This window comes from Aquitalea sp. USM4, from assembly GCF_004328945.1.
Lineage (GTDB): Bacteria > Pseudomonadota > Gammaproteobacteria > Burkholderiales > Chromobacteriaceae > Aquitalea > Aquitalea pelogenes.
In genome coordinates, this window is sequence record NZ_CP029539.1 from 4,060,211 (window position 1) to 4,117,301 (window position 57,091).

Genomic DNA, 57,091 nt, shown 5'->3' on the forward strand with positions numbered 1-57,091 from the left:
CAGCGCGGCCACAGCATTTGCGCCATTGCGCTGCGGGTGAAGGATGCACGCGCAGCCACCTTGCGCGCCCGCGAACTGGGGGCATGGGAAGTGGACATGGGCACCGGGGTGATGGAATTGCACATTCCGGCCTTCCAGGGTGTGGGCGGTTCGCTGCTCTATCTGGTAGACCGCTATGGCGAGCACTCCATTTACGATGTGGACTTCCTGCCGCTTAACGCGGACAAGCAAGCTACGGATGCCGGACTGAACCGCATCAGCCTGCTGACCCAGAGCATGCCGGGCGAACGCATTGGCGACTGGCAGGACTTCTACCAGCACCTGTTCGGCTTTGCCGAATCCGCCAGTGACAGCACAGCCGACAGCCGCCTGCTGCTAAGCCCCTGCGGCAAGATCCAGCTACGCTTGCAGGCCGCCGTGCTGGAGCATGGCATCAGCGAGGGCATGACCGGCGTCACGCTGGCCAGCCATGACATGGTCCTCACCCGCCAGCAGCTGCAACAACAGGGACTGGGCCTGTCCGGCCCGCAACAGCTGGTGCGGCACGCGCTGGAGCATGCCGGCTTGCTGCAATTTGCCATCAGCAAGGAACAGGGGAACTGACATGGACGCCAGCCGCTTTGCCATTGATACCGCCCCCTTGCAGGGCAAGCTGCAAGACAAGCTGCAGGCCATGTCCGCCGCCGGTTTCTCCCGCCTCACGCTGTGGGCGCAGGACCTGATGAACGAACAGGAAGGCGGCCTGGCACAAACCGTGCGCACGGTGCGCCACAGCGGCATGAAGGTGATCGGCTTCGAGGCGCTGCGCGACTTCGAAGGCATGAGCGGCCGTTTTCTGGAATACAAGATAGACCTGGCCAAAACCATGATGCGCATGATGCAGCAGGTGGGGGCCGAGCTGCTGGTGGTATCGGCCACCACCTCGCCCAATGCGGTGGGCGATCTGGAAACCACCGCCGCCCATCTGCGCCTGCTGTCCACGCTGGCCACGCCCCTGGGCATCCGCATCGGCTTCGAGCCGCTGGCCTGGGGCCGTTATGTGCACGACTACCACGCGGCATGGCAGGTGGTGGAAATGGTGAACCGGCAGAACGTGGGCCTGGTGCTGGACAGCTTCCACCTGTTTGCCCGTGGCATTCCGCTGGACGACCTGTACCGCATCCCCATGCACAAGCTGTTTCTGGTGCAGCTGTCCGATGCCATGAGCGACTACCTGCCGCTGCTGGAAGAAATGGTGCACATCTCGCGTCACCAGCGCTCCTTCCCCGGCGAAGGCGTGCACAGCATGGCGGTGGTGGACATGCTGGTGCGGCTGGAAATGGCCGGTTATCAGGGCAATTACGCCTTTGAAGTGGCCAATGACGAATTCCTCACCCAGGACGCGCATAGCGTGGCCAGCCGCGCCGCCCGTTCGGTGGACTGGCTGTGCCGCACGGTCAGCCAGCGCCTGCAGGACAGCGGCTGCTAAGCGCGGCGGACAAAACCCCTGCTGCCGGGTTGCGCCTCCTGGCCCTACTTTTATGTACGGTCGGCGGCGGCGCGATTTTGTTAGCCGCGCTGAGTCATTCCAGAAAGAAGTATCAGCCCGGCAGCTGTGCCGCCAGCGCCTGCTGCGTCACCTGTTCCAGCCGCTGGCGCAGCCAGATGTGCAGCGGATCGTGGCGATGGCGCTGGTGCCATACCAGATACATCGGCATGTCCGGGCAAGTCAGTGGTGGCGCACAGCTGGCCAGCCCCGCCAGCAGATTGCTGGCCAGCAAGCCCGGCAAAGTAGCCAGCCGGGTACTGCCCTGCACAAAGGGCGCGATACCGGAAAAACCGGGCAGCCAAGCAGCAATGCGCCGCCTTACCCCCTGCCCGGCCAGAAAATCATCAATATCCAGCATGCGCGGCGGCGTATAGCCCACCGTGACATGTTCAGCCGCCAGATAGTCGTCCAGACTGGCCGGTGCCGCACGGCAGCCTGCGTCGTAAAACACCCGGTAGTGGTCGGCAAACAAGCGCTTTTGCACGATGTCGCTGCCATCCGGCGGGCGCGGGGTAATCACCAGGTCGCACTCATCGCTGCGCAGTATCTCCACCGTGGGAATGCCGGAGGGCAACACCCTTAGCGACACGCCCGGCGCTTCGGCCTGCAGCACACCCAGCAGGCGCGGCAGCAACAGGTCGCGCTGCAAATCGTTGGCGGCAATGCTGATGGTGCGCTGCAAACGCGCCGGATCAAAACTGGCGGCACTGACAAAGCGGCGCATGTCTTCCAGCAGGCTGCGCGCATGCTGGGCCAGCGCCTCGGCCCGTACCGTGGGCGAGATGCCGCGGCCGGACTTCACAAACAGCGGGTCGTCCACGATCAGCCGCAGCTTGTCCAGCGCATGGCTGACTGCGGACTGGGTCATGTCCAGGCGCTCTGCCGCACGGGTAACCGAGCGCTCCTCCATCACCGTCAGCAGTAATTGCAGCAGCCGGCCATCCAGCTGCAAATGATCGAAATTTTTCATGTATGCCATCCGGTTTACCGCATTTATCTCCATACCGCAAACAGGGACACTGAACTCACCAGAATCAACAAGGGAGAACAAGTGATGGCGGAGCAACAACGCGTTTCCATTCCGGGAACCACCCTGTTTGACGACATTCAGGCGCAGAAGGGTTATGCCCTCAACAAGATGTGCTTTTCCTTCAACGACAAGGCCAACCGCGACGCCTTCAAGGCCGACGAAGCCGCCTACTGTGCCCGCTTCGGCTTGACCGCGCCGCAACTGGCTGCGGTGCAAAGCCGCAATGTGCTGCAACTGATTGCCGCTGGCGGCAATGTTTACTACCTGGCCAAGTTTGCCGGGATTTTCGGCCTGGACGTGCAGGACATCGGTGCCCAGCAAACCGGCATGAGCAAAGACGAATTCAAACAGAAACTCCTGAACGCGGGACAATAATCATGGCAAAAATCGTAGGCAGCATCGTTACCTCCCACGTTCCGGCCATTGGCCGTGCCATTGCCGGCAATCTGCAGAACGAACCGTACTGGAAGCCCTTCTTTGACGCTTTCCCGCCCATCCATCGCTGGCTGGATGAAGTAAAACCCGATGTCGCCGTGGTGGTGTACAACGACCATGGCCTGAATTTCTTCCTGGACAAGATGCCCACCTTCTCGGTAGGTGCCGCACCGCAATACCGCAATGCCGACGAAGGCTGGGGCATTCCCACCCTGCCGCCGTTTACTGGTGACACCGAGCTGTCCTGGCACCTGATCAATCAGCTGGTGAACAAGGAATTCGACCTCACCACCTGTCAGGAAATGCTGGTGGACCATGCCTTCACCCTGCCCTTGAAACTGCTGTGGCCGCAAGAAGGCGCCTGCCCGATCAAGGTGGTGCCGGTGTGCATCAACACCGTGCAGTTCCCCATCCCGTCCGCCAGCCGCTGCTACAAGCTGGGCGAGGCCATTGGCGAAGCCATCAGCGCCTGGGATTCCGACGCCCGCGTGGTGGTGATTGGCACCGGCGGCCTGTCGCACCAGCTGGATGGCGAACGCGCCGGTTTCATCAACAAGCCCTTCGACCTGCAATTCATGCAAAGCCTGGTAGATAACCCCAAGTGGGCCACCCAGTACACGGTGGAGCAGCTGGTGGAGCATACCGGCTCGCAAGGCATCGAGCTGCTGATGTGGCTTGCTGCCCGCGCCACCATCAAGGGTGATGTGCGCGCACTGCAAAGCACCTACCATCTGCCGATTTCCAACACCGCTGCCGGTGTGATGTTGCTGGAACCGCTTGCCTGAGGACCGACCGCAAGCCGCCCCGCTGGCTGGCACACGCTGTCAGCCTGGGCGGCAGGTCTCAAAACCACACACTGTTGTCAGCATTTCTCCTCCTTCGCTGAGCACCCGGCCTTGTGCCGGGTTCTTTTTTGCCCCTGCCCTGTCAGCTGAAGAAGTTGAAGAAGGCGATACAGCGTTAGCCACTGCTTTACAGGCAAAAAAAGGCCGACAGGAACACCCCGTCGGCATGGGTTCACACCCCAGATGGAAGCAATGGTGTGGTCATCTCCTGTCCGGCTATCAGGCTGGCTGAACAGAAACGCCAAATTCTTCAGTGTCGATTTCCTGCTGGGTGGCGGCGTTGTAGCGCGCACCGCTCACCGTGTTTTCATTGACGATGGCATCCAGACGGGTCAGCACTTCCATGTCCAGCGTCACCGTGTCGGCCGACAGGTTTTCCTGCAGATGCGCCACATTGCTGGTGCCCGGAATCGGAATCACCTGCTCGCTTTGTGCCAGCAGCCAGCCCATGGCCAGCTGGGCCAGGGTGAAGCCGGTTTCGGTGGCCAGCCCCTGCAATGCATCCAGCAGGCGCAGGTTGCGGCTAAAGTGTTCGGTCTGAAAGCGCGGCATGGCGCGGCGGATGTCGTTGGCGGCAAAACCGGACGGGTCGCGCACGCCACCTGCCAGGAAGCCACGGCCCAACGGGCTGAAGGCCACCAGGGCCACTTGCTGCTCGCGGCAGGCATCCAGCAGCGCGATTTCCGGATTGCGCGTCCACAGCGAGTATTCACTCTGTACCGCGGCAATCGGGTGCACCGCCTGGGCGCGGGCCAGCGTGGCAGCGGAAACCTCGGACAAGCCAATGCTGCGGATCTTGCCTGCGGCCACCAGATCAGCCAGTGCGCCAACCGAATCCTCAATCGGCACCTGGCGGTCCCAGCGGTGCAGGTAGTAGAGGTCAATCACATCGGTTTGCAGACGGCGCAGGCTGTCCTCGCAGGTCTGGCGCAGGGTGTCCGGCCTGCCGTCTATCACCCGTTTGCCTTCCACCCCGGTCATGCCGCACTTGCTGGTGAGCACAATCTGCTGACGATGCGGCTTCAATACTCGCCCCACCAGCTCTTCATTGGCACCAAAGCCGTACAGCGCGGCGGTATCAAACAGGGTGACGCCTGCATCCAGCGCTGCCAGCAATACCTGGCCGCCCTGCTCGGCAGACGGTGGCACGCCATAGGCGTGACTGAGATTCATGCAGCCAAGGCCGATGGCAGAAACGGTAAACGGGCCAAGCTGTCGCTGTTTCATGGAACTGTCCTTGCACTGTCTGACGGGGACCCCGCAAGAAAAAGACAAGGTCAGCCGGTTTGCAACAAACCGGACTGCCTTGTTCAGGAGGGTCGCTTACAAAGGGATTTCAAACGATATTTCAAAAGAAACTAATCAAATCAAGAGCTGCCAAGAAAAAAGCGAAGCTTCCCTGGGGTGCAGCTTTTAGTCAGCAGCGCCTCACACCAGCTGCTGCTCCAGCGCGTGCAGCACCTGATAGCACGGCAGAACCTGACGCAGGCTGGAATTGGGCTCGCGGCCTTCGCGGATGGCGGCAAAGAATTCGCGGTCTTGTAGCTCGATACCGTTCATCGATACGGCCACATGCGATACGTCGATCTTCTCTTCCTTGCCGTTCACCAGGTCGTCGTAGCGGGCAATATAAGTGCCGGTGTCGCCGATGTAACGGAAGAAAGTCCCCAGCGGGCCGTCGTTGTTGAAGGATAGGCTGAGCGTGCAGATGGCACCGTTGGCGGCCTTCAGCTGGATGGACATGTCCATGGCGATACCCAGTTCCGGGTGAATCGGCCCCTGGATGGCATTGGCCTTCACGATGGGGCTGCCAGCCTGATAGGCAAACAGGTCCACGGTGTGGGCAGCGTGGTGCCACAGCAGGTGGTCGGTCCAGCTGCGCGGCTGGCCCAGCGCGTTCATATTGGTGCGGCGGAAGAAGTAGGTTTGCACATCCATCTGCTGGATGTTGAATTCCCCGGCGGTAATCTTGTTGTGCACCCACTGGTGGCTGGGGTTGAAGCGGCGGGTATGGCCGCACATGGCCACCAGGCCGGTTTCCTGTTGCAGTGCGGCGGCGGCTTCGGCACCGGCCAGGGTGTCGGCCAGCGGAATTTCCACCTGCACGTGCTTGCCAGCCTTGAGGCAGGCGGCGGTTTGCCCGGCGTGCATCTGGGTGGGCGTACACAGGATGACAGCGTCCACTTCCTTGATGGCCAGGGTTTCGTTCAGGTCATCCGTGACATGGGCCACGCCGTATTTGTCCGCCACTTCGCGGGTTTTGGCCAGGTCGCGGCCAATCAGCGATACCACTTCCACATCGGCAATGTTCTTGATGCCGTCCAGATGCTTGATGCCGAACGCGCCTGCGCCAGCCAGTGCTACTTTGATTGTCATGACAGGGATTCCTTATTCCTTGTTTTCCAGAATGGCGTGACCCACAGCGGTATTGGAAGCCGGGACATGATAGAAACGGTGCGTCACCTGCGGCAGCGGGCCGCTGCGCTCTCCGTTGTTCACGTCGGCCATCGCGCCACGGGCAATCAGCCACATCACCAGTTCGATACCTTCGCTGCCGGCTTCACGCACATAGTCGATATGCGGCACCTGGGCGCAGGCCACCGGGTCGTTGATCATCAGGTCCAGCCAGTTGTTGTCCCACTCGCGGTTGATCAGCCCGGCGCGTGCACCCTGCAGCTGGTGGCTCATGCCACCGGTGCCCCAGATATGCACATTGAGGTCTTCGTCAAAGCTCTCCACCGCCTTGCGGATGGCCTGACCCAGCGCAAAGCAGCGCTGGCCGGAGGGCACCGGGTACTGCACCACGTTGACGGCAAACGGAATCACCGGGCAGGGCCAGGCGTCCTTCACCGGGTCCAGCTCGCCGCACATCAGCGACAGCGGCACGGTGAGGCCATGGTCCACATCCATCTTGTTGACGATGGTGAGGTCGAAGTCTTGCTGGATGACGCTTTGCGCGATATGGCTGGCCAGTTGCGGATGGCCCTTCACCACCGGCACCGGGCGTGCGCCCCAGCCTTCATCGGCCGGTTTGTACTCGGCAGCCGTGCCAATGGCGAAAGTGGGAATCATGTCCAGGCTGAAGGCGGTGGCGTGGTCGTTGTACACCAGGAAAATCACGTCCGGCTTGTTGTCCTTCATCCATTGCTTGGAGAAGTCGTAACCGGCAAACAGCGGCTTCCAGTAGTCTTCCTGCGTCTTGTGCAGGTCCATGGCCACGCCGATGGCCGGCACGTGGGAGGTATAAACGGATGCGGTAATGCGTGCCATATCAGTTGCTTTCCTTTTTACCAGCAGCGCCTTGCGGCTGGCGGTGCGGCTGGGCGTCGCCGTCTTCGCCAAGGTAGCGGTTGCCTTCCACCGAGCGGCCACCAGCCAGCATCATGTTGCGGTATTCCTCTTCGCTCATGCCGGTCATGGAGCCGGCCATCTGCTGGAAGCTCTTGCCGTCGGTGGCACCGATGCGAGCCAGGAAGTAGATATTGCCGCCAAGCGCCATACAGCGGTTGAGGTCGCGCGCCATCACCGCCTGCTTCTGCTCTTCCGTCATCGGCCATTCATCGAGATAAGCCCGTTCGTCGGCCAGAAAGCGGGCGCGGTTTTCCGCCTTCATCAGGCTGGTGCAGAACTGGTTCAGCCAGTAGCCCAGGCGGCTTTGCTCGGCATCGAAAATGATGGTGCCGGGCACATCTTTATACGGTTTGTCCAAAGCCATGGCGGCTCCTCAGCATTCTTCCGGCCAGTACAGGCGCATGGGATTGGTGACCAGCAGCTGTTGCTGCAATTGCGGCGTCGGCGCGATATGGGGGATGAAATCCACCAGCAGGCCGTCGTCCGGCATATGGTCTTTCAGATTGGGGTGCGGCCAGTCGGTGCCCCACAGCACGCGGTCGGGGAAGGTTTCCACCAGTTTGCGGGCAAACGGAATCACGTCGTGGTAGGCATGGCGTTCGCCATCCAGCGCCTTGGGGCCGGTCACGCTCAGGCGTTCCGGGCAGCTGACCTTGGACCAGATATTGTCATGTTCGCGCATCAGTTTCACGAACAATTCAAACTGCGGCCCGTCCACCGGCAGGCTGACATCCGGCCGGCCCATGTGGTCCACCACCACGGTGGTGGGCAGGTTGGTGAAGAAGTCCCACAGTTCCGGCAGGTCCTGCGCCTCGAAGTACACCACGATATGCCAGCCCAGCTTGGCAATGCGGCTGGCAATTTCCATCAGCTCGTCTTTGGGGGTGAAATCCACCAGCCGTTTGACGAAGTTGAAACGCACGCCGCGTACACCGGCCTCGTGCAGGCTTTGCAGCTCTTCATCCGTTACTGCGCGCCTGACGGTGGCCACGCCACGCGCCTTGCCCTTGCTGGCACGGCAGGCATCCACCATGGCGCGGTTGTCGGCACCGTGGCAGGTGGCCTGCACAATCACATTGCGGGCAAAGCCCAGATGGTCGCGCAGGGCAAACAGATCAGCCTTGCTGGCGTCACACGGGGTGTATTTGCGTTCCGGCGCATAGGGAAACTCCGCCCCCGGGCCGAATACGTGACAGTGGGCATCCACCGCGCCAGCCGGCAGGGTGAAGGCCGGTTTGGCCGGGCCGTCAAACCAGTCCAGCCAGCCTGCGGTCTTGCTGAAGTCGCCACTTACGGGTTTGCTCATGCTGTCGTCCTCAGTCGATATAACGCAGACCGGCCTTGGCCAGCGGCTCGCGCATTGCATACATGTCCAGACCCAGCACGCCGGAAGCCAGCTTGGCGCGTTTTTCGCCTTCAAACGATTCGCGCTTTTGCGCCGCCGCCAGCGTTTCCACCGCACGGGCGGCCGGTACACACACCACGCCGTCGTCGTCCGCCACAATCACATCGCCCGGATGCACCAGCATGCCGGCACACACCACCGGGATATTCACCGAGCCCAGTGTGGCCTTGATGGTGCCTTTGCTGCTGATGGCGCGGCTCCATACCGGGAAGTCCATTTCCTGCAGGGTTTTGACGTCGCGTACCCCGGCGTCGATGATCAGCGCCCGTGCACCGCGTGCCTGGAAGCTGGTGGCCAGCAGGTCGCCAAAGTAGCCGTCGGTGCATTCCGAGGTGACGCCTGCCACCACGATGTCTCCCGGCTGAATCTGTTCTGCCGCCACGTGCAGCATCCAGTTGTCGCCCGGTTGCAGCAGCACGGTGACGGCGGTGCCGGACACCTGCTTGCCCGGGTAGATGGGGCGCATATAGGGCTTGAGCAGGCCAACGCGGCCCATGGCTTCGTGCACGGTGGCCGAGCCCAGCGCTGCCAGTGCATCGGCAGCAGCGCGGTCGGCGCGGGTGATGTTGCGGTATACCACTCCGAGTTCGTACATGGTGTTGTCTTTCCTGTTCTGTTTTTCCATCGTGTGGCGCATGGCGCACGTGAGATGAGGTCAACTCCGCAAAAGCCCCGGGTCAAGGCGCGCCGCCGCAGACAGTACGTGTGGTACGGCAAGGCGGCGCTACGCAGGAACGGGACTTTTGCCAGCCTTACAGGCCGCGGGCTTTCAGGGCGGCATCCAGTCGCGGATACACCCGGCGGGCATTGCCTTCAAAGATTTGCTGCCGCTCGGCATCCGTCAGCGCTGCCGCTTCGATGTAGCGTTTGGTGTCGTCGTAGTAGTGGCCGGTTTCAGGGTCGATGCCGCGTACCGCGCCAATCATTTCGCTGGCAAACAGCACGTTGTCCACCGGGATAACCTTGGTCAGCAGGTCGATGCCCGGCTGGTGGTAGACGCAGGTGTCAAAGAAGATGTTGTTGAGCAGGTGGTCCTTGAGCAGCGGCTTTTTCATTTCCTGCGCCAGCCCGCGGAAGCGGCCCCAGTGGTACGGCACCGCGCCGCCGCCGTGCGGGATGACAAAGCGCAGCGTGGGGAAGTCCGTAAACAGGTCGGAGGTCAGGCATTGCATGAAGGCGGTGGTGTCTGCGTTCAGGTAGTGCGCGCCGGTGGTGTGGAAGGCGCAGTTACAGCTGGTGGACACATGCACCATGGCCGGGATGTCGTACTCCACCATTTTTTCGTAGATGGGATACCAGTGGCGGTCGGACAGCGGCGGGCTGGTCCAGTGGCCGCCGGACGGGTCCGGGTTGAGGTTGATGCCGACAAAGCCGTAGTCCTTGATGCAGCGTTCCAGCTCCGGAATGGAGGTGGCCGGGTCGACACCGGGCGACTGCGGCAGCATGGCCGCGCCGATGAAATTGTCGGGAAACAGCTGGCTGACGCGGTAGCACAGCTCGTTGCAGATGGCCGCCCAGGTGGATGACGTGTTGAAGTCGCCGATGTGGTGGGCCATGAAGCTGGCGCGCGGGCTGAAGATGGTGAGGTCGGAGCCACGCTGCTTCATCAGGCGCAACTGGTTGCTTTCGATGGTGTCCCGCAGCTCGTCGTCGGAGATCTTCAACTCGGAGGCCTTGGGGCCCAGCTCCGGGGTGGAGAGGTTGTCGATCTGGCGTTTGCGCCAGTCTTCCAGCGCCTTGGGGGCGGTGGTGTAGTGGCCGTGGATGTCGATGATCATGCTTGCTGTCCTTTCCAGATGGCGGAGGGAATCATGACCTCTCCGCGCATGATGAGCCGTGCGGTGCGCAGCAGTGCTGCGCGGATGACGTTTTGCGGGTTTTCCGGGTCCAGCTCCAGGTCCACCGAGAATTCGCCGGTGGGGTGTTCCACCGACACCAGATGACGCAGGCCGGGCTGCATCTGTGCGATGCCCTCGGTGACCGAGCCTTCCAGCACGCAGGCGGTGCCGACCGTCACTGCCGCCAGCACGCCGATGGCGTCGTGGCAGACGTGGGGGATGAAACAACGGGTGCTGATGCTGCCGCCGTCGCGCGGCGGGGCAACCAGGCACATCTTGGGATAGGTTTTCTTGCTGACATCGCCCAGGCCCATCAGGTGGCCGCATTGCAGGCGCAGCGCTTCCAGCCGGGTTTTCAGCTCGGTATCGGCATTCAGTTCGGCCACGCTTTCATAGCCGCTGCGGCCCAGGTCGGCAGCGCGCAGCATCACCAGCGGCATGCCGTTGTCGATACAGGTGATTTCCAGCGCGCCCACGCCTTCCAGCTGCACCACATCCTTCACCTTGCCGGTGGGCAGCAGGCCGGAACACACCGAACCGGCGGTATCCAGAAAGTTGATGGTGATGGGCGAGGCGCTGCCGGGCACGCCGTCGATACGGGCTTCGCCGTCGTAGCGCATCTGGCCGCCCGGCGTTTGTACCGTCACGTCGCACTGCATGCCGGTATTGAGGGTGAGCACGCGGAAGGTGCTGGTTTCACCCTGCGCCGTCACCAGGCCGCGTTCCAGCGCGAAGGGCACCACCGCTGCCAGCATGTTGCCGCAGTTGGGCGTGGTATCCACCGTGTCCTTGTCCGGCTGCAACTGGGCAAACAGGAAGTCCAGGTCCACGCCGGGCTGACTGCCGCGGGAAATGATGCCGACCTTGCTGGTCAGCGGGTGTGCTCCACCCAGGCCGTCAATCTGGCGGCGGTCGGGAGAGCCCATGACAGCGAGCAGCACACGGTCGCGCAATGCCTGATCCTGCGGCAGGTCGTCTGCCAGGAAGAAGGGCCCGCGTGAGGTACCGCCACGCATGAACAGAGTCGGGATAGAGGTTTGCATGCGAGGATTGTGTTCCCGCGCCATGCATTAAAAAAGAGCACTATCGCTCTAGCAGATATAGCAGTTTGCTATACATTGAGTGCAGCAATGGCAATGGCCCGACAAGCGGGCCATGCATGGAAAAACAGCGCAAATCAGGACTTGAAGTACAACGAGCCCAGCGAGGCTTCGCCCAGTTCGCGTGCGGCATCCTGCAACAGGCTGCCCAGCTCCGGCAGGCGCTCGGCCGGAATGCGGCTGGTGGGGCCGGCCAGTGTCACCACGCCCACCACCTTCTGGTTGAGCGGGTTGATGATGGGCGCGGCCAGCGAGGTCATGCCCGGTTCGTAGCTGTCCACCGCCACTGCATGGCCACGCTTGCGGGTGGCATGCAGCACCTCCAGAAAGGCGGCAATGGTGCGCGGGGCATTGGGGCCGTAGTCGTGGCCATTGCCAAAGCCCTGGCGGGCGACAATCTGCAGTGCCTGTTCATCGTCCAGCCGGGAGAGCCAGGCCGGGCCGCTGGCGGTACAGAACAGCGGCGGGTTGCTGCCCATGTCCGGGTCGTAACGCAGGCCGGAGCGTGCGCCCTGCGCCTTGGCCACAAAGGTGATCAACTCGTTTTCGATGATGCCCAGCCGCGCCAGCTCGCCCGAGCTGCGCGCCAGATTTTCCAGAATGGGTTGCGACACATCAGCCACGCCGCTGGTGGACAGGTAGATCAGCCCCAGCGAAACCAGCTTGAGCGATAGCTGGTATTCGCCCTTCTCTGCATGCTGGCGCACATAGCCCTGCTCAATCAGCATGGCCAGCAACCGGTGCGCGCCACTGCGCGGCATGTTGAGGGTGTCGGCAATGACATGCAGCGGCAGTTGCCCGCCATTACGGGCCAGCAATTCCAGGATTGCCAGCGAACGCTCCATACTGCCTGCCATGTCGTTTCTCCTTGCTGAGTGGTTCCGGATTTGAACACAGTTCAATTTGACCAGCAAGCCGCCCTGCCTGCGCCTTGCCCGTCCCGGAAGCGCTCACACCTGGAAACGGGCAACCGACTGGTGCAAGGATTCGGTCAGTTGCTCCAGCCGGGCCACATGCTCGCATGCCTGCGCAACGGCGTGGCTGGACTCCTCCATGCGGCCGGATATCTGCTCGATATTCTGCGCCACGCTATTGCTGGCCTGGCTTTGCTCGGTGGTGGCAGTGGCAATGCTGCGCACCTTGTCCAGCGCCTGGGCCGATGCGCTGTTGATTTGCTGCAGCGCATCCCCGGCCTGAGCCGCCATCTGCACCCCCATCGCCACCTGCGGTGCCATGGCCTGCATGCCCTGCACCACGGCAGCGGTATCCGCATGCACCGCCTGTACCGTGCTGGCTATCTGCGCGGTGGCGGTACTGGTGCGCTCGGCCAGCTTGCGCACTTCGTCGGCCACCACGGCAAAGCCCCGGCCCTGCTCGCCCGCGCGGGCGGCCTCGATGGCGGCGTTAAGCGCCAACAGATTGGTCTGGTCGGCAATATCGCGAATCACGCTGGCAATATCGCCAATCTGATCAGTACGCTGTTCCAGCGAGCCAATCAGCCGCGAAGCATCATTCACCTGGCTGGCAGCACGGCTGATTTCTTCGCCGGCATGCAGCACCAGCGCTGCACCATGCTCGGCCAGCGTGGCAGCCCGCCCGGAATTGTCCTCGGTTTCCCGCGCGCCCTGGGAAATATGGTCGACACTGACCGCCAGTTGCTCGATGGCCGCAGCACTGGAAGCAATGGCAGCGGAACTCAGGCGCGAGGCATCGTTGATCTGCGCCATCTGCATGGCCAGATGATGCGACAGCTGCCCCACCTGACTGGCATTGGCCTGTATGCCGCCAATCAGCCCGCGCAGATTGCCCTGCATCAGCGCGATGGAGGCCATCAGGCTACCCGCAGGGGCAGTTGCATCCAGTGACTGGTTCAGCTTGCCATCGGCTATCTCCCCAGCCAGCCGGGCCGCCAGTTCCGGCTCGCCGCCCAGTGCGCGGTAAATCTTGCGCGCCATCCACACCGCCACTGCACCAATGGCGACAAACAACAACAGCCCGGTCAGCATGTAGCGCAGCGCCGCCTGCCAGAAGGCGGCCTGGATGTCATCCGTCCAGGCACCAAAGCCGATCACCCAGTCCCAGCCGTCAATGCGGGTGACGCCATTGATTTTCAGCACCTCGTCACTGCCGCCGGGCTTCACCACCATCAGCTCGACAAAGCCGATGTCCTGCGTGGCCAGCACATCCAGATAACGGTTGAAATCATGCCGGCCATCCGGCAGCTGCTTGCCGAAATCCACCTGCCCCACGCCCTTGTCACCGGGCAATACCAGGCCCAGCGCACCGGTGGTACGCGCCCACAGATACAGGCTTTTCTGGTAGCGCATGCTGCGCAAGGCATCGATGGCACGGCGCTGTGCCTCGGCACGGCTCAGCTGCCCACCCTGCTCCAGCTGCTGAAAGTGCTTTACCTGCTGCGCCGCCAGCGTCAATACGGTACGAATGGCTTCATGGCGTTGTTCCAGCATGGTGCTGCGCAGCGACACCAGGCCCATGACGGCCAGCAACAGCCCGCCCGCTGCAGCCAGCCCCACAATCAGCCCCAGCCGTGTTGAAAGTTTCATGTTTCGTCTCCTCCTTGTTGTATGCAGCGCCGTCCGGGCTGTGCCATCATCATTGCCCTGTGCCGGACATGCGCTGGCGCACCATTCTGGTGACTTGCATCCATGAGAAGTAGTCGACCCGGCCACTAGCAGTTATAACAAGCTGCTATGACTGACCCTTGCAGGAGACAGACAGGTGTTTAAGATCAAGGCGGTGATATTTGATTGCGATGGCACGCTGGTGGATAGCGAAAGCCTGTCCGCGCGGCTGATCGGGCGCATCCTGCAACAGCATGGCCATGCACTGGATGAAGCCACCATCCTGCAGCATTTCCGTGGCCGGCCTTATGCGCGCTTTCTGGACGACATTAGCCAGCACTTTCCGCAACTGGACCGTGAACTGTTCAGCCGTCAGTTCCGTGAGCAAAGCCTGCCACTGCTGGCAAGCGAACTGGACACCATGCCCGGCGCGCATGATTTGCTGGCCGCACTGCAACTGCCGCGCTGCATAGCCTCCAACGGCCCGCGCGAAAAGATAGAAACCAGCCTTAACAGCACCGGGCTGAAACCCTATTTTGGCGACGCCATCATCAGTGCCTATGAAGTCAATGCCTGGAAGCCGGACCCGGCGCTGATCCACCACGCCCTGCGCCTGCTTGGCGTAGCCGCTACCGATTGCCTGCTGGTGGAAGACAGCGCCTCCGGCATTGCCGCCGGACTCGCCGCTGGCGTGGCCGTGGCAGGCGTACACCTGCACGAGGACACCGCCGCCCGCTTTGCCGGGCAGATTGCCATCTTCCCCGGCCTGCCCCAGCTGGCTGCGGCATTGGGTTTGCCGGTCGGCATCAGTAGCGCCCGCTAGCACAACATAATCTGCCGCACGCCCTCAGGCCGTCCCCACCCGGCAGTCCCTTACCCCTCGGCTGATATCACTCACTAGCAGGGGGAGGGCTGCACATGCCCTCCCCGTGTCCGCTGTACATTTGCCCGCCATGCATTTGCCTGGCTTCATTGCGCGTCGTCACCGACATCGCCCCCATCACCATGGATACGTCTTTTGATCAGGACGGCCGGTAAAACTGGCTGAACAGACATTGCCGGTCACAGGCTCGCCCGGTGTAATGCCCGATCCATTTCCACCGGTACGAAGGGTCACCACGGCATGGCAACACCTGCAAACCAAACACAGCAACGTTTGTTACCACCCTGGCAATGCCTCCCTTGCCTGGCAACGCGCAGCACCATCTGACCCACCCCAGGCCCCAGCCCATGCGCAACCCCTACCAGCTCACCTTCCCCACCCGTTTCCAGCTCACCCCGTCCGTGCATTCCTTTCAGCTTGAAGAAGCACTGGACAGCCCTTACCACCTCAGCGTGGCAGTGACATTGCCAGACCGCGACCTGCCCCTCGCCCCGCTGATCGGCCAGCCGGTCACCTTCACCCTCACCCCGCAATCCACCGCACCGCCGCTGCGCATTCCCGGCATCCCGCCACTGCCGGACGCGCAGGCAGGACAGCGCAGCTGGCACGGGGTGGTGCGTCAGGCGCAGCGCGGCCGCAGCAGCCGGGAAGAAACGCTGTACACCTTCGACATCGGCCCGCGCCTGGCCTTGCTGCAGGACAGTCGCACCACCCGCCTGTTCCAGAACATGACGGTGGCGCAGGTGATGGAAGCCTTGCTGCGCCAGCATGGGCTGGATGGCAGCGATTTCCGTTTCACCCTGACCGGCGCACAAGCGGTGTACGAGCACCTCACCCAGTTCCGCGAAACCGATCTGGCTTTTCTCTCCCGTCTGGCCGCGCAGGCCGGCATCTTCTTCCAGTTCAGCCAGTCCAGCGACGGCAAGGATGTCATCCTGCTTGGCAACGACCTGGAGCACTACAGCCGCAATCATCTGCACCCGGTCGCCCTGCGCGAGCAGGCCGGGCTGGAAAGTGTCGGCACCGAGGCGGTCACCGCCTTCAACATCCGGCACAGTCCTATGCTGCAGGCTGCGCGGCGGCGCAACTTCAACGACATGGCCGCCAGTCCACTGCCCGATGGCCGTGCCGGGTTTGCCGGGGAGGTGCCCGCCGCGCATGGCGAGGACTACGACTGGGGCGATGATAATCGCGATGACGAGGAATCCACCCGGCTGGCGCAGATCCGTCACCAGCTGTCGGTCAGCCGGCAATGCATGGCCAGTGGCGACAGCAATGTCAGCTGGCTGCAGCCCGGTACCGTGCTGAAACTGACGCAGGCTTTTGCCGACGCCCCGCACGGCTGGCTGATCAGCCGCGTCAGCCACCACGGCAGCCGCGACAGCGCCTACCAGAACAGCTTTAGCGCCATTCCGGCGGATCGCGTCTGGCGGCCCGCCCTGCTTCCCAAACCGCGCATTCACGGCACCCTGCCCGCCATGGTGGTGAGCCCGGGCAATAACAGCTATCACTACCCTTTCATCGACGAGCATGGCCGCTACCGCGTGCGCTTCCTGTTCGACCTGGACAACTGGAGCCCCGGCGGCGATTCGCGCGCGGTGCGGCTGGCCAAACCGTTTGCCGGACGGCAATTCGGTTTTCACATGCCCATCCACGCCGGCACCATCGTTCACCTCGCCTTCAGCGATGGCGACCCCGACCACCCCTACATCGCCGCCATCACCCATGACAACGAGCGGCCAGACCACATCACCAGCCAATGGCACAGCCGCAATGTCATCCGCACCAAGGCCAACAACAAGCTGCGCATGGAGGATTTGCAGGGCAAGGAACACATCAAGCTGGCCAGCGAATACGGTAAAAGCCAGCTGAATATCGGCCACCTGGTGGATGCCGCCCGCGCGCCACGCGGCGAAGGGTTTGAACTGCGCACCGACCACTGGGGAGCCATCCGCGCCGGCAAAGGCCTGCTCATCACTGCCGAAAGCAAATCCGTCGCCGCTACCCCGCAACTGGACATGGCCGCAGCGCTGCACCAGCTGGAACAGGCCAACCGGCTGGCCAAAGCCCTGGCCGATGCCGCCACCACCGCCAGAGCGCTGCCGCCGGATGTCCAGGCCCAGGTCGACCTGCTGCAACAGTCGCTCAAACAGCTGGCACAGGCCGGCATCCTGATCAGCGCCCCGGCCGGCATCGGCCTCACCACCCCGCACACCATCCAGCAATCGGCAGGCAGCACCTACGCCGTCACCGCCGGGCAACACATCAGCCAAACCGCCCAGGGCGACATCCGCTGTAATGCCAACGGCGCCATCAGCCTGTTTGCCCGCAGCGGCGGCGCACGTCTGTATGCCAACCAGGGCAGCGTGGACATCCAGGCACAAGGCGGCCCGCTGGCGGTGTCCGCCGCCAAGTCCCTGCGGCTGAACAGCAACCAGCACATCACGATGGCCGGGCACGACAGCATCGAACTGGCAGCCGGCGGCCATGGCATCCGCATCAGCACCAAGGGGGTTGAAGTGTTTGGGGATATCAAGCTGCACGGCACGCTGAGTAATGAGGGGAAGGCGGGGCTGGAGCACGAAGACGACAGCTTTCCGCAAACCGATTTACTGCCAAACAAAGGCCTTTCACTTTAATGATGGAGTGACCGATGAATATCAGCCCACCCACCCTGAAGCAGGCCCAGCATGAGATGCCGGACAGCGAATGGCTAAACGCCTTATTACCTTCCACCACCCTGGGTGGCTATCCGGTAACCAGTCAATTCGAGTGGCACGGCGGCATGCATGTGCAACTCTCCGGCAGCGGTGAACAAAACAATGTCCGTGCCATCGCCAATGGCTATGTCATTCATTACCGAGACTGTGGCCCTGGCGAACTGAATCCGGATGAAGACTCGCCCTTACGACGACATGGCCTCGACACCCCCGGCTGCGTGGTGATGCGCCATGAAACAGAAATAGGCAGTGGCCGGGATGGATATGTTGTTTTTTATTCGGTTTATCAAAACCTCGGCAAATTAAGCCCGGAAGTGATGATTGCATTCCAGAAGGGAAAAATACTGGCCCGCAAGCAAATCATCGGCAAAGCGGGCTATACCGGCGGGATGAGCGGTTTTCATTTTGAAATATTCTGCAATACCGAAAACCTGCGAAGACTGACCGGGCGCACATCCGGCAAGCTGGACTTAAGTAAAAACGGCAGAGAAAACATCATCTTTGGCGATAGCCATTTTTACATTCCGCAAGGAACACCCTACTACAGCGTAGACACGGCCCTCAAAGGCCAGAGCAAACCAGCGGGCACCACCACGCAAGACCTGTATGTCACCATGGAAATTGGCCACCGCGCCGCGACACTGACCACCCGTATTTTAGAAAACGGCAATTTTACACCACTGCCAAACAAAACAATTCCACCATCCTGGAAAAATTATGATACTGAGATGTATGAAAGTGCCAAAAATTTAAATAAAGAAATTCCAGAGGCAAGCCTAAGCACGATTTATGAATATCATCGTTACGGTCGCCTGATTTCAAAGAGCCACAACCGCGAACTTCCAGCGCACGCCACCATTTACCGGCAAATCACCACACCACAGGGCTTAGTCTGGATCAATATTCGTGACGAAAAAATCAAGAAATACAGCGATGCAGACTTTCCACACTGGCTGGGCTGGCATTTTGTTGATGATGACAAAACCCGCGACGGGCTATGCCATTCCGCCTATATCCAGCAGCTGCTACTCCCCAAGGAACAAGAAAGAACCAAGCAAAAACTGGTCGCTGCGTTTTCTGCCAAGACCAACACACTATCCAGATTAATTTGCCAATTCAAAAGCGAGTGGGATGGCACAAAAATTGACGAACGCTATGGCTGGATGAAAAAGGAAAGCTACCTCAATCCTAAATCCGAAATCATGTCGGACAAGGCCTTTGATCTGTTAAAAGAAAAAATAAAGATACTGTGTTTCTGGGAAAAAATAAAGAACAGAACCGGGGTAATGACCCACAAAATGTACTACCCGAATGAAGAATCGCATTACGACCGATCACTGGATGACAACATCTGGCACTTCCACCCACGCGAATTCATCCAGACATTTCGCAAGTGCAAATGGTTTGGCAGCTTCGAAATGGAAAACATCTTCATCCCGATAATAGATAAAAGCAGGCCGGAAATTACGCCGCAATACCTGATTACCAGATATAAAAATGCCATCAATCAAACAGTGAGCAAGTACGGTTTTGATTACGGAAGAAGAACCATTCATTTCTTTGGCCAAGGCTGTGTTGAATGCGCACAACTGAGCAATATGACTGAGGTAGCCCAGCATCAGGATTACAGCAAAAAAATAGGGCTAGGCTTGATAAAAGAATCCTTACAACAGTACGAAATAGATAATGGGCACTGGTGGGGGCGAGAGCCTAATGAAAAATCAGAATATTTTGCCAGAGAAAGATACAACAGCAAAGGAATAAAAGTAGCAAACAGCTATAACTGGCGCATTGGCAATCTTGATGGTGACGATGCGCAAAAATTCAGAGGTAGGGGCTTTAAGCAACTAACATTTTTATCCAACTATGTCGATTATTGGGTATTTATGGGATGGTTAAAATTAAAGCGCGAACAGCTGGATTGGCATAAGGATCCTGGATATATATCCAAGAACAAGGGCGCAATGACGAAGCAGGTTCCCTCTATTGACAACCCAGAGATCATTTCAACAAACCCACATTACTGCATCGATAGCGGTGGCTTCTATTTAGCGTGCTCCAGATCAAAAACAAAGCCTGCCATGAACATAGTGAATGACAATACAATAGAAGCAGTTACCCGTGCAATCAATGGCGAGACTAACGGATTAGTAAATAGACAAGCGCATACATATCGTGTCAATTACATCATCGGAGATACTATCGACGCACCAAAACATTTTAAAGCGGAAATATATGCCAAGAGATTTGGTTTTGCATTCAAGGAGAAATAAAATGCATCAATTAAATCGCTACATTTTAAAAAAAATTACAATATTGCTAATTAGTATTAATATTTTCAACATCGCAAAGGCTGGAACTATCTATACAGAGGGTTCCGATAAAATAATCATCACAAAAATAGAGGAAGATACCAAGCGCGACAATCCATTGATTATATTTCACAACAATATACAATGCGACACAGAACGCACAATGCAATTAACTTATGCAAAAACATCATCAGATGGAAAATTCCTTATTGTGAATGGTGTAATTTTTCTCAGTCTAGAAGATATTAAAAAATGCAACAAAGAAGACGATCTAATTAAATATGCATCTGTTATTTCATATAGCTTCGAGATTGAAGACATCAACAAAATGCGCAATTTAATTGCACTATATATTGAACCATCCTTCGGCATGGCACATGAAAAGAAAAGTAAGTTTTATTACCTTGCGGGAGTAGTTATCAATAAAGCAAAAAATGAATATGGCGCTCTTCCAAATCCATTAAAAATAAATCAAAAACAATTTTTCTCATACGATAGAACTTCCAATGTAGATTTGGATCGTTCTCTTTTTGCAGGATATAATGACAAGGCATTTTTTTCACCGGATGGCAAATATCTCGCATTAAAATCCAGCGCCATTTCCTGCAAGAAAGGTGCTTACCCTGGCGTATTTGAAACCACACACTGGAAACAGGTGATTTTCAATAGCCCTGATAGCAATAAAAAATGCCGGGCATTATTCCCACAACTGAAGTGACGTAAATTTTCATAAAAATATACCCTGCACGAAATCGGGACGCTATCGATGCACCAAAAAATTTTAACGAGGATATATACGCCAAGAGATTTGGCTTTGCACTCAAGGAGAAATAAAATGCATGGCGCATTCCAATTTACCACCAAACTATTTTCATTGTTAATAATATGTTGCGTTATGGTTAATAGTTCTCATGCGGCAACCATTTCGATTGATGGTTTAGATGCTTTGGTTTTAAAAAAAACTGAGTTATCTTCCGGAGAAGATGTCAACCTGAATATCATTTACAATGGAAATGTTTGCACATTCCCGAAGACAATATTTTTGACTTCTGCAAAAATATCATCCGACAAAAAATTTGTTATTTTAAATAATAAGCTATTTTTAAATTGGAGAGATATCAAATCTTGCAATTTAAACACTGATACAATCGGTCAATTAAATATTAATCCTGATTATTATAATATTGAAGACATCAACGAGCAAAACAATCTAATAGCTTTGTATGTGGACCCTTTATTTGGGTGGCCATATGCAGCTAAAAGAAGTGAAAAATTTACGCTCATGGCCGCACTGGTAGACATGAAAAATCTATCCGAAATTATTTCAATTAAAAAGAAACCATTTTACAATGAAAATCGCACAGACTCGATAGAATTAGATAAACATTCATTTGTCAATGCCCTTAGCACTGACAAGGCATTTTTCTCACCGGATGGCAAATATCTCGCATTAAAATCCAGCGCCATCTCTTGCAAGAAAGGCGCCTACCCTGGCGTATTTGAAACCACGCACTGGAAGCAGGTGATTTTTAATGGGCCAGGTAGCAATAAAAAATGCCGAATGCTGTTCTCGCAATTAAAATAAAAGAAAATTGAAACACATCAGCGATGTATATTTAAAATGACCGTTTCGCAAAGAATTTGTTAATTACCCACGGAATATTAATTTAAGTTTTGTTCGTCGCCAATTTTGAGGAGTCCCTAAAAATGTCAAAATCAATTATTATGCGCGCCCTTATGGCACTCTTGATGCTCAGCGCACTACCAGCATACGCAGCGAGTTTCGAATGCGATATGGCAAAAATCAAAGTGGAGCATCTTATTTGTGACCATACCGCGCTTGGACAACTGGATGAGGAGATGAGAAATACCTATCGGTCCACACTTGAGCAGGCTGCGAACCCGGCTAAACTTATCCAGTCTCAGCGCAACTGGATAAAAGAGCGCAACAAATGCCACAATGTCGCTTGTGTTACACAGTCCTACTCGGATCGCTTGACGGCAATAAAGAAAGTCAAGCCAGCTGGCTGGAAAACCTATACTGACCGTGACCTCGGCATTTCATTTAAGTACCTCGAAAATCTCCAAGTCAGGAAGCCTTGCCCACAACGATCCGATGAACGCTGCGTAGCATTGGTCAGTCGCGATATGGGTATCAGCGACTACATAATTGCATTCAGTGTCATGACAGGTTCCCTGGAAAAGATCGCCAGGAAGGAAGCTCTATTTGAACTCGAAAATGGTAAGTGGCTAACCACCGCAGGGCCTGGTATCCCTGCAGAGGTTACAACCTTCTATGGCTCGGGATGGAAGGGGATGCGCGCAACTCAATCCTGTGGTGTTTTCGACCCTGAAACTGGCCGGCATCTAGGAGAGTGCTTTGTGGCAGTCATCAGTAACGGTAAACGCGCAGTTGTCGCCGAAACGCAGGGGATACTCGGTAACGATCGAAATACCGAACTTAGCGTTGAGTCGATACGGTTTACCAAATAGGCAGGACCAAGCTTCATCCCGTAAATTAAGACATACAGGATAAAAAAGGCTTGTTAGTGCTGCCAACGGCTCTGATTTTGTAGTGCATTGGCGAGATGCACCCATAGATGCTAGTGGCAGCAACGATTCTCTGGTGTTTCCTCCGGGTAAACACCGCTGTGGATTTACCCTGCGTAAGCCAAAAAAACGCCACCCATCAGGGTGGCCAACGCAGAGAGTGACGCTTACGCCAGCAAACGTCAGTCCAGATATCTGAGCCCGGCCTTGGCCAGTGGCTCGCGCATTGCATACATGTCCAGGCCCAGCACGCCGGAAGCCAGCCTGGTGCGTTTTTCGCCTTCAAACGATTCGCGCTTTTGCGCCGCCGCCAGGGTTTCCACCGCACGGGCGGCCGGTACGCACACCACGCCGTCGTCGTCGGCGACAATGACATCACCCGGATGCACCAGCATGCCGGCGCAGAAAACGGGAATATTCACCGAGCCCAGCGTGGCCTTGATGGTGCCCTTGCTGCTGATAGCGCGGCTCCAGACCGGGAAGTCCATTTCCTGCAGGTTTTTGACATCGCGCACACCGGCGTCGATGAAAGGCGGCGCAGCAGCAGGGCTTTGTCAGCCGCGCGATACCAACTGTTCCAGGCCCGTCTAGGCCAGCCGCTCGTGAAAATCCGCCTCACCCAGCCGCCAGTACGCCGCCACTTTCACTCCTTCACGCGGCAGCTGCTTTTCTTCCAGCAATATGCTGCGCGCCTGACGCATCAGCCCGCCCTCGCCCGCGCACCAGGCAAAACCATGGCCGTCCGGTACTTGCCAGCCACGTAGTGCCGCCAGCAAGGCCTCGCCATCGGCCAGCTGGCTGACACTCCAGTTAGCCTGTTGCGGCAGTGCCCAGCTGTCATGGCTGTCAGCACGCAGCAAGATCACCTCGACATGGGCGCTGGGCGGCAGCTCGGCCAGTCGGCGACGGATGGCCGGCAGGGACGAAGCATCGCCCACCAGCAAATGCCAGTCCTGCTGCGCCGGGATGATCATCGAGCCCTTGGGCCCGGCGATGATGGCCTGCATGCCCTCCTCGGCCTGCTGTGCCCAGCTGGCGGCAGCACCGTGGCCGTGCAGTGCGAATTCCAGCGTCAGCTGCCCATCCTCTGCCGTGGCGGACAGCGGGGTGTAGTCGCGCATCACGGTATTGCCCTGCTCATCCTGAAAAATGAACTTGATATGATCGTCAAAAGACTGCGACTGGAAACCCTGCAGCGTCTCGCCGGCAAAGGTGATGCGGGCAAAGCCGTCGCCGCTGCGCTCTACCTTGCGGACGGTGACATTGCGCTTGGCCAGTTCATATCTGACCCGCTCGATACGGTGTTGCGGCAAAATGGTGGTCATGGCGACTCCAATTGATTGATAATATCACCTAATATGCAAAATAAAGTTGACCTTGTCAACAATGTTGACGATACCGCCGAGCAGATTTTCGAGGCCATCCACACCCTGATGCATCAATACCGCTCGCGCCAGTTTGCCGCGATCCGGGACGATGCCCTGGGGCTGACCCATATGGAAGGCAAGGTGCTGGGTTATTTCTGCCGCCATCCGGGTAATACCCAGAGCGACCTCGCCCAGCACTCCGGGCGTGACAAGGCCCAGCTCACCCGGCTGATTGCCCGCCTGAAGGAAGCCGGGCTGCTGGAAGCCCGCGCCGATGCGCAGGACCGGCGCAGCATGCGCCTGTACCTGACCGAGGCCGGGCAGACGCTGCATGCCACCTTGCATCAGCACGGCCGTCTGCTGGCTGCCCGCGCCATGCAGGGTATTGCGCCGGAGCAGGCCGAGGCATTGCTGCAAGCCTTGCAGCACATCCGCCACAATCTGGAGCAGGACAGCCCGGACAAGTCCTGTGACAAGCATTGCGACAAGACCTGAACACATGAAAAAACGGCCCCGAGGGGCCGTTGTCATTGTTACCGCTTGCTGCCAGGCGCTCAGCTCTTGGGCAGGCCGGGCGGGTTGGTGCGCGATTCGCTCACCGCTTCGGCGCTCAGGCCCCAGCGGCTGAGTACCTTGGCGTAATTGCCGTTGGCAATCTGGGTATTGATGATTTTGGTAATCGCCGGAGCCAGGCCGGAGTCCTTGCGGGTGGTAACGGCAATGTCAGCAGTCAGCGGCCAACCGCCAGAGAAGGTGCCAGCCAGACGCACCTTGCCGGTACGCGCGGCTTCCAGTGCATAGATGGCATTGGGGCCGAGCCAGGCATCGGTGCGGCCGGACTGCAGGGCTACGCGGGCCACGGCTTCATCATCAAAATACAGTGCCTGCAACGGTTTGAGGCCGGCAGCCTCGTTTTTCTTGTTCCATTCCAACAGGATCTGCTCCTGATTGGTGCCCGCGCCCACAATCACCTTCAGCCCGGCGGTGTCCTTGGGCTCATTGATTTTCAGCTTGCTTCCTGCCTTGGTGTAAAAGCCGAGCAAGTCCTTGCGGTAGGTGGAGAAATCGAATTTCTCCTTGCGCGCTTCGGTAACGGTGACATTGGAAATCACCGCATCGTACTTGCCGGACTGCAAGCCCAGCGGCCAGTCGGCCCAGGCCACATTGACCAGTTCCAGCTTGCGCCCCAGGCCATCGGCCACCAGGCGCGAGATGTCCGGGTCGGCACCGATGATGGTTTTCGAGTCGCTGGCAAAACCGCCAATCGGCAGAATGCCGCCAGCAATGGCCACTACGAAGGTCTTGTCCTTGACGAAGCGGACGTCCTTGGACAGCAGTTTGATGGCCTCTGGCACCGGACGGCCCTTGGGCTGGCCTTTTTGCTCCGGGCTCAGGTCGATGCTGCTGGCGGCATGGCCAAACAGCGGGGCCAGCAGGGCAAGGCTGAGGGCGGCCAGTACGGTACGGCGCGGCAGATGGGTGTTACGCGACATGATGCTTTCCTTGTTGTGGTCTTGCTTGTGGTCGTGACGGTGTGTGGAAAATGTTTTATTCATGGCAAATGTTTTACCCATGGCCTACAGCACGCGGGCCAGGAATTCGCGGGTGCGCTGCTGCTGGGGTTGACGCAATACCTGCTCCGGGCTGCCGCTTTCCACAATGCGGCCCTGCTCCATGAACACCACGGTATCGGCCACTTCACGGGCAAAGCCGATTTCATGGGTGACAATCAGCAGCGTGGTGCCAGAGCGCGCCAGCTCCTTGATGACGTCCAGCACTTCCTGCACCAGCTCCGGGTCCAGCGCCGAGGTGGGTTCGTCAAACAGCAGCACCTTGGGGCGCAGTGCCAGCGCACGGGCAATGGCCACGCGCTGCTGCTGGCGCTGACAGGCCAGCAGCGCTGGCGGGCACGCTGCCACAACGACTGCGGCTGCTGGCGCAGCGCGCCACGTGCATAGTGACGCTCCACCTGCACCTGTACCGTGGACAGTACGGTGAGGATGATCAGGTACCACACGGTGGCCACCATCAGCAGCGGAATCACTTCCAGATTGCGGTGGTACACCACCTGGATGGTGTAGAACAGCTCCGGCAGCGCCAGGATGTAGACATTGGCCGTACCCTTGGCGAGGCCAATGATGTCATTGAAGGCGGTAGGCAAGATGGTACGCATGGCCTGCGGCAGCACGATGCGGAAAATCTGCCGTCCGCGTGGCAGGCCCAGCGCGGCCGCGGCCTCAAGCTGGCCCTGCTCCACCGACAAAATGCCGCCACGGATGATTTCCGCCGAGAATGCCGCCTGGTTCAGGCTCAGGCCCAGCACCGCTGCGGCAAAGGGGCTGATCAGCTCGGTGGTGGAATAGCTGAACCAGTTGATGCCGGTATACGGCACACCGATATTGATGGTTTCGTACAGATAACCCAGGTTGTTGAGGATAAGCAGCAACACGATCAGCGGAATGGAGCGGAACAGCCAGATATAGCTCCACGACAGGCTGGCCAGCAGCGGCGAGCGCGACACCCGCGCCAGCGCCAGCACCGTGCCCAGTACCGACCCCAGCACCGTGCCGATGGCGGTCAGCAGCAAGGTGCGGCCCAGGCCTTCCAGCACCGGGGCGGCCAGGAACCATTCGGCAAACACCGCCCAGCCCCAGCGCGGATTGGTAGCCACCGAACTGATGATGGCAGCCAGCAGCAGTACGGCCAGCACGCTGCCGGCAATGCGCGCTGGGTAACGCGCCGGGATGATGCGCAGCCCGGCATAACGGTTGCTGCCGCCGGTTTCTGCCGCTGCTGGCTCGTTTGCCTGCCGTGGCAGCGGGTGCGGATGACTGAAGGCGATATCGCCGACTTCGGTAATTTCACTCATGATGTCTTGTCCTGTGCAAAAGCCGTGGTGGGTGGTCGGCAAGCAAGTCAAAGCGGTTTCAAACGGCAATGCCGGCCAGTTCCGTCCAGTGCGCGGGGTGGGATTGCGCGCTGGTCTGACGTGGCACTGCCTTGGTAAACGGCAGGGTGCGCAAGGCTTCCAGATCACCCTCGGGGTCGAACTGCGCCTGATAGCCATGACGCAGGTAGAGCCCGACCGCCTCGGGCTGGCGGCAACCGGTGGTCAGGTAAATCTGGCGGTAACCCTGGCGCTGGCATTGCGCCTCCAGCTCCTGCAACACCAGCCCGGCCAAGCCCTGACGGCGGAACTGGCTGTGGGTCCAGATGCGCTTGAATTCGGCGGTATGCTCATCCAGCCGCTTGAAGGCCCCGCCGGCAATCGCCTGGCCCTGCCGCAGCAGCAACAGAAAGTTGCCATGTGGCGGCGCAAAGGTTTCCGGCGGATAGCGCCGCATTTCTTCAGCCGCACCGCCGGGGCTGAACAGATTGCCGTAGCGTGCGTCGTATTCCTGCGTCAGCTCGGCCAGCATCACGCTGGCGCGCGGGTCGGTGGTGGTGGTGTAAACAAAGTAGTCACGCATGTGCTCGGTCCATTGCGATGTGTATCTGGCTGTCGCTTGTTATGTGGCCGCCTGTGGCAGCGGCAGGTAGCGCTCGGCCAGGGCCACCCAGTAGCTGGCGGCCAGCGGCAGGATGGCGTCGTTGAAGTCGTAGCGCGGGTTGTGCAGGCCGGCGCTGTCGCCATTGCCGAAAAACACGAAACTGCCGGGGCGCGCCTGCAACATGAAGGCAAAGTCCTCGCTGGCGGTGCGCGGCCGGAAAGCCTCTTCCACCCGCGCCGCGCCCAGCGTGTCCTGTGCCACTTCACGCGCCAGTGCGGTTTCTGCCGGGTGATTGCACACCGGCGGGAAGCCCAGGCGGTAATCCACCTCGGCGCGTGCGCCAAAGCTGGCCGCCTGTGCCTCCACCAGTGCTGGCACGCGCTGTTGCAGCAGGCTGCGCACTTCCGGGCGGAAGGTGCGGGCGGTCAGTTTCAGCTCCACGCTGTCCGGAATCACATTGGACGCATGGCCGCCGTGGATGCTGCCCACGGTGAGCACGCCCATGTCCAGCGGGTCGACATTGCGTGACACCACCGATTGCAGCGCGGTAATCACGTGGGCACTCACCAGCACCGGGTCCACCGTGTTATGCGGTTCGGCCCCATGGCCGCCCTTGCCGTGCACGGTGATGTGCGCCTGATCCACCGAGGCCATGGCCGGGCCTTCGATGCAGCCGATGTGGCCGCAGCTCACACCGGGCCAGTTGTGCAGGCCGAACACCGCATCGCAGGGAAAGCGCTCGAACAAGCCCTCCTCCAGCATGCGCCGTGCGCCGCTGCCGGTTTCTTCCGCCGGCTGGAAAATCAGCTGCAAGGTGCCGTCAAACTGGCCGTGCAGCGCCAGAAAGCGGGCGGCAGCCAGCAGGATGGCGGTGTGGCCGTCATGCCCGCAGGCATGCATCACGCCGGGGTTCTGGCTGGCATACGGCAGGCCGGTGGCTTCCTGGATGGGCAGCGCATCCATGTCGGCGCGCAGGCCGAGCGAACGCTCGCTACTGCCACGGCGCAAGCTGCCCACCACCCCGGTGCCGGCAATGCCGGTGGTCACCTGATAGCCCCACTGCTGCAATAGCGCGGCCACCTTGCCGGCGGTGCGATGTTCGGCAAACGCCAGTTCCGGGTGCTGGTGCAGGTCGCGACGCAGGGCGACGAATTCGGCATTGGCAGCCGCAATGCCGGTTTCGATCTGCAGGCTGCGCGGCAACACGGCGCTGTCTAATGCTGCATTCATCAGGCCACCTGCTGCTGGCTGCTGTGCTCGGCCGCTTGCTGGTAACGGCTTTCCTTGCGCGGCAGGCCCAGATGGTCGCGCAGGGTGCGGCCGTCCAGCTGGCGATTGAAGCGTCCGCTCTTTTCCAGCACCGGCAGCACATGGGTGATGAAGTCATCCAGCCCTTCGGCCACCACCGGGAAGCCAAGGATGAAACCGTCAGCCGCGCCCTCATCCACCCAGCGAATGATCTCTGCCGCCACTTTTTCACCACTGCCGACAAAGTTGCTGCGCGGGGTGGCCACTTCCAGCGCCACCTGGCGCAGGGTCAGGCCGTGCTCACGGGCGCGGGCCTTGATCTGGTCGGTAGTGGAACGGAAGCTGTTGCGACCGATATCGCCAAGCTCCGGGAAGGCCTCGTCCAGCGGGTACCGGGTAAAGTCGTGGTGGTCGAAGAAGCGGCCCAGATAGGCCAGTGCGTCATCGATGGTCAGCAGTTGCTGGATGATGCGGAACTTGGCTTCGGCCTCGGCATCGGTGGCGGCCACCACCGGCGCAATACCGGGGAAGATTTTCACATCGTCCGCCTTGCGGGCTTGCAGCACGGCACTGGTTTTCACCTTGCGCAGGAAGTCGCGGGTTTCTTCGATGGAGGGCGAGTGGGTAAACACCGCGTCGGCATACTTGCCCGCCAGGCCGATACCGGCATCGGAAGAACCGGCCTGGAAAATTACCGGCTGGCCCTGCGGCGAGCGGCTGATGTTCAGCGGCCCGGCCACCTGGAAGAAACGCCCCTTGTGGTTCAGGGTGTGCAGCTTGTCCTTGTCGAAGAACTGGCCGGTTTCACGGTTACGCGGCAAGGCGTCGTCGTCCCAGCTGTCCCACAAACCCTGGGTGACTTGCAGGTATTCGTCGGCAATTTCATAACGCAGGCTGTGTTCCGGATGCGGGCGGCTGTAGTTGAGCGCCGTGCCCTCCAGCGGCGTGGTCACCACATTCCAGCCGGCGCGGCCGCTGCTGATCAGGTCGAGCGAGCCGAACTGGCGCGCCACGGTAAACGGGTCGCTGTAGGAAGTGGACACGGTGCCGGCCAGGCCGATCTTGCGTGTCACGCTGGCCAGCGCCGACAGGATGGAAATCGGCTCGAAACGGTTGAGGAAGTGCGGAATCGATTTTTCGTTGATGTACAGGCCGTCCGCCACAAAGGCAAAGGCAAAGCCGTTGGCTTCGGCTTTCTGCACGGTATCGATATAGAACTGCAGGTTCACGCTGGCATCCGCCGGGCCGCTGGGGTGTTTCCAGGCGTGCATGTGACCACCAGCGCCGTGCAGCATGATGCCGAAAGTAATGGGTTTGCTCATGTTCAGCTCCAAAAAGATTGATCAGTACGGTCAGGCGGCCAGCGGCTCGCGCGCTTCGGCCAGCAGGGCAATGGAGGCGCGGCGCAGCGCAAACTGGGCCACTGGGATATCGATGATGAATTCGCGGATGCCGTAGCTCTGGTGCAGGGAATCCAGCTCGGCGCGCACATCACCGGCAGTACCGGCTATCACGTGCGGATGCTTTTCTTCCAGCTGGTACTGGCTGCTGCCAGCCTGACGGGCAAATTCTTCTGCTGCTTCACGGCTGGGCACATTGACGCTGCGGCCATCTTCCAGCGTCACTTTGAACAGCTTCAGCTCCCCCACCAGTGCCTGCGCCTGTTCGCGGGTTTCCGCCACAAAGGCATACAGCGCCAGTGCGGGCACCTTGCCGGTCCACTGGCGGTACACGGCAATGGATTGCTGGATATTCAAAGGGTCGCCGTTGAAATGGCCGGCATAGGCAAAATCCCAGCCCAGGCGGGCGGCCAGCCGGGCGCTGTCCGGGCTGCCGCCCAGCAGGAAGCGCCCCGGGGTAATGGGTGGCAACGGCGTAGCCTTTGCCCCGGCCAGCGGATGGCCCTCCGGCTGGCCCTCGTTCAGGAAGGCATTCAGTTCGGTCAGCTGGGCGGTGAAGTCGGGCTTGCGTGCGGCATCGTGATAGTGCTGCAAGGCACGGGTGCTGAACGGCAGGCCGCCGGGGGCCTTGCCCACGCCCAGATCCACCCGGCCCGGCGCCAGCGCCGCCAGCAGGTTGAAGGTTTCCGCCACTTTGTAGGGGCTGTAGTGCTGCAGCATGACGCCGCCACTGCCCACGCGGATGCGGCTGGTATGCGCCAGGATGTGGGAGATCAGTACTTCGGGCGCGGAACTGGCCAGCAGCGGTGTGCTGTGGTGTTCGGCCACCCAGAAACGGTAATAGCCCAACTGTTCTGCCAGCTTGGCCAGCGCCACGGTATTGGCCAGCGCATCGGCCGCGGTAGCGCCCGGCGGAATCGGGCTTTTATCCAGGATGGACAGGGAGTATGACATTTGTGTGCACCGTGTAATTGACGCCACAAAATCTATTCCCAGCCAATTTGAAGATCAATCAAATTAAATTGATATGCTTATCCGCGCAGCTTATTCATTTTCCTGCAAATTCCAATAAAAAATTGACTTAGCAATAATCAGCAGAAAGCCATGAAAAACAAATCAATATGAATAAAACCTGCAAAATCAGTTTGATTTGTTAATCATTTTTTATTGATTAAATAAACGGGAACAATACGGAAGAATAAGCACCAGCCGAAACCCGCCACCCTGGCAACGGCTTGCTTGTCCGACCAACCGATTTCCTGTGAACACATCATGAAAATAAAACTGCTCACCCTGGCTATTGCTGCTACTCCCTTGTTTGCCCATGCCGATGAGGGCGTAACCATCTACGGCAAGATTGCTGGCGACATTTCCAGCGTCCGTAGTTACACCGCTACTGGCAGCCAGAGTGCTGTACACGTAGACGACAATACCTCGCGTATCGGCTTCAAGGGTTCGGAAAATCTGGGTAATGGCCTGACTGCCATCTGGCAGGTGGAAAACCGCATCCACGTGGATGGCAGCGGTACGGACACCTTCGCCAGCCGCGACTCCTTCATCGGCCTGCAAACCGAATACGGCAAGCTGCGCCTGGGCCGACTGTCCGACTACGCCAACCTGGACATGGAATATATCGATCCGGGTGCTTACAGCGGCGTAGGCGGCCAGCTGTATTCCACCCGTCTGGACGGTCGCCTGAACAATGCCGTGCGCTACGACAGCCCCAACCTGGCCGGTTTCAGCTTTACCACCACCTGGGCGGCAGACGAGAAACGCGCCAATGACAGCAATGGCCAGCCCACCAACAACCAGGTATTCAACCTGGGCCTGAGCTACGAACAGGCCGGTTACTTTGCCAAGTTCAGCTATGAAACCAAGGGGGATGCCAAACAGGTGAACTCATCCGCCCAGACCGGCGCGGTGAAAAACTGGTGGCGTGTGGAAGCAGGCTATATCAGCGACCCCATCTACCTGGCCTTGGGTTTCCAGACCGTTAACGGCTATCTGGGTGTTTCCAGCGGCAAATTTGTTGACAATCCGGGCGTGGCTTACAACGTCAATGTGCTGAATGCCCGCCTGGCAGCCAGCGGCCAGAGCCTGAGTGCCGCCGCTTCCGGTCAGGATGTGAAAACCCGTGAAGCCGTGCTCACCTTCGGCTACAACGTAGGTGCCTGGCTGCCATATGTTTCGCTGACCAAGGGCTACGACGTGCAAATCGGTGGCAGCAACGTCGACAAGACCGGCTACACCCAATATGTGCTGGGCACGATATACAACCTGTCCAAACAAACACGTGCTTATGCCTCATATGGCCGCGTCAACTGGGGTGGCAATGGTGTAAGCAGTGAAAGCTCGCTCAACCTGGCCCTGGCCAAATCCTTCTAAGACCTCATGCCCCACCTCCCGGCGGGGTTCTTGCTGCCACACCATTTTTACTGCGAAAGATGCCTGATGAGCCGCGACACCCTGTTTTTGCTGGAGCCCGGATTCACCCGTCTCGACCATCCGGCCGACCAGCGCTTTGTCTGCCCGCACAGTAACCTGCTGGAGGGCCTGCTGGCGGTGCAGCCAGCCTTGGCCGAGCGCATTGAAATCCGCCGCCTGCCGTTTCCACGGCCGCGACAGCCGGTAATCGCGCTGCTGGGCGAAGAAAACCAGAGCCTGCCAGTGCTGATACTGGACCCGGCCAGCCCCTTACCGGCCGGTGCCAGACAATATGGCGGACGGCATTTCCTGCAAGACGCCCGGCAGATTGCCGATTATCTGGCACAGCACCACGCTGCCTATCGTCTGTAACCCTTGCCACATTGAAAGCACATCATGGGAATCAAACGCCTGAACCACGCAGTGCTGTATGTCAGCGATGTTGCCGACAGCACCCGCTTCTACCAGCAAGTGCTGGGGTTTAACCCCTCCCCCGGCCCGCAACCGGAAAAGGCTTTCTTTGCCCAGGCGGCAGAGTCGGACAACCATCACGACCTGGCCTTGTTCGCCCGCAATCAGGGTCAGCAACGCGCAGGCGTGTTCAGCGCGCGCGGTGAAACTCCGGGGGCCAACGAGCCGCCGGCCGGGCTTTACCACCTGGCCTGGGAAGTGGACACCCTGCTGGAACTCAAGCGCATCCGCGATCAGTTGCAGGCACTTGGCAAGCTGGGCCTGGAAGAAGACCACGGTATTTTCAAGAGCGTGTACGGCCACGACCCGGACGGCCTGCTGTTTGAAGTCAACTGGTTCCTGCCGGCTGATGCCATCCGCGACGAGGACCGCGACATCCGCACCGCCCCGCTGGACTGGGAACGGGAACTGGCGCGTTTTGCCAGCCACTAGGCAGCACACAGGACAGCGGCTTGCTGCCTGCGCGGCCCGCTGTTCTGCCAAACAGGGATTGCGCCGGGATGGCGCTATGCAGCAAGATGGACAGCCCACCTGTTTATGGAGTCTTGCCGCATGATCAGCCATCTCGACCACCTCGTCCTCACCACCGCCCGCCTGGATGACTGCCTGGCCTTTTATTGTGACGGCCTGGGCATGACGCTGGAAAAATTCATTGGCGGCACCCCGCCAGTGGAGCGGCTGGCACTGAAGTTTGGCAGCCAGAAAATCAATATCCACGTGCAGGGCAAGGAGTTCGAACCCAAGGCCGCCCTGCCCACTCCCGGCGCACTGGACCTGTGTTTCATCGCCAGCCAGCCGCTGGACACGGTGATGGCCCGCCTGCAGGAAAAAGGCCTGGCCATCATTGAAGGGCCGGTAGGCCGTACTGGTGCCACCGGCAAGATCCGCTCGGTTTACCTGCGCGACCCGGATCAGAACCTGATCGAGATTTCCGAATACCTGTCCTGACCATCCGGTCGTTCAGACCGTCTCCTGCCAGCGCTGGCGTATGGCTTCCAGCTCGGCCCGCAAACCGAGGAAGCAGGCCGCCAGCGCGGGGTCGAAGTGCTTGCCTGCTTCACTGGCAATCAGCGCAAACGCCTCATCCACCGTCCAGGCATGTTTGTAAGGCCGCTTGCTGGTCAATGCGTCGAACACATCGGCAATGGCCACAATGCGCGCGGCCAGCGGAATGGCTTCACCCTGCAAACCCTGCGGATAACCCGTGCCATCCCAGCGTTCGTGATGGCTGAGCGCAATGGTGGCCGCCATCTGCAACAGGCTGGATTTGTCTTCACCAATGATGCGGGAACCGATTTCGGCATGGCTGCGCATGATGTTCCACTCATCCGCATCCAGTTTGCCCGGCTTGAGCAGGATGGCATCCGGAATGCCGATCTTGCCGATATCGTGCATGGGCGCGGCATTGAGCAACTCGTCGGCAAAGCGCTCGCCATGACCGGCCGCCAGCGCCAGCAACCGCGAGTAATGGCTCATGCGGATTACATGCAGGCCGGTTTCGTTATCCTTGAATTCGGCCGCCCGGCCCAGCCGCTGGATGATCTGCAGCCGGGTTTCCACCAGTTCCTCCACCCGCACCAGTGACAGATGGGTACGCACCCGCGCCAGCACGATGGGCGGGCTGACCGGCTTGCTGATGTAGTCCACGGCACCGGCGGCAAAGCCTTCCGCTTCGTCCTTGCTGTCACTCAGCGCCGTCACGAAAATCACCGGCAGCGCAGCCGTCTGCGGGTTCTGCTTGAGCTGGCGGCACACTTCCAGCCCAGTCATGCCGGGCATCATCACATCCAGCAGGATCAAATCCGGCCTGGACGCCGCCGCCAGTTGCAGGGCCTTCTCGCCATCGCGGGCAAACAGCAGGCGGTAGTGGTCCTGCAGGATGTGGCGCAAGACTTGCAGATTATTCGGTTCGTCATCCACCAGCAGCAGGCAGGGACGCGTGTCTTCGATAGGGCTCATGGTGCTTCCGTTTCTCCGGCTGCGTCCGGCAGTAGTGCATGCGCAGCCTTCAGGGCCGCATCAAAATCAAAATCATCCAGCGCAGCCTGCAAGTCTTGCAAGCTGACGGCGGGCAATAAGCCGGCTAGCGCCTGCATGGCTTCGTCGTCCAGGCTGGCCTGCCCGCACGCTGCCATCACCCGTTGCAGCCAGGGCCGGGCGGCGGCAGGCAATGGCGCGGCTGTGCTGTCTGCCACCTCGGTGACAAGCGCGGTGCCGGATGCAGGCAAGGCGGCGGCCACGCCGGCCATGATGTTGTCAATGGCATCGGCCTGTGCCGGGCTGCAGGCAGCGGCCTGCTCCACTGCGGCCAGCTGTTGCTGCAATTGCATCAGCCCCAGATTGGCGGCAAGCCCGCGCAGGCGGTGCGCTTGCTGACGGCAACTGGCGGCATCGGCGTCGGCCAGCGCAGCCAGCTGCGGCTGATTGTCGGCCAGAAAACGGCGGATACGCCCCACCAGCACCTCACGCTCGCCCCAGCGCGCCAGTGCGCTGTCCCAGTCGATAAGCACAGCCTGCTGAGTGGTGCTGTGACCGACATCGGCCATCGTGCCGGGCAGGCCGGTGACGCGGGCAATTTCCTGCCGCAGGCTGGCCATGTCCAGCGGTTTGACGGCAAAGCCGTTCATGCCGGCGGCTTCGGCATCCTTGCGGTCCTGACTGAGCACGCTGGCGGTCAGAGCAATCACCGGCGTGGGCGGCTGACCGCTGCGCGCTTCTTGCGCCCGCAACTGGCGGGTGGCTTCCAGCCCGTCCACTTCGGGCATCTGCACATCCATCAGCACCACATCAAAACGCTGGGCCGCGTGCAGGGCCACCGCCTCCGCCCCGCCGCTGGCGGTGCTCACCTGCAGGCCTTCGCGTTGCAGCATCAGTTGCAGCAGTTCCAGGTTTTCCGGCACATCATCCACCGCCAGCACGCGCAGCGGCGGCAAGACCAGCGTTGGCGCCGCGCTGCTGGCTGGCAGGCTGCCACGGGCGGTTTGCAGCGGCAGACTGATATCAAAGGTGGAACCCACGCCCAATTGGCTGCGTACCTGAATGCTGCCGCCCATCAGCTCCACCAGCTGGCGGGCAATGGTGGTGCCAAGCCCGGTGCCGCCAAAGCGGCGCGCCATGCTGGCATCCGCCTGGCTGAACGGGGCGAAGATGCTGTCCAGCCGGTCTGGCGCAATGCCGATGCCGCTGTCGCTGACAGCGATGTGCAAGCGGTCGGCCTCGCAGCGCACCTGCACCACCACCTGGCCCTGTTCGGTGAACTTGACGGCATTTCCCAGCAGATTGGTCAAAATCTGCCGCATGCGCAGCACGTCGCCATACAACAGCTGCGGGCAATCGGCGGCGTAGTCCAGTTGCAGCGCCAGCTGCTTGTCGCGTGCCTGCAGGGCAAAGGCATCCACCAGTTGCTGGCACAGCTCGTGCAGCGAGTAATCCGCCTCATCCAGTTCCAGCGCACCGCGTTCCAGCTTGGCGGTATCCAGCACGCCATTGAGCAGGCCCAGCAGCGCCCGCGCGGACTGGTTGATGGTTTGCAGGTGGCGGCGCTGCTCCGGCTGCAAGCTGCCGTCCAGCAGCAGCTGGGCAAAGCCGATGATGGCATTCATCGGGGTGCGGATTTCATGGCTCATATTGGCCAGGAACATGCCTTTGGCCGCCGCTGCCTGCTCGGCGCGGTCGCGCGCGGCCATCAGGTCCTGCTCCATATGCTTGCGGTCGGTCACGTCGCTGGCCAGCTTCACCACTTTGCAGGGCTTGCCGTCCAGATCCAGAATCGGGTTGTACACCGCCTGAATCCACACCGGACGGCCATCCTTGGCGTAACGCAAAAATTCGCCGCTTTGAAACTTCCCCGCGCGCAAATCGGACCAGAAAGTCTGGTATGCAGCTGAGGCGGCTTCTTCCGGCTGGCACAGCACGCTGTGATGCCTGCCTTGCAGCTCGTCCTGCCGGTAGCCGGTAAGTGCCAGAAAACTGTCATTGGCGGTGAGGATATGGCCATCCATGTCGAACTCCACCACCGCCAGCGCCTGGCGGATGGCATACACCACACCTTCGTACTCCGCCGCACGCAGGCGGCTTTCGGTGATGTCTATCATCACCCCGTCTATCCACTGCGGCTGCTCGTCCAGGTCAAACACGATGCCCGCACTTTCCGACACCCAGCGCTCGCCACCCGCCATGTGAAACAGCCGGTACTCCACCACGTAGGATCGGCCCTCGCTGACCGCCTGGCTCACGGTATCGCGCACGCGCTGCACATCATCCGGATGCATGATGGACAGCAGGCTGATGCTGCCATCCAGAAAGCTGGCTGCCGGCCAGCCGCACAGCTCGGCGATGCTGTCGCTGATGAAGATCTTGCTCCAGTCCCGATCCACCCGGCTGCGAAAGGCCACGCCGGGCATATTGGCAATCAGGGTGCGGTACTGGCTTTCGCGCAGCTTGAGTTCGCGCTCCATGGCGGTGCGTTCGCTGATGTCGGTGACAAAGCCGACAAACATCGGCTCGCGCCCGGTATCCACCCGGCCTACCGCCAGCCGGATGGGAAACACCGACCCATCCTTGCGGCGCGCACTCACCTCGCGCCCCACACCGATCACCCGGGCATCGCCCGTCTGCAGATAATGCGCCAGATAGCCATCGTGGCCGGAACGGTAAGGCTCGGGCATCAGCATATTGATGTTGCGGCCCACCAGCTCGGCAGACTGCCAGCCGAACAGCAACTCGGCGGCCCGGTTCATTTCCAGCACCCGGCCACGCGCATCCATGCTGATGATGCCGTCCACCGCCGTGTCCACCACCGCCTGCAAGCGCGCCTCGCCAGCGGTCTTTTCCGCCGCCAGCTGGCGATAGCGCAACAAGGTATTGCCAGCCAGCACCAGCACCCCGGCACACAGGGTGAGCAAGGCCACCACCGCCGCCATCTTGCCGTTTTCCGCCACCACCCGGCCTGCCGGCTCTGCCACGCCGATGAAGCGGGCCGACAGCATGCCGCTGTAGTGCATGCCGGCAATGGCAAAGCCCATGATGCAACCGGCCAGCAGATTGGTTCTGCCCTCGCCCAGTCGGGCCAGCTGGCGCAGGCCGAAGCGTATCCACAGCGACAGGGTGGCCAGCAAAATGGCAATCAGCAGCGAAAACACAAACCAGCCCGGCGCGTAGCGCAGGATGGGCGCCATCTGCATGGCGGCCATGCCGGTGTAGTGCATGCCGCCTATCCCCGCCCCCACCAGCAGGCCGCCCAGCAACAATTGCGGGCGGCTGACACGGGGGGACGCCAGCATGTTGAGCGCCACCCAGGACGCACAGAAAGCCGGCAGGATGGATAGCAAGGTCAGTTGCAGGTCGTAATGCACCGAGGTGCACAAATCAAAGGCCAGCATGCCGACAAAATGCATGGCCCAGATGCCGATGCCCTGGAACAGGGCACCGCTGAGCAGTGCAATCTGGCGCAGGCTACTGGACAGTGTGCGCGCAGCCAGCCCGGCCATGTACAGGGTGACGACCGAGGTGACAATGGCCACCAGCACGGACAGGGCCACCAGCCAGGGCTGATAGATGCCGGGCAAGAGCGGCAGTGTGCGGCTGTCAGAGAAGATGAAAAAAGCGTCAAGCATGAGGCAAGGCCTTGTCGGAATGGGAAAGCGGCCACCTGTTCACGTGGTGGCCCGCAGACAAGCAAAGCGGCGCATGGCACCAGACATCGTCACAAGCCGGAAGGCAGAGCGGCCGGTTTGCCAAAGAAAAAGCCTTGCAGTTCGTTCACGCCCAGCATGCGCATTTTTTCTGCCTGTTCCAGGGTTTCTATGCCTTCGGCAATCACGCGTATCTTCAGCCGCCGGGCAATGAACACCACGGCCTCGATAATGGCGATGTTCTTTTCGTCTTCGGACTGGATAAAGGCCTTGTCGATCTTGATGGCGTCAATCGGCAGCTCGCAGATGCGCGAGAACGAAGAATAGCCGGTGCCGAAGTCATCAATATGAATTTCCACCCCCAGCTGCTTGATCTTGAACAGCGCCTGTTTCACCAGCGCGATTTCGTCTTCGTGGAACACGCTTTCGGTCAGCTCGACAATCAGGTTTTGCGGGTAAAAGTCGCCGCTGGTAAACAGCATCAGCTTGTCGACAAAGTCTTCCTGCAGCAGTTGGTAGAGCGACACATTCACCGCCACCTTCACCGGCTTGCCCGCCATTTGCTGCAGCAGCGGCTGGGCAGCCATGGCCTGATGAATCACCCAGTCGCCCAGCTCCACGATGATGCCGCTTTCCTCGGCCACCGGGATGAACTCCACCGGCGAGATATCACCCAGCTCCGGGTGCGCCCAGCGCGACAGGATTTCACAGGACGCCAGCGTGTGGTCCTCGGCCGAGACAATATTGTGGGTGACAATGGACAGCTGGCCATTGCCAATGGCCATGCGCAGGTCCTGCGCCAGCGTGGTCTTGCGTCGCAGTTGCTCGCGCATGCCGGGGGTGAAGAACACCACATGGCCGCTGTGACGCGCCTCGCCGGCAGCAATGTCGGCATACAGAAACAGATTATTGGGGTTGTCACAGTCCTGCTCGGACACCGCGCCGATATTGACGTCCACGCAGATGGTCTTGCCCGCCACCTGCATGCGCTGGCTGATTTCCTGCTTCAGCATGACGCCTACTTCCTCCGGGGTCAGCGCACCCTCACCCAGGCGGGAAAAATAGAAAATGAACTCGTCGCCACCCCAGCGCCCCACCTGACAGTCGACATTGCCGAAAATGTCCTGGTTCAGCTGCGACGCCAGCGCTTCCAGCCGCTGCGCCACCTGGCGCAGCACCATGTCGCCAGCCTCGTGGCCCATGCCGTCATTGATTTGCTTGAAGCGCGCCAGATTGATCAGGAAAACCGTGACATTGCCGGGGGTGATGCCAAAGTACTTCACCAGATTGAACACGCCATGGCGGTTCAACAGGCCGGTCAGCTCGTCGTAATACGCCAGGCGCAGCAGGTCCTTGCTTCTTTCCTCCACCCGCGCTTCCAGCGTGTCGTTTTCCCGCTTCAGCTCTTCGGTCAGGGAAGAAAGCTCATCCAGCAAACCCTTGTTGGACAGGGACAGGCCGATGCTGCGGCGGATCAGCTTGTAGTTGTTCTGGTGGGTAATCATCATCACCCAGGCAAAAATCACCCCCATCACGGCAAGCATGACGTGCGACTGGATGCCGGACTGGAACAGCCGGATACAGGCCGGCACCAGCAGCAGCAGGATATAAGCCTTGCCGGCAATCCTGAGCGAGGACAAGGTGCCGGTGGCCCCACCGGCCAGCGAGGACAGGATCACGATAATGGCAAACTGCTGCGCGCCCTGGTAATGCGCAATGCCCCACCAGCCCAGTACCGCCCAGAGTCCGGCGGCGCTCACCAGCCCCAGGCTCAGGTAGAAGCTGTCGGCCAGCAGGAAGGTATGGGTTTTGCGATAGCGTCTGGCTGCATGCAGGAACTGGACAAAACGCAGGGCGGTGAGTGCAAGTGCCGCGCCGGACCATTGCAGGACAAAACCGGATGTGTCGTCAGACAGGATATAAGTAATGGCCAGAATGGCTGCCAGATTCACCAGCAAGCCAACCGCATAATTCTTCAATGACTCGCGCCATATTCTTTCAAGCATGCCTTGCTGCATAAACCGCCTTATCAATGACTGGGCCCTGTCGCGCCGGCTGGTGGCCAAAGTGATGGCAGCGGCTGACTGCTGCCACGGCCGGGCCGGGCTGGTGCAGGAAAATGCTGCGCATGACGCTGGCTGTAAACTGCCATTATAAGCGCTGCCAGCAGGCTGTTATGCCATCGGCGACAAATTTTGCTGTGGTGAGGGTGAATGAAATCCCGACCCTGCTCAGGCATCCGCACACAGCTGGCGCAAGGCTTCGGCAAATTGCAGCAAGGGGCGGGACTGTGCGCCGGCACGGGTAAACATGGCAATCGGCGGCAAGGTCCAGTCAAACGAATACGGCACGATGGCCAGCCCGGCAGTACGCACCAGTTCTTTGGCGATATCCGCCGGCACAATCGACACCGCCCGCTCGCTGGCCACAATCATTTCGCCAATCAGCTTGGACGAATAACTCTCGACAATGGGCGATGGCGGAGCCACCCCGGCGGCCAGAAAAATGTCGGCCACCTGCTCGCGCATCGGCGTATTGGGTGCGCCCAGAATCCAGTCCAGCGCCACCAGTTGCTGCCAGTCCAGCCGTACCCGCCCCAGTTGGGCCGCCAGTCGCCGGCTGGCAATCAGCCGTGGTTGCTGGCGGTACAGCAGGCTGAACTCCACCCCGGCCAGATCCACCGTGGACGAGGCCCGGCCAATCACGATATCCAGCGTGTGGTCCTGCAATTGCGGCAACAGCTGGTCGCTGGTGCCTTCGTGTATGGTGACGGTCAGGCCCTTGCTGTCCTCCGGCATGGCGCGGCGGATGGCCGCCGACAACAAACGTCCGGAAATGAAGGGAATCACCCCCACATGCAGGTGGGCATCGAAACCGGCCACCGCGCTTTCCATGTCGCGCACCAGATGCCCCAGGTCGTGAATCATCGCCTGGGCCCGTGCCAGCACCAGCTTGCCCAGCGCCGTGGGCGCCATACCGCGTACCGAGCGGTCGAACAAGGGCGCGCCGAACATGCTTTCCAGCTCGGCCAGTGCACTGGTGATGGCCGGCTGGCTGCTGGCCATTTGTTCAGCTACCCGCGTCAGGGAGCCGTACTGCCGGATATTCAGCAGCAGGATCAGATGCCGCATTTTCAGGCGCGAACTCAAGCGGCGCAGCACTTCTTCGCCATTAATGCCCGTCATATCGCCGCATTCCATAAGGTAAACATTATGGGATGATAGTAAATCAAAATAACCAGCTTATGTTTACTGCCTAGAATGGCCACATTCGCAGGGGCAGACCACCTCACCCCTGGCAGCCAACCGGGCGATGCGGCACAGCACAGACAGCCACCAGCCCACCTCACTGGAGAAAATGCGTCATGGATACCACCGACCGTCAGGCAGCACTGGATTACCACGAATTTCCCACCCCGGGCAAAATCGCCGTCAACGCCAGCAAGCCGCTGGTGACCCAGCGCGACCTGGCGCTGGCCTACACCCCCGGCGTGGCCGCCGCCTGCGAAGAAATCGTTGCCGACCCGCTCAATGCCAGCCGCTTTACCGCCCGTTCCAATCTGGTGGGCGTCATCACCAACGGCACTGCCGTGCTGGGCCTGGGCAATATCGGCGCGCTGGCCTCCAAGCCGGTGATGGAAGGCAAGGCCGTGCTGTTCAAGAAATTTGCCGGTGTGGACGTGTTCGACATCGAAATCAACGAAACCGACCCGGACAAGCTGGTGGACATCATCGCCAGCCTGGAATCCACCTTTGGCGGCATCAATCTGGAAGACATCAAGGCTCCGGAATGCTTCGAGGTGGAACGCAAGCTGCGCGAACGGATGAAGATTCCGGTCTTCCATGACGACCAGCACGGCACCGCCATCACCGTGGCCGCCGCCTTCATCAACGGCCTCAAGGTCGTGGGCAAGGACATCCGCCAGGTGAAGGTAGTCACCTCTGGTGCCGGTGCCGCCGCCCTCACCTGCCTGGACCTGATGGTGCACCTGGGCCTGCCACTGGAAAACATCTGGGTGACCGATATCGAAGGCGTGGTCTACCAGGGCCGTACCGTGCTGATGGACCCGGCCAAGGCGCGCTTTGCCCAGCCCACCGACGCCCGCACCCTGCGCGAAGTCATTGCCGGTGCCGATGTATTCCTCGGCCTGTCCGCTGGCGGCGTGCTCAAGCCGGACATGGTGGCGCAAATGGCCGCCCGCCCGCTGATTCTGGCGCTGGCCAACCCGGCTCCGGAAATCCTGCCGGAAGAAGCCCACGCGGTACGTGACGACGTGGTGATGGCCACCGGCCGTTCCGACTACCCCAACCAGGTCAACAACGTCCTGTGCTTCCCGTATATCTTCCGTGGCGCGCTGGACGTGGGTGCCACCACCATCAGCCGTGAAATGGAAGTGGCTGCGGTGTACGCCATTGCCGGCCTGGCCGAAGAAGAACAGAACGAAGTGGTGGCCGCCGCCTATGGCAGCTACGACCTGTCCTTTGGCCCGCAATACCTGATTCCCAAACCGTTCGACCCGCGCCTGATCGTGCGCATTGCTCCGGCCGTGGCCAAGGCGGCAATGGACAGCGGAGTGGCCACCCGCCCGATTGCCAACCTCGACGCCTATACCGAGCAGCTGCAACAGTTTGTCTACCACTCCGGCAGCTTCATGAAGCCGCTGTTTGCCGCCGCCAAAAAGCTGGTGCGTGAAGGCGGCAAGACCCGCATCGTGTTTACCGAAGGCGAGGACGAACGCGTGCTGCGTGCGGTGCAGGTCATCGTCGATGAAAAACTGGCGCGCCCCATTCTGGTGGGCCGTCCGGAAGTGCTGCTGGCGCGTATCGAAAAATTCGGCCTGCGCCTGCGTCTGGGCGAGGACGTGGAAGTCACCAACCCGGAATACGACGAACGCTTCCACCAGTACTGGACCAGCTACTGGGAACTGATGTGCCGTGATGGCGTGACCAAGGAAATGGCCCGCGTGGAAATGCGCCGCCGCCTGACCCTGATTGGCGCGATGATGGTACGGCTGGGCGACGCCGACGGCATGATCTGCGGCACGGTGGGCGGCTATCAGGACCACCTGCACTACATTGACCAGGTGATCGGCAAGAAGCCCGGCTCGGACACCTACGCCGCCATGAACATCCTGCTGCTGGAAAAACAGACCGTGGCGCTGGTGGACACCCACGTCAACGACAACCCCACGGCCGAACAGATTGCCGAATTCACCGTGGCCGCCGCCGAGGAAATGACGCTGCTGCACATGAAGCCCAAAGCCGCACTGCTGTCGCGCTCCAACTTCGGCTCCGGCAGCTCGGCCTCCGGCAGCAAGATGCGCCAGGCGCTGGAACTCATCCGCCAGCGCGCCCCGGAACTGGAAGTGGACGGCGAAATGCATGGCGACTGCGCACTGGACGAAGCGCTGCGCATGAACATCCTGCCGATGTCACGCCTGAAAGGTGCCGCCAACCTGCTGGTCTGCCCCAATGTCGACGCCGGCAACATCGCCTACAACCTGCTGAAGACCGCTGCCGGCAGCAATGTGGCCGTCGGCCCCTTCCTGCTGGGCGTCAATGCACCGGTAAACATCCTCACCTCCAGCTCCACCGTGCGCCGCATCATCAATATGGCCGCGCTCACCGTGATGGAAGCCAACCGCCAGGCTGACTAAGCCTGCCCCGGCTGCTGCGCGCCACACCGGCCGCAGCAGCCCGTCCCCTCTCACACCCCTCTACACCAGCAGCCATTCTTGCAGCATGCATCCGCCATGCGCATGGTGTATGACATCAACTATCCGCCCTTGCGGACAGTCCGGCTTGCGACAGCTTTTTCCCTCATCTAAGAACAGGAATGGATGCTGCTGATATTGATCTCCAGTGCCTTTAAACAGCAGTGCACCACAGCCGATTGTCAGACCCTGCCCCGCCAATCACTCGCTCGGGAAATATCATGCTCAGCCAATTCACTGTCAGACAGAAGTTGCTTGCAGGTTTTACCCTGGTCATTACCCTGATGCTGCTGTTGCTGTTTACCGCCATCAGCAATATGCAAATCATCAACAGCAAAATGCTGGACATCACCCAGGACCGCTACCCGAAAATTGCCCTCACCAGCACCCTCACCATCAAGACGCTGGATATTGGCCGCCAAATACGCAATGCCGTCATTTACAGCGCGGGTGACACCGAAGAGTACCTGAGCAAGGTCAACAATCTGAACGCAGAGAAGGCCACCGCCATGGAACAGGTGGAAAAACTGCTCTCCACCGCCAAGGGCAAAGCGCTGTTTGCCAGCATGCGTGAAAAAAACCAGGCACTGTTAAACGCACAGGAACAGATATACCCCTTGATTCGCAGCCATAAAACGGCCGAAGCCGCGGATGTGGTGAAACAGAAAATTGCCCCGGCCAATGCCGCCTACATGGCCAGCCTGAAGGAGTTTGCCGATTTTCAGGAAGGGCTGATGCAAAAAGCCATGCTGGATGCGGCCAGCGCCCACCACAACGCCATGGTCAGCATGCTGACCGTAGGCGGCATCGCCCTGTTGCTGGCCATAGGCAGCGCATTGTTCATTGCACGGCTGATTACCCTGCCGCTGAAACAATCAGCCCGGCTGGTGGAACAAATCCGCAATGGCAACCTGGCTGGTCAGGATGAAAACTATCCGCCGGCACGCGACGAGGCCATCCAGATTGCCCGCGGCATTCAGGAAATGCGCCAGGGGCTGCGTGACATTGTGCAGGCCATCCAGCTGAATGCGCACAATGTTTCCGACTCGGCCCGGGAACTGTCCAGCATGGCCGAGCAAGTAGCCAGTGGCGCACAGCACCAGGCCGAAGCCACCGCAGAAGCCGCCGCCACCATCGAACAGCTTACCGTCAGCATCAACCATGTTGCCGACAACTCGGACGAAGCCACCCGCCAGTCCCGCTCCACCGGCAGTCTGGCGCGGGACGGCGGCAAGGAAGTCATCGACTCGGTCACCCGCATCAAGGACGTCAGCCAGGCCGTCAGCGGCACCTCCTCACAAATGAACATGCTGAGCACCGAGGTGCAGCAGATTGGCAGCATTGTCACCGTGATTCGCGACGTGGCCGACCAAACCAACCTGCTGGCGCTGAATGCCGCCATTGAAGCAGCACGTGCCGGTGAAATGGGACGCGGCTTTGCCGTGGTGGCCGATGAAGTACGCAAGCTGGCGGAACGCACCACCAGCTCGGCACAGGAAATCACCCAGATGGTCAACGCCATCCAGCACGGCGTGGGCCGGGTCGTCGGCAGCATGAATTCCAGTCTGGAGAGTGTGGAAGCGGTCAGCAGCAGTACCGAACTGGCCTCGCAAACCATCGAGCGCATTGGCAACAGCACGCAAGCCATCGAACGCAGCATTGCCAACATCACCGGCGCACTGAGCGAACAACGGGTGGCCAGCCAGAGCCTGGCGCAAAACATGGAGCGCGTGTCGCAGATGGCGGAAGAAAACAGCGCCACCGTAGAAGAACTGGCCACCACATCGGCCCAGTTAAGTGCGCTTTCCCATAATCTGCAGGATATTACCGCCCGTTTTCATTTGTAGCCTTCCGCCATGACGGCGGGGGTGAAACGGCAGCAGGCCCGGCAGCCGGTGTCAGGCCTGCTGCCAACCAAGCGCTATAGACCATCATCCCAGGCAGCAGCCCTGCATGACCACAAGCCTCGCGCCTACACTTCGTGCTCGCACACCCTGTTCCGCCCCTGCTGCTTGGCCTGATAACAGGCGGCATCCGCCAGATTCAGCCACTCATCCCAGCTGCGGCCAGGGCCATCCAGCCAGACCAGACCAATACTGACGGTGACCTTGCATTTTTCACCCGCCATGTCGATTTCCTGCGCAGCCAGCTGCAAGCGTAGTCGCTCTGCCAGGCTGCGGGCCTCGGCCTGACTCACCTGCGCCAGGAAAATGACAAACTCCTCGCCGCCAAAGCGGGCAATCAGGTCCTGCTCCCGCAATGTGGCTTGCAGCGCCTGCGCAGCCACCGCCAACACCCGATCCCCACCCAGATGGCCAAAGCAATCGTTCACGCGCTTGAAGTGGTCGACATCCGCCATGATGATGGCGTTGCCCGCCTCGGCCTGCACAGGCAAGCGGGCAAACAGGTAACGGCGATTCCCCACGCCCGTCAGTTCGTCCCGTTCGCTGGCCTGCCGCAGCCTGACTGCAGAGCGCTCGGACAGAATGGTCAGCACCAGCAACACCAGGGTGAAATTGCAGATGATCTGCGCGAAGAAAGCCCAGGACAGCAGCTGCCGGGACCAGGCACTGCTCACTATCCAGTAACACTCGCTGCCATACAGCAGGGCACTGACCAGCAGCGTCAGGCTAAGCAGCAGTCTGGAAGCCAGCGGCTCTGCATGACGGTCATGCCACATGCAGAATGCCGCCGCCAGCAGGAAGGAAAACGCATTGAAATGAAACACCGCCGCACGCTGCTCATTGTGGGCGATAAAGCCGGTAAACATGCCGACCAGCAGCCACAGCAGCGGCACCAGGGCCACTCGCAGCCGCCAGGCACGCCAACGCGGGCTGCTCAGCTCGGCCAAACCGCTCCACAGGGCAGCATAGCCGCCAACGCCAAGCACAAAATGCACATACCGCCACAAGAACGGCCAGGGCAGCAGCTCAAGCTCGCTCAGCCCCGCCAGCACACCCCCGACCGCCAGCACGGCCAGCGCCAGCGCAATCCGCCCAAGCCCGGTTTCATTGCGCTGGTGACGCCATGCATTCAATACGGCGCAGGTGCCGGCAATCAACGATGTCGAATACAAAAACAGCACCGTTGGCAGATCCAGCATCAGCATGGAAATGGAATTGCTCATAAACTCGCCCTTGATGACTCACTTCACGGTTGGCGAGCGGGCATGCCGGTTCTCTTGATCCAATCCATTCATCGTGCATAGCCCGTCATGCTAGCACAGCTGTTTTGCAGTCCTGTTTATCAGTAGACAATCACGTCAGTACCATCCAGGCCCTCACCCCTCAGCCAGGCGCGCACGCAAGCGCGGGGCGGCAAAGTCCAGAAAAGCGCGGAGCTTGATGGGCAGCCTGCCCTGCGCTGCATACACCAGGCTCACCGGCCATGCAGCTGGCTCATAATCCGCCAGTACAATCTGCACCCGCCCCTCACGCCTTGCCGGTTCGCACTGGTAGGACAGCACACGGGTGAGGCCAAGGCCGCCGCAAGCGGCATCCAGCGCCGCCTCGGCCCCGTTGACAACAAGCCGGGGGTTGATGGGCACCAGCGAAACCGCATTACCTTTATAGAATGGCCAGGCTTGCGTACCGGCCAGCGCGTCATAGCTGATGCAGTCGTGCTGGCGGATATCCTCCGGCACCGTAGGCAGGCCGCGTTGCGCCAGATATTCCGGGCAGGCACACACCACCTGACGCACTTCACCCACCTTGGTAGCCACCAGGCTGCTGTCCGGCAGCGGGCCAATGCGCACCGCCAGGTCGATATGCTCCTCCAGCAAATGCGACACCCGGTCGCCCAGTTGCAGGCGGATATTGATATCCGGGTACGCCTTGAGAAAATCCACCACCACCGGGGTGACATGCAGGCGGCCAAACACCACCGGCGCGGTGATGACCAGATCCCCCTTGGGCGCGGCATATTCGCCACCGGCGGCGCGTTCGGTTTCGTTGACATCGTCCAGAATGCGCCGGCATGCCTCCACATAACTGCGCCCGGCCTCGGTCAGCGCAATATGCCGGGTGGAACGCTGCAACAGCTGCACGCCAAGGTAGCTTTCCAGCTCCGCCACCTTGCGGCTGACGGTGGCCAGCGGCAGCCCAAGCCGCCGCGCCGCCGCGGAAAAGCCACCGGCATCCACCACCGCCACCAGCAGCGCCATTGCTTCCAGTCTGTCGGCCATATTCTCGATTTCCGGGATAGTGATTCCATATTTTAACGAATTATCACCATTCATGAATACGGGTATTGTCTGGGCTGTCACCAACACAGCCCGAACGGAGCCAGACCATGTCGCACCTCACCATCCCCGCCACCATCGCCGACGCCCCGGCTGCCTCGCAAGCCATGCTGGAAGCCGTCAACAAACAGTTTGGCCTTGTTCCCAACCTGTTCCGTCTGGTAGCCAACAGCCCGCAAGCGCTGGAAGGCTACCTCGCCCTGTCCGCCGCCCTGGGGCGCGGCAGCCTGCCGGCCCAAACCCGCGAGCGCATTGCGCTGGCTGTGGCCGAAATCAACCGCTGCGCCTATTGCCTGTCCGCCCATAGCTACCTGGGCAAGAACCTGGCCAAGCTGGACGATGCCGAAATCCTGGCCAACCGCCGAGGCACCTCCACCGACCCCAAGGCCGATGCCGCCGTGCGCTTTGCAGCGCAAGTGGCACTTGAGCGCGGCCATGTCGGGCGCGACGCACTGCTGGCAGTGAAGGCAGCCGGCTATGACGAGGCGCAGATCATCGAAATCGTGCAGCATGTTGCGCTCAACAGCTGGACCAACTACATCAACTCTGTAGCCGACACCGACATCGACTTCCCCGCTGTCCAGCCCTTTAGCGCCTGACCCACCGCCCCGGCACCCGCCGGGGCAAGCCACCCGGAGCCCGCCATGAACCGCCCACCCCTGCCCCCGTTTGACGCCACCAGCGCCGCCCTGAAAGTACGGCTGGCCGAAGACGCCTGGAACAGCCGCGACCCGGCCCGCGTCGCCCTCGCCTACACCCCGGACAGCCGCTGGCGCAACCGCGACCGCTTCATACAGGGCCGTGCGGCCATCGAAGCGTTTTTGACCGAAAAATGGCAGCGCGAGCAGGAATACCGGCTGATCAAGGAACTGTGGGCCTTTACAGAGCAGCGCATTGCCGTGCGCTTTGCCTATGAATGGCGCGACCACAGCGGCCAGTGGTACCGCGCCTATGGCAATGAAAACTGGGAATTCGACGCGCACGGCCTGATGGCCATCCGCCACGCCAGCATCAACGACCTGGCCATTGCAGAAGCCGACCGGCTATTCCACTGGCCACAAGGCAGGCGGCCGGACGATCACCCCTCGCTGTCCGCGCTGGGTCTGTAATCGCGCATCCGGGTTTCCTGCCGTGGCAGGCCAGCTACCATCGCACCGTCCACATGCAGGCGAATGGCATTGCGCCCGGCATGCTTGGCGGCATACAGCGCCTGATCGACAGCGGCCAGAAACCCGGATTCGCCACCCACCCCATGCCATTGCCCCAGACCCATGCTTACCGTGACATGCAGCAGCTCGCTGCCCGTCAGCATGGGTGTGGCCGCAATGGTTTGCCGCAAGGCCTCACACAAGGGCAAAGCCTGCTCCAGGCTGCGGCCCGCCAGCAGGATGGCAAACTCCTCGCCACCCATGCGGCATACCAGATCATCCCGCCCCACCCCTTGCTGCAATAGCCGGGCCAGCGCGCGCAGCACCTGGTCTCCGGCTTCATGACCGTGGCTATCGTTAATGCGCTTGAAGTGGTCGATATCCAGCATGGCCAGGCAGAAAGGCCGCCGCTCGCGCTGACAGGCCAGCTGCCACTGTGCCATCGTCTGGTAAAACACCCGCCGGTTGGCCAGCCCGGTCAGCACATCGGTACAGGCCATTTGCTGGATGCGCCGCTCCAGCGCCTCGGAAAAAAACTCGCCGCTTAACAGCGCAACAAACAGGATGACCGAGCCGGACAGCAATACACTCAGGTAAAGCAGCTTGATGGTGTCCACCCCCAGCGCCGCCACTTCTGCGCTGGCCGGCCAGGGGTGCAGATCAAACAGCGAGAACCAGCCAATGCAGATGCTGGTAACCAGCAACATGCCCCACTTGTCACGCGTGGGCACCACCAGTGGTGTGGTGAGAAAGAACAACAGGAAATAGTAGTGCCCGCCGATTTCGGTACCCTGCCCGCCCAGAATCCCCGCCAGCACGGTGGCCTGACAAATCAGGCAGGCCTTCCAGTAATGCGGCGGCCTGCCCAGACGCTGCTGCCGGTAAAACCAGACCATGCCCAGCAGCGGAATGGCCGATGCCTTCAGGCTGATGGACGCCAGCGCCCAGTTGCCCAGCCAGAAAAACAGCAAAAAGTAAAACAGCACCATCAACAAAACCAGGGCAGGCACGGCATTGGTGATGTACTGCCGCCTGCGCACTGCGCCGCTTTGCGCCGGGTCCACGCCCAGTTGCAACCAGCGCCAGACCATCTGCTGCCATTGCTTGCTTGTGCTTGGATTCATGCTGTGCAGTTCAGTAGTGGCGGAATGAGGCAGAGGCAATGGCGACGGCAAGACACGGCCGGCCCTCACCATCACCTGTATTTTCTACCAGTATAGAGACAGAACCCATTCCACATACAGCTCAAGCGGCGGCAGCCCTGCCCCGTTGCTGCTGCGCCTCCACCCGCCACGCCTGCTTTTCCATGCGCTTGGCCAGTTGCTGGTAACAGGCGCTGGCCAGCCGCAGCAGCTCGGCATGATTGCAGTCCAGCCCGTCCGGCCCGGCAATACGCTGCGCCAGCGCTTGCAGCGGTGAGGCCTGGCTATCCAGCTCCACCAGTCGGCCATGCGCATGGCGGCGTGGGTGGTCCGGGCTGTAATTGAGAGTCAGCAGCCAGTGGCTGCGCTGCCAGCCCGGCCCATGTTGCAGCACCGCCTGCAGTACGGCATGGCTGATTTGTTGCCCGGCCTCCGCCGCCATGGCCAGTGCCTGCTCCCAGCTGGCGTAGCAATCGGGACGTTGTTGCAATGCTGGCAGTGCTTGCCGCTCCAGCCACAGGCGCAGGCGGCGCGCAGCCGGGCGTTTGCTGTGGCGCAAGGCGCGTTGCAGTGTGGCGGCGGGCCAGCCGGTTTGCGGTGTGTCTTGCGGGCTCAGGCTGATGGTGCAGCCCAGCTGCGGCGGGAGTTGTTGTTGCAGGCTGCGGCGCAGGCGCGGGCCGAACAGTTGCAGGATGTCGTCAGCCAGCAGGCAGTAATGGCCGTGGTGTTGTACTACGCGGACGGGTTTGCCGAGGTAGCAGAGTGTCAGGGGTGGTGGCTGGGGGATGATGGGGTCGGGATGCGTCATGGTGCTGCCCTCCGTTGCAGGATGAAGGCTGCCACGCGCTTGTTTGAAGGCGGGTGGCAGGCCAAAGCGGGGTTGGCGAACCGGGAGAGTCACCACAGAACCGGCAGACCGTATAGGTCTCCCCACCTGGCCTGCCATTGAAGGGTGCAGACGCAAGCAGAAAAAGCCGCTTTGACACGGCTTTCCCGGTAACTCTCATCAGGTCGCCAAACCTGGATGCGCTAGAAAACGCAACGGGACAAGGCTAATCAGCACCACCGGGGACGGCAAGGGTAGAGGGACGGGGAAACACTGGCAAGATGTGCAGGTAAGGGAGCTGGTATCCGCAACGGTGGACGGGATGCTTGTTTGCTTGGTGACGTTATTTGGCCAGCGCGTAGGGCGGAAGCGCCAGCCTTACCGGGGTGTCCCGCCGTCATGCGGACCATCCCAGCGCACTACAAAATCCGAATTGTTCGGACTGTAGAAATCCGCTGCGCGGATGATTTCTTGTCTTGCCGCTTCCGCGCGGCGGACGGGAAAGAGGGCTTGCCTGGCCAAGCCCTCCTTCACCTCCAAGGCCACCCCACAAGCATGGCCTGCGGCTGCCCGACAGGACCCGCCCGCGGCGAGGCGCGCCTGAACTCGCGATTTGCTAACGTCAAATCGCTCAGACATTGCAGGCGCTTAAAACCTCGCCCCGGCCACCCGTCGGCATGCTTGACGGGACCAGGGGTGGCATCGGTACGGTAGTTATTTGATGGGGGAAATGGATTTATTCGGGAGTGTTTCGCGGTGGATCGCCCCTTTGGGGCATCCACCCTACGGAGGCGGCGCGTAGGGCGGATGCCCCTGCCTTACCGGGGCGTTCCGCCGTAGTTCAACTATCGCCAAAGAAATCTCCCGAAAACAGCAGAGCCATTTTCTGCTCTGAAACACCTGTCGGAGCTGCCCCAGTCCCGTCAGCGCGAGCCGTCGCAGATGTGCCGCTCAGGGTTTTAAGCGGTCGGCTGTCCGCAGCGGCGCGACGGTAGCGCGCCGCAAGTTCCGGCCGCGCCCTGAGCGGTGCGACTGGGGCGGGAATTCGACGCGCTGCGGGTCGCCTTTTCTTTGGGTACTTTCTTTTGGCGAAGCAAAAGTAAAGTACCTCGACGGCGGGGCGAGACCCGCGAAGTTTTCTTTGCCTTTTATTTTCAAGTTGTTTTTGATGTCATCAACACAAGAAGTGTCACTAATGTTCTCGCACACCCGTCCACCATGTTTCCGGTCTATGCAGGGGAAGCAAATGAAATTGCCTCGATAGTGTGGCGAGATGGCAATTGGGTTTTGCTGCTGGTGTTTCGTTGGAAGATGCTGGCTAGAAATCCGCTACGCGGATGATGATTTGCATTACCTCTTCCGCACGGCGGACGCGAAAAAGGGCTTGCCTGGCCAAGCCCTCCTTCACCTCCAACGTCACCCCACAAGAATGGCCTGCGGCTATCCCGGCCAATTCTATTTGTTGCTCGGCAACCAGCGCATCCAAGTCTCGTTACTGAGATAGACCGGCACAATCAGAAAAACAACTCCACCGGAGGAGCCTGTCTCTCGCATCACCAGTGAACCGTCTGTAGTGCGAGAAAAATAGCGACGTAGTGCATTCTGTCGTCCGAATGCCCCATCACCAGCCATGAATCGACCCGGGGTTTCAAAAACCAGCAGGCCTTTTTCACACTGAAAATCCGTACCACGCTGCAATGAGATGGTGGCCCCAGGTCCGCCATCTTTCGCAGGATATGAGATCTGCAATCGTCCTTCACGTACGCCCTGTAACTCAATTTCGCGCAAATCGGGAAGCAATGACCGGTCCGGTATTGAAGATGGTGGCAACTTGCTATAGAGGGACTCACACTGACGGGCCTGACAATCAGAATTGTTAACCTGGTAGCGGCCAGATAGGTCAGGGCACTCCTTTTGATTCAAGACCATCGGCGACCAGTAACGTGGATAGGGTTGCGACTGGGTGGAGCAAGCCGTCAGCAGCAGAGCTGCCGCTATCATGCAAAGAGGTATTTTGAAAAGGTAACGTATGTTCACGGGCATTCCGAAGCCTTTGTGTAGTCTCGCAGCGGTTGCAGGGTTGCAGGAGAACTTGTCCCCATGAGTCTGGATGCGATCAGCTCACATAAACCGTTCTGCTCAGTCATTTCGAATTCGTAGTCCTTGTTTGCTTCTGGTTTGAAGGTGAGAGCCTGGGTGCGACACCCCCCCCACCTTGCTGCCACTGTCAAAGGTTCATCAGCTGTAAATTCATATTCGCGGTAAAACGCCTTGCTCCCGATAAGATCTTTGTCATGCAGATGCATTGAACTATTGGTTTCAGGCATGCCAATGCCGATACTTCCGACGGTGCCAAGCAAAGAGGCAAGCCCGGATCCGAAGCCGCCAGAAACAGACTCACCCCCCTTCAGACCAAACAAGCCATCCTGATAGCAGGTACGGTTTCGATAAAAACTCAGGTCTATGCCGTTTTGACCAAAAAATCGTATCCGTGCCTTGCCTTCAGGCAATGTAGATGGATTGCCATCGGCTACCGGGGCAATGATGGTCGCAGAGTCAGGTGCAGCAGCAAATGCCGGCACATCATTAACAAGCAGATAGAAGGCCAGACCTGCGAGAAATATCTTGATACCACATAACATCATTACACACTTCCCCAAAGGACATTTTCAGTTATTGCAATTCAAAGCAACCTGACCATCTTTCACATACCCAGCATATTCAAGCCCCCAAGGTCCTGGCTTGTTCGACAATTTCACATAATTAAAGCTTTCCGGGTACTCTATGTAAAGATTGAAATCCGGGAATTTCTTATTTTCAAATATCCGACCTCCTCCGCCATCTAATAACTGATAGCTTGAAAGGCATCGACTACCATTCGCCCAGTCAAAAACAGTCAGCACAACAACCCCATTTTCCAATCCAAGATATACAGGTGCAACGCTGCCAATCCCTGCGAACTCAAAGTCATACTGCCCTCCGCGGTAAGAAAATTTAACGCTTCCTCCTGTCTCGTGGTTCCCATCGCAGGGAATCCACGATGGGCATGACATTTCTGCCATTCGCTTGACAAGCACAACATCTCCACCCACTCTCACCTCTTCCGACCATACCACTCTCATATCGAAATATGCTTCCACAACCAAGCAAAACAGCAACACCAACAAAACAATAATTACTTTATTAGCAAAAACCAAACCCGAGAACCATTTTCTTACATACATGGCTAATTTTATCAACATTTAAATTGCCCTTACAATACAATAAGATACAAATCAAAACAGACCACTAATAACCATGTAAAAACCCTACTGACAGCCAGCACTCCTAACAAGCAACTCAGCCATCGTTGCAATTTTTAAATACTGAACAAAAATCCGCCCCTCCTCTTTTATTCTGGTTATTTTCTTATCGCGCAATGTCAGATCATCCATCGTGTCATTTCTAATACCCGGCCCCAAATTAGTCAGCCTTCCCACCAGTCGAGCATCCAGCTTCACCTGCTGCCATTGACCATCCTGTTCAATAAACTGGGTATAAGGCTGATAGGGCTTCCCCAGTGCCAACATGCGCTCACAGGTATAAGCGGTAGCCACAACAAGCCATCTGCCATCCGGGTAGCGATCTATCAGAATTGGCACATAAGGCTGTATCCAGACAGGCGGGGTATGCTCTACTGTCCCTCCATCCACCATTAATACCCACTCCATTACTTCCCCACCGCCCTCGCCCCAAGGGCCCACGCCATTTATCCAGTTAAAATTCCTTACCGAAATGACTTGTCCGGATTCCAGCTGCACCTCTTCCTTCCAGTTAACTGGCCACCATGCCCGGATCACCATGCCGCATACAAGCAATGCAATAAATACCTTTGCACTGCGCTTTTTGTCTGCCAATAGCCACTTCCATATTTTTTGCATGATTTTCCAATTAAATAAAATCAGTGTATTTGCGCATCAGCGATGTATTTCGTTTAGCCGCATTTCGGCGGATCGCCCCTGTGGGGCATCCGCCCTACAATAACAAGCACCCCCTGCGCTTGCCAATCACCAGCCACCCGCGCAGGTCATGGCCATTCAGCCCTGGCCTGGCTCGATATCGGTGATGGGCAGTTTGTTCATCACCTTTATTTCCCTGAGCGAGATATTGCTGCGGATGCTGAACACCCCCGGTAATTTGCGCAGTACTTTCTCGACAAAGCGGCTGTAGTCATCCAGGTCCCGTGCGACCACTTGCAGCAGGAAGTCGGCTTCGCCGGTGGTGTTATGGCAGGCCAGTATTTGCGGGCAGGCCTGGATGATGCGTTCGAATGCGGCGGTGGCTTCTTCGCTGTGCTGGGTGCAGACAATCTGCACAAAGGCCATCACCCCTATTCCCAGTTTGCGTCGGTTCAGTACCGCTTTGTATCCCTCGATGACCCCCAGCTCTTCCAGCCGTTTCTGCCGTCGCCAGCAGGAGGCTTCGCTCATGGCAAATTGTTCGGCCAGCTTGGCGTTGGACAGGCGGCCATCCTGTTGCAGCTTGTCGGCGATGGCGAGGTCTACTTTGTCGAGGTCGGTCATTTTGAAGAAATCCTTCACCGGGTAGTTGATGACTGAAATCCTATTTCAGATTACGGCTTATTCCAATGGCAATCTGACAGGTAATTTCTGGGGAAACGTTCACAATAAATGCACCATTCCACTGAGGAGTACTGCATGAAAGCCATTGTTTACGAATCGTTTTCGGCCCCGCCGCAACTGACTACCGTGCCGGACCCGACGCCGGATAACAGCGGTGTGGTGATCCAGGTGATGGCAACCGGCGTGTGCCGTAGTGACTGGCATGGCTGGGTTGGCCACGACCCGGACATTCAGCTGCCGCATGTGCCCGGCCATGAGTTTTCCGGGGTGGTGACGGCGGTTGGCAAGCAGGTGGGCAAATGGAAGATTGGCGATAGGGTCACGGTGCCGTTTGTGGCTGGTTGTGGCCATTGCCCGGAGTGTCATTCGGGTAATCATCAGGTGTGCGACCACCAGTTCCAGCCCGGCTTCACCCACTGGGGTTCGTTTGCCGAGTATGTGTCCATCCATCAGGCGGACATCAATCTGGTGGCCTTGCCGGAGTCGCTGGATTTCACCACTGCCGCCAGCCTGGGATGCCGTTTTGTGACATCGTTCCGCGCGGTGGTGGATCAGGGCAAAACCTCGGCCGGGCAGTGGGTGGCGGTGCATGGCTGCGGTGGCGTTGGGCTGTCAGCCATCATGATTGCCAATGCCATCGGGGCGAATGTGATTGCCATTGATATTTCGGACGACAAGCTGGAACTGGCGCGCAAGCTGGGGGCGGTGGCCACGGTGAATGCCAGCAAGGTGCCGGATGTGGTTGAAGCGGTGATGGACATCAGCCGCGGTGGTGCGCATGTGTCAC

General features: G+C 59.7%; 51 protein-coding genes and 2 pseudogenes (2 of these 53 cut by a window edge). 20 read left to right on the forward strand and 33 right to left on the reverse strand.

What is annotated here, in order from left to right; translation table 11 throughout:
• A protein-coding gene (locus DKK66_RS18620; protein WP_131360440.1) for a 4-hydroxyphenylpyruvate dioxygenase family protein crosses the window boundary here: on the forward strand, positions 1 to 603 show its 3' portion. It extends 231 nt beyond the left edge of the window; only the last 603 of its 834 coding nucleotides appear in the window; its start codon lies off the left edge, out of view; its stop codon occupies positions 601 to 603.
• Between the two features lies 1 nt (position 604).
• Positions 605 to 1,468 (forward strand): sugar phosphate isomerase/epimerase, encoded by an 864-nt coding sequence (locus tag DKK66_RS18625; protein ID WP_062791126.1) that lies wholly within the window; start codon positions 605 to 607, stop codon positions 1,466 to 1,468.
• Between the two features lie 112 nt (positions 1,469 to 1,580).
• Here the strand turns inward: DKK66_RS18625 and DKK66_RS18630 are convergent, their stop codons facing one another.
• Entirely contained in the window at positions 1,581 to 2,498 is a 918-nt protein-coding gene (locus DKK66_RS18630) for a LysR family transcriptional regulator (protein ID WP_131360442.1), read from the reverse strand.
• An 84-nt stretch (positions 2,499 to 2,582) separates the two neighbouring features.
• Here DKK66_RS18630 and DKK66_RS18635 point away from each other — a divergent pair, with 84 nt between their 5' ends.
• Together DKK66_RS18635 and DKK66_RS18640 are read left to right on the forward strand one after the other, a co-directional pair.
• Positions 2,583 to 2,933: a protocatechuate 4,5-dioxygenase subunit alpha gene (locus DKK66_RS18635; protein ID WP_045844910.1), complete on the forward strand. Its 351-nt coding sequence runs from the start codon at positions 2,583 to 2,585 to the stop codon at positions 2,931 to 2,933.
• 2 nt (positions 2,934 to 2,935) lie between these two features.
• Entirely contained in the window at positions 2,936 to 3,778 is an 843-nt protein-coding gene (locus tag DKK66_RS18640) for a class III extradiol dioxygenase family protein (protein WP_131360444.1), read from the forward strand.
• Positions 3,779 to 4,057: 279 nt separating this feature from the next.
• Here the strand turns inward: DKK66_RS18640 and DKK66_RS18645 are convergent, their stop codons facing one another.
• The 10 genes from DKK66_RS18645 to DKK66_RS18690 all read right to left on the reverse strand — a co-directional run bounded on the left by DKK66_RS18645 (position 4,058) and on the right by DKK66_RS18690 (position 14,096).
• Positions 4,058 to 5,065, reverse strand: a complete 1,008-nt coding sequence (locus DKK66_RS18645) for an aldo/keto reductase (RefSeq protein ID WP_131360446.1) — start codon at positions 5,063 to 5,065, stop codon at positions 4,058 to 4,060.
• 201 nt (positions 5,066 to 5,266) lie between these two features.
• On the reverse strand, positions 5,267 to 6,214 hold the full coding sequence (locus tag DKK66_RS18650; protein WP_207389817.1) for a Gfo/Idh/MocA family oxidoreductase: 948 nt from the start codon (positions 6,212 to 6,214) through the stop codon (positions 5,267 to 5,269).
• A 12-nt stretch (positions 6,215 to 6,226) separates the two neighbouring features.
• On the reverse strand, positions 6,227 to 7,108 hold the full coding sequence (locus DKK66_RS18655) for a class III extradiol dioxygenase subunit beta (RefSeq protein WP_131360450.1): 882 nt from the start codon (positions 7,106 to 7,108) through the stop codon (positions 6,227 to 6,229).
• A 1-nt stretch (position 7,109) separates the two neighbouring features.
• Positions 7,110 to 7,553 carry a protocatechuate 4,5-dioxygenase subunit alpha gene (gene ligA / locus DKK66_RS18660; RefSeq protein WP_131360452.1) on the reverse strand — a complete coding sequence of 148 codons (444 nt, stop codon included), beginning with the start codon at positions 7,551 to 7,553 and terminating at the stop codon, positions 7,110 to 7,112.
• Between the two features lie 9 nt (positions 7,554 to 7,562).
• The gene (locus tag DKK66_RS18665; RefSeq protein ID WP_045844904.1) at positions 7,563 to 8,495 is read right to left on the reverse strand and encodes an amidohydrolase family protein; all 933 of its coding nucleotides are present in this window, start codon (positions 8,493 to 8,495) and stop codon (positions 7,563 to 7,565) included.
• Positions 8,496 to 8,505: 10 nt separating this feature from the next.
• The gene (ligK, locus tag DKK66_RS18670) at positions 8,506 to 9,189 is read right to left on the reverse strand and encodes a 4-carboxy-4-hydroxy-2-oxoadipate aldolase/oxaloacetate decarboxylase (protein WP_131360454.1); all 684 of its coding nucleotides are present in this window, start codon (positions 9,187 to 9,189) and stop codon (positions 8,506 to 8,508) included.
• A gap of 157 nt (positions 9,190 to 9,346) precedes the next feature.
• Complete coding sequence (locus DKK66_RS18675) at positions 9,347 to 10,372, reverse strand: amidohydrolase family protein (protein ID WP_131360456.1); 1,026 nt, start codon at positions 10,370 to 10,372, stop codon at positions 9,347 to 9,349.
• Positions 10,369 to 11,475 (reverse strand): 4-oxalomesaconate tautomerase, encoded by a 1,107-nt coding sequence (locus DKK66_RS18680; protein ID WP_131360458.1) that lies wholly within the window; start codon positions 11,473 to 11,475, stop codon positions 10,369 to 10,371. The genes DKK66_RS18675 and DKK66_RS18680 overlap by 4 nt, the downstream gene beginning before the upstream one ends.
• A gap of 134 nt (positions 11,476 to 11,609) precedes the next feature.
• The gene (locus DKK66_RS18685) at positions 11,610 to 12,389 is read right to left on the reverse strand and encodes an IclR family transcriptional regulator (RefSeq protein WP_045844901.1); all 780 of its coding nucleotides are present in this window, start codon (positions 12,387 to 12,389) and stop codon (positions 11,610 to 11,612) included.
• 93 nt (positions 12,390 to 12,482) lie between these two features.
• Positions 12,483 to 14,096, reverse strand: coding sequence for a methyl-accepting chemotaxis protein (locus tag DKK66_RS18690; RefSeq protein WP_131360460.1), 1,614 nt, complete (start codon positions 14,094 to 14,096; stop codon positions 12,483 to 12,485).
• A gap of 175 nt (positions 14,097 to 14,271) precedes the next feature.
• Here DKK66_RS18690 and DKK66_RS18695 point away from each other — a divergent pair, with 175 nt between their 5' ends.
• The 6 genes from DKK66_RS18695 (at position 14,272) to DKK66_RS18720 (ending at position 22,522) form a co-directional block, all read left to right on the forward strand.
• A complete protein-coding gene (locus DKK66_RS18695) occupies positions 14,272 to 14,937 on the forward strand; it encodes an HAD-IA family hydrolase (RefSeq protein ID WP_165494230.1) in 666 nt (221 codons plus the stop codon).
• Between the two features lie 407 nt (positions 14,938 to 15,344).
• The gene (locus DKK66_RS18700; protein WP_165494231.1) at positions 15,345 to 17,636 is read left to right on the forward strand and encodes a type VI secretion system Vgr family protein; all 2,292 of its coding nucleotides are present in this window, start codon (positions 15,345 to 15,347) and stop codon (positions 17,634 to 17,636) included.
• Between the two features lie 14 nt (positions 17,637 to 17,650).
• Positions 17,651 to 19,990, forward strand: a complete 2,340-nt coding sequence (locus DKK66_RS18705) for a M23 family metallopeptidase (protein ID WP_131360466.1) — start codon at positions 17,651 to 17,653, stop codon at positions 19,988 to 19,990.
• A 1-nt stretch (position 19,991) separates the two neighbouring features.
• Complete coding sequence (locus tag DKK66_RS18710) at positions 19,992 to 20,747, forward strand: hypothetical protein (protein ID WP_131360468.1); 756 nt, start codon at positions 19,992 to 19,994, stop codon at positions 20,745 to 20,747.
• Positions 20,748 to 20,864: 117 nt separating this feature from the next.
• Positions 20,865 to 21,614 (forward strand): hypothetical protein, encoded by a 750-nt coding sequence (locus tag DKK66_RS18715; RefSeq protein WP_131360469.1) that lies wholly within the window; start codon positions 20,865 to 20,867, stop codon positions 21,612 to 21,614.
• 122 nt (positions 21,615 to 21,736) lie between these two features.
• Positions 21,737 to 22,522, forward strand: coding sequence for a lysozyme inhibitor LprI family protein (locus DKK66_RS18720; protein WP_131360471.1), 786 nt, complete (start codon positions 21,737 to 21,739; stop codon positions 22,520 to 22,522).
• Positions 22,523 to 22,761: 239 nt separating this feature from the next.
• Here DKK66_RS18720 and DKK66_RS18725 read toward each other — a convergent pair whose 3' ends face one another.
• On the reverse strand, positions 22,762 to 23,094 hold the full coding sequence (locus DKK66_RS18725) for a 4-carboxy-4-hydroxy-2-oxoadipate aldolase/oxaloacetate decarboxylase (RefSeq protein ID WP_242673522.1): 333 nt from the start codon (positions 23,092 to 23,094) through the stop codon (positions 22,762 to 22,764).
• A gap of 72 nt (positions 23,095 to 23,166) precedes the next feature.
• Positions 23,167 to 23,904, reverse strand: coding sequence for a siderophore-interacting protein (locus DKK66_RS18730; protein ID WP_131360473.1), 738 nt, complete (start codon positions 23,902 to 23,904; stop codon positions 23,167 to 23,169).
• Positions 23,905 to 23,937: 33 nt separating this feature from the next.
• On the opposite strand from DKK66_RS18730, the gene DKK66_RS18735 reads away from it, so the two are divergent.
• A complete protein-coding gene (locus DKK66_RS18735) occupies positions 23,938 to 24,441 on the forward strand; it encodes a MarR family winged helix-turn-helix transcriptional regulator (RefSeq protein WP_131360475.1) in 504 nt (167 codons plus the stop codon).
• A 59-nt stretch (positions 24,442 to 24,500) separates the two neighbouring features.
• Here DKK66_RS18735 and DKK66_RS18740 read toward each other — a convergent pair whose 3' ends face one another.
• The 7 genes and pseudogenes from DKK66_RS18740 to DKK66_RS18765 all read right to left on the reverse strand — a co-directional run bounded on the left by DKK66_RS18740 (position 24,501) and on the right by DKK66_RS18765 (position 31,039).
• Positions 24,501 to 25,502, reverse strand: a complete 1,002-nt coding sequence (locus DKK66_RS18740; RefSeq protein ID WP_207389819.1) for an ABC transporter substrate-binding protein — start codon at positions 25,500 to 25,502, stop codon at positions 24,501 to 24,503.
• 21 nt (positions 25,503 to 25,523) lie between these two features.
• Positions 25,524 to 25,826, reverse strand: a pseudogene (locus DKK66_RS20380) (AAA family ATPase); the annotation flags it as partial.
• A 98-nt stretch (positions 25,827 to 25,924) separates the two neighbouring features.
• Positions 25,925 to 26,815: pseudogene (locus DKK66_RS20560) on the reverse strand (amino acid ABC transporter permease); the annotation flags it as partial.
• Between the two features lie 58 nt (positions 26,816 to 26,873).
• Complete coding sequence (locus DKK66_RS18750; protein ID WP_131360477.1) at positions 26,874 to 27,416, reverse strand: GNAT family N-acetyltransferase; 543 nt, start codon at positions 27,414 to 27,416, stop codon at positions 26,874 to 26,876.
• A 39-nt stretch (positions 27,417 to 27,455) separates the two neighbouring features.
• On the reverse strand, positions 27,456 to 28,667 hold the full coding sequence (locus DKK66_RS18755; RefSeq protein WP_131360479.1) for a M20 aminoacylase family protein: 1,212 nt from the start codon (positions 28,665 to 28,667) through the stop codon (positions 27,456 to 27,458).
• A complete protein-coding gene (locus DKK66_RS18760; RefSeq protein ID WP_131360481.1) occupies positions 28,667 to 30,007 on the reverse strand; it encodes an LLM class flavin-dependent oxidoreductase in 1,341 nt (446 codons plus the stop codon). The genes DKK66_RS18755 and DKK66_RS18760 overlap by 1 nt, the downstream gene beginning before the upstream one ends.
• A gap of 30 nt (positions 30,008 to 30,037) precedes the next feature.
• On the reverse strand, positions 30,038 to 31,039 hold the full coding sequence (locus DKK66_RS18765) for an LLM class flavin-dependent oxidoreductase (protein WP_045846136.1): 1,002 nt from the start codon (positions 31,037 to 31,039) through the stop codon (positions 30,038 to 30,040).
• 318 nt (positions 31,040 to 31,357) lie between these two features.
• Between DKK66_RS18765 and DKK66_RS18770 the strand changes: the two genes are divergently transcribed.
• The 4 genes from DKK66_RS18770 (at position 31,358) to DKK66_RS18785 (ending at position 33,928) form a co-directional block, all read left to right on the forward strand.
• Positions 31,358 to 32,470: a porin gene (locus tag DKK66_RS18770; protein ID WP_131360483.1), complete on the forward strand. Its 1,113-nt coding sequence runs from the start codon at positions 31,358 to 31,360 to the stop codon at positions 32,468 to 32,470.
• 66 nt (positions 32,471 to 32,536) lie between these two features.
• Entirely contained in the window at positions 32,537 to 32,881 is a 345-nt protein-coding gene (locus DKK66_RS18775; RefSeq protein WP_131360485.1) for a DUF3088 domain-containing protein, read from the forward strand.
• Between the two features lie 24 nt (positions 32,882 to 32,905).
• Positions 32,906 to 33,412 (forward strand): VOC family protein, encoded by a 507-nt coding sequence (locus tag DKK66_RS18780; RefSeq protein WP_131360487.1) that lies wholly within the window; start codon positions 32,906 to 32,908, stop codon positions 33,410 to 33,412.
• A 120-nt stretch (positions 33,413 to 33,532) separates the two neighbouring features.
• Positions 33,533 to 33,928 carry a VOC family protein gene (locus DKK66_RS18785; protein WP_062787968.1) on the forward strand — a complete coding sequence of 132 codons (396 nt, stop codon included), beginning with the start codon at positions 33,533 to 33,535 and terminating at the stop codon, positions 33,926 to 33,928.
• Positions 33,929 to 33,940: 12 nt separating this feature from the next.
• Here DKK66_RS18785 and DKK66_RS18790 read toward each other — a convergent pair whose 3' ends face one another.
• From DKK66_RS18790 to DKK66_RS18805, 4 genes are all read right to left on the reverse strand, one after another.
• On the reverse strand, positions 33,941 to 34,939 hold the full coding sequence (locus tag DKK66_RS18790; protein WP_131360488.1) for a two-component system response regulator: 999 nt from the start codon (positions 34,937 to 34,939) through the stop codon (positions 33,941 to 33,943).
• Complete coding sequence (locus tag DKK66_RS18795; RefSeq protein WP_131360489.1) at positions 34,936 to 38,595, reverse strand: PAS domain S-box protein; 3,660 nt, start codon at positions 38,593 to 38,595, stop codon at positions 34,936 to 34,938. Before DKK66_RS18795 ends, DKK66_RS18790 begins: the two co-directional genes overlap by 4 nt.
• 89 nt (positions 38,596 to 38,684) lie before the next feature.
• On the reverse strand, positions 38,685 to 40,619 hold the full coding sequence (locus tag DKK66_RS18800) for a bifunctional diguanylate cyclase/phosphodiesterase (protein WP_165494232.1): 1,935 nt from the start codon (positions 40,617 to 40,619) through the stop codon (positions 38,685 to 38,687).
• A 225-nt stretch (positions 40,620 to 40,844) separates the two neighbouring features.
• Positions 40,845 to 41,798 (reverse strand): LysR substrate-binding domain-containing protein, encoded by a 954-nt coding sequence (locus DKK66_RS18805; protein WP_131360493.1) that lies wholly within the window; start codon positions 41,796 to 41,798, stop codon positions 40,845 to 40,847.
• Between the two features lie 179 nt (positions 41,799 to 41,977).
• On the opposite strand from DKK66_RS18805, the gene DKK66_RS18810 reads away from it, so the two are divergent.
• On the forward strand, positions 41,978 to 44,269 hold the full coding sequence (locus tag DKK66_RS18810; RefSeq protein ID WP_062787981.1) for an NADP-dependent malic enzyme: 2,292 nt from the start codon (positions 41,978 to 41,980) through the stop codon (positions 44,267 to 44,269).
• Positions 44,270 to 44,547: 278 nt separating this feature from the next.
• Positions 44,548 to 46,173 (forward strand): methyl-accepting chemotaxis protein, encoded by a 1,626-nt coding sequence (locus DKK66_RS18815; protein WP_131360495.1) that lies wholly within the window; start codon positions 44,548 to 44,550, stop codon positions 46,171 to 46,173.
• Positions 46,174 to 46,298: 125 nt separating this feature from the next.
• On the opposite strand, the gene DKK66_RS18820 is transcribed toward DKK66_RS18815, so the two are convergent.
• Positions 46,299 to 47,453, reverse strand: a complete 1,155-nt coding sequence (locus DKK66_RS18820; protein ID WP_131360497.1) for a GGDEF domain-containing protein — start codon at positions 47,451 to 47,453, stop codon at positions 46,299 to 46,301.
• 153 nt (positions 47,454 to 47,606) lie between these two features.
• The gene (locus tag DKK66_RS18825) at positions 47,607 to 48,509 is read right to left on the reverse strand and encodes a LysR family transcriptional regulator (RefSeq protein WP_207389821.1); all 903 of its coding nucleotides are present in this window, start codon (positions 48,507 to 48,509) and stop codon (positions 47,607 to 47,609) included.
• A 107-nt stretch (positions 48,510 to 48,616) separates the two neighbouring features.
• Between DKK66_RS18825 and DKK66_RS18830 the strand changes: the two genes are divergently transcribed.
• Both DKK66_RS18830 and DKK66_RS18835 read left to right on the forward strand, forming a co-directional pair.
• Positions 48,617 to 49,165 (forward strand): carboxymuconolactone decarboxylase family protein, encoded by a 549-nt coding sequence (locus DKK66_RS18830; protein WP_131360499.1) that lies wholly within the window; start codon positions 48,617 to 48,619, stop codon positions 49,163 to 49,165.
• Between the two features lie 45 nt (positions 49,166 to 49,210).
• Positions 49,211 to 49,675, forward strand: coding sequence for a nuclear transport factor 2 family protein (locus tag DKK66_RS18835; protein ID WP_131360501.1), 465 nt, complete (start codon positions 49,211 to 49,213; stop codon positions 49,673 to 49,675).
• Here the strand turns inward: DKK66_RS18835 and DKK66_RS18840 are convergent.
• The 7 genes from DKK66_RS18840 to DKK66_RS18870 form a co-directional block, all read right to left on the reverse strand.
• Entirely contained in the window at positions 49,645 to 50,838 is a 1,194-nt protein-coding gene (locus DKK66_RS18840) for a GGDEF domain-containing protein (protein ID WP_165494233.1), read from the reverse strand. The genes DKK66_RS18835 and DKK66_RS18840 overlap by 31 nt on opposite strands.
• Positions 50,839 to 50,959: 121 nt before the next feature.
• Positions 50,960 to 51,664 (reverse strand): hypothetical protein, encoded by a 705-nt coding sequence (locus DKK66_RS18845; protein ID WP_131360506.1) that lies wholly within the window; start codon positions 51,662 to 51,664, stop codon positions 50,960 to 50,962.
• A 1,473-nt stretch (positions 51,665 to 53,137) separates the two neighbouring features.
• Positions 53,138 to 53,719: a hypothetical protein gene (locus DKK66_RS18850; RefSeq protein WP_131360508.1), complete on the reverse strand. Its 582-nt coding sequence runs from the start codon at positions 53,717 to 53,719 to the stop codon at positions 53,138 to 53,140.
• Positions 53,716 to 54,327, reverse strand: coding sequence for a hypothetical protein (locus tag DKK66_RS18855; protein WP_131360510.1), 612 nt, complete (start codon positions 54,325 to 54,327; stop codon positions 53,716 to 53,718). Before DKK66_RS18855 ends, DKK66_RS18850 begins: the two co-directional genes overlap by 4 nt.
• A gap of 24 nt (positions 54,328 to 54,351) precedes the next feature.
• Positions 54,352 to 54,924 carry a hypothetical protein gene (locus DKK66_RS18860; protein ID WP_131360512.1) on the reverse strand — a complete coding sequence of 191 codons (573 nt, stop codon included), beginning with the start codon at positions 54,922 to 54,924 and terminating at the stop codon, positions 54,352 to 54,354.
• A 66-nt stretch (positions 54,925 to 54,990) separates the two neighbouring features.
• On the reverse strand, positions 54,991 to 55,602 hold the full coding sequence (locus DKK66_RS18865) for a hypothetical protein (protein ID WP_131360514.1): 612 nt from the start codon (positions 55,600 to 55,602) through the stop codon (positions 54,991 to 54,993).
• A 156-nt stretch (positions 55,603 to 55,758) separates the two neighbouring features.
• Positions 55,759 to 56,244, reverse strand: coding sequence for an Lrp/AsnC family transcriptional regulator (locus DKK66_RS18870; protein WP_131360516.1), 486 nt, complete (start codon positions 56,242 to 56,244; stop codon positions 55,759 to 55,761).
• Positions 56,245 to 56,379: 135 nt separating this feature from the next.
• On the opposite strand from DKK66_RS18870, the gene DKK66_RS18875 reads away from it, so the two are divergent.
• Positions 56,380 to 57,091, forward strand: partial view of a zinc-dependent alcohol dehydrogenase family protein gene (locus DKK66_RS18875; RefSeq protein WP_131360518.1) — the 5' portion only. Its footprint extends 329 nt past the window's final position; 712 of the gene's 1,041 nt are visible here — the first part of the coding sequence; it begins with the start codon at positions 56,380 to 56,382; its stop codon lies beyond the right edge, outside the window.

Bases quoted from the DNA above. Each gene is read 5' to 3' on its own strand.
- DKK66_RS18625 (WP_062791126.1), top strand. From the start codon at position 605: ATGGACGCCAGCCGCTTTGCCATTGATACCGCCCCCTTGCAGGGCAAG.
- DKK66_RS18630 (WP_131360442.1), bottom strand. From the start codon at position 2,498: ATGAAAAATTTCGATCATTTGCAGCTGGATGGCCGGCTGCTGCAATTA.
- DKK66_RS18635 (WP_045844910.1), top strand. From the start codon at position 2,583: ATGGCGGAGCAACAACGCGTTTCCATTCCGGGAACCACCCTGTTTGAC.
- DKK66_RS18640 (WP_131360444.1), top strand. From the start codon at position 2,936: ATGGCAAAAATCGTAGGCAGCATCGTTACCTCCCACGTTCCGGCCATT.
- DKK66_RS18645 (WP_131360446.1), bottom strand. From the start codon at position 5,065: ATGAAACAGCGACAGCTTGGCCCGTTTACCGTTTCTGCCATCGGCCTT.
- DKK66_RS18650 (WP_207389817.1), bottom strand. From the start codon at position 6,214: ATGACAATCAAAGTAGCACTGGCTGGCGCAGGCGCGTTCGGCATCAAG.
- DKK66_RS18655 (WP_131360450.1), bottom strand. From the start codon at position 7,108: ATGGCACGCATTACCGCATCCGTTTATACCTCCCACGTGCCGGCCATC.
- ligA (WP_131360452.1), bottom strand. From the start codon at position 7,553: ATGGCTTTGGACAAACCGTATAAAGATGTGCCCGGCACCATCATTTTC.
- DKK66_RS18665 (WP_045844904.1), bottom strand. From the start codon at position 8,495: ATGAGCAAACCCGTAAGTGGCGACTTCAGCAAGACCGCAGGCTGGCTG.
- ligK (WP_131360454.1), bottom strand. From the start codon at position 9,189: ATGTACGAACTCGGAGTGGTATACCGCAACATCACCCGCGCCGACCGC.
- DKK66_RS18675 (WP_131360456.1), bottom strand. From the start codon at position 10,372: ATGATCATCGACATCCACGGCCACTACACCACCGCCCCCAAGGCGCTG.
- DKK66_RS18680 (WP_131360458.1), bottom strand. From the start codon at position 11,475: ATGCAAACCTCTATCCCGACTCTGTTCATGCGTGGCGGTACCTCACGC.
- DKK66_RS18685 (WP_045844901.1), bottom strand. From the start codon at position 12,389: ATGGCAGGCAGTATGGAGCGTTCGCTGGCAATCCTGGAATTGCTGGCC.
- DKK66_RS18690 (WP_131360460.1), bottom strand. From the start codon at position 14,096: ATGAAACTTTCAACACGGCTGGGGCTGATTGTGGGGCTGGCTGCAGCG.
- DKK66_RS18700 (WP_165494231.1), top strand. From the start codon at position 15,345: ATGCGCAACCCCTACCAGCTCACCTTCCCCACCCGTTTCCAGCTCACC.
- DKK66_RS18705 (WP_131360466.1), top strand. From the start codon at position 17,651: ATGAATATCAGCCCACCCACCCTGAAGCAGGCCCAGCATGAGATGCCG.
- DKK66_RS18710 (WP_131360468.1), top strand. From the start codon at position 19,992: ATGCATCAATTAAATCGCTACATTTTAAAAAAAATTACAATATTGCTA.
- DKK66_RS18715 (WP_131360469.1), top strand. From the start codon at position 20,865: ATGCATGGCGCATTCCAATTTACCACCAAACTATTTTCATTGTTAATA.
- DKK66_RS18720 (WP_131360471.1), top strand. From the start codon at position 21,737: ATGTCAAAATCAATTATTATGCGCGCCCTTATGGCACTCTTGATGCTC.
- DKK66_RS18730 (WP_131360473.1), bottom strand. From the start codon at position 23,904: ATGACCACCATTTTGCCGCAACACCGTATCGAGCGGGTCAGATATGAA.
- DKK66_RS18735 (WP_131360475.1), top strand. From the start codon at position 23,938: ATGCAAAATAAAGTTGACCTTGTCAACAATGTTGACGATACCGCCGAG.
- DKK66_RS18740 (WP_207389819.1), bottom strand. From the start codon at position 25,502: ATGAATAAAACATTTTCCACACACCGTCACGACCACAAGCAAGACCAC.
- DKK66_RS18750 (WP_131360477.1), bottom strand. From the start codon at position 27,416: ATGCGTGACTACTTTGTTTACACCACCACCACCGACCCGCGCGCCAGC.
- DKK66_RS18755 (WP_131360479.1), bottom strand. From the start codon at position 28,667: ATGAATGCAGCATTAGACAGCGCCGTGTTGCCGCGCAGCCTGCAGATC.
- DKK66_RS18760 (WP_131360481.1), bottom strand. From the start codon at position 30,007: ATGAGCAAACCCATTACTTTCGGCATCATGCTGCACGGCGCTGGTGGT.
- DKK66_RS18765 (WP_045846136.1), bottom strand. From the start codon at position 31,039: ATGTCATACTCCCTGTCCATCCTGGATAAAAGCCCGATTCCGCCGGGC.
- DKK66_RS18770 (WP_131360483.1), top strand. From the start codon at position 31,358: ATGAAAATAAAACTGCTCACCCTGGCTATTGCTGCTACTCCCTTGTTT.
- DKK66_RS18775 (WP_131360485.1), top strand. From the start codon at position 32,537: ATGAGCCGCGACACCCTGTTTTTGCTGGAGCCCGGATTCACCCGTCTC.
- DKK66_RS18780 (WP_131360487.1), top strand. From the start codon at position 32,906: ATGGGAATCAAACGCCTGAACCACGCAGTGCTGTATGTCAGCGATGTT.
- DKK66_RS18785 (WP_062787968.1), top strand. From the start codon at position 33,533: ATGATCAGCCATCTCGACCACCTCGTCCTCACCACCGCCCGCCTGGAT.
- DKK66_RS18790 (WP_131360488.1), bottom strand. From the start codon at position 34,939: ATGAGCCCTATCGAAGACACGCGTCCCTGCCTGCTGCTGGTGGATGAC.
- DKK66_RS18795 (WP_131360489.1), bottom strand. From the start codon at position 38,595: ATGCTTGACGCTTTTTTCATCTTCTCTGACAGCCGCACACTGCCGCTC.
- DKK66_RS18800 (WP_165494232.1), bottom strand. From the start codon at position 40,619: ATGCTTGAAAGAATATGGCGCGAGTCATTGAAGAATTATGCGGTTGGC.
- DKK66_RS18805 (WP_131360493.1), bottom strand. From the start codon at position 41,798: ATGACGGGCATTAATGGCGAAGAAGTGCTGCGCCGCTTGAGTTCGCGC.
- DKK66_RS18810 (WP_062787981.1), top strand. From the start codon at position 41,978: ATGGATACCACCGACCGTCAGGCAGCACTGGATTACCACGAATTTCCC.
- DKK66_RS18815 (WP_131360495.1), top strand. From the start codon at position 44,548: ATGCTCAGCCAATTCACTGTCAGACAGAAGTTGCTTGCAGGTTTTACC.
- DKK66_RS18820 (WP_131360497.1), bottom strand. From the start codon at position 47,453: ATGAGCAATTCCATTTCCATGCTGATGCTGGATCTGCCAACGGTGCTG.
- DKK66_RS18825 (WP_207389821.1), bottom strand. From the start codon at position 48,509: ATGGCCGACAGACTGGAAGCAATGGCGCTGCTGGTGGCGGTGGTGGAT.
- DKK66_RS18830 (WP_131360499.1), top strand. From the start codon at position 48,617: ATGTCGCACCTCACCATCCCCGCCACCATCGCCGACGCCCCGGCTGCC.
- DKK66_RS18835 (WP_131360501.1), top strand. From the start codon at position 49,211: ATGAACCGCCCACCCCTGCCCCCGTTTGACGCCACCAGCGCCGCCCTG.
- DKK66_RS18840 (WP_165494233.1), bottom strand. From the start codon at position 50,838: ATGAATCCAAGCACAAGCAAGCAATGGCAGCAGATGGTCTGGCGCTGG.
- DKK66_RS18845 (WP_131360506.1), bottom strand. From the start codon at position 51,664: ATGACGCATCCCGACCCCATCATCCCCCAGCCACCACCCCTGACACTC.
- DKK66_RS18855 (WP_131360510.1), bottom strand. From the start codon at position 54,327: ATGATGTTATGTGGTATCAAGATATTTCTCGCAGGTCTGGCCTTCTAT.
- DKK66_RS18860 (WP_131360512.1), bottom strand. From the start codon at position 54,924: ATGTTGATAAAATTAGCCATGTATGTAAGAAAATGGTTCTCGGGTTTG.
- DKK66_RS18865 (WP_131360514.1), bottom strand. From the start codon at position 55,602: ATGCAAAAAATATGGAAGTGGCTATTGGCAGACAAAAAGCGCAGTGCA.
- DKK66_RS18870 (WP_131360516.1), bottom strand. From the start codon at position 56,244: ATGACCGACCTCGACAAAGTAGACCTCGCCATCGCCGACAAGCTGCAA.